Here is a 48431-nt window from a genome sequence, read left to right on the forward strand (position 1 = left end):
AGCGCATGCGAGCGAACGTCGGCATCATGAAATTCCAGACTGCGAAAATAGCGGTCGGTGTCTTTCAGTGGCCGCGTCGGATCTGCGATCAACGACACCATCGCCTCAGCGGCTTTGGGTGCCCGTGTCCGCCAGACAATGTCGCGACCGGCGGGTGTGTCCCAGTGTCCATCAACCTGATCCAGGTAAGCGTCAAAGCATTCTTCGGCGCGAACGTCACTGCCAATCCCTAGCGCCTCCAGGAACCAGCGGTCGCTGCCGTCATAGCTGGCAGCCAATCGAGCCCACATGCCGGGCATCGCATCGCTGGCATCGTATCGCAGTGCGATTGCCAGTTCTCGTCGCACCGCGACGGAATCATCGTCGGCCGCAGCGGCCAACCAACCGGACGGTTGATCGGTCAGTTGCTTGGCCAATCGGATCGCCGTGATGCGGATGTTGGCGTTGGAATCCGACAATGCCAGATCGACATAGTGTTTGCCACGATCTCGAATCTTGCCTAGCAACCACAGCGCCCGGGCCTGCAGTCGTGGGTTCGAATCAGCGTACAATTCCAGCAGTGCAGGTTCGGCATCTGCGCCCATCTTGTGCAACGCTTGCCAGGCCCGGTAGCGAACCGACAAACACGGGTTCTGCAAGGCTTCGACGGCCCCTGTGGCGGTGGAATAATCGTATTGGGGAACGTCGTACTTGGTCCCCGGAGGAGCCAATCGGAACAGTCGCCCGCGATCCGAATCGCCTTGGTGGTGGCCGCCCACGCCGGGATCGTACCAGTCGGTCACAAACAGTGATCCGTCGGGCGCCACGCACACATCGGCCGGACGAAACCAAGGGTCGGTCGATCCGGTCATCAACGGTTCAATAGTCGCCTTGTACCCGGCCCCATCGGGACTCGCCGGGTAGGCGCGCACGACGTTCGGCCCGGGATCACAGTGAATGATTTGGTCCCAAAACCTCTCGGGCAACAATCGGCCCTCGTAAAAACAAATTCCGCTAGGCGATCCGGCACCGGTTTGCAACATGTTGGGCACCACACCGGGATCGTTCAGGTGCCAATGGCGATGCATGATCTCCTGTTCCTGATTGATCCGTTCATCACGCCAACCACTACCCGTCTTTTCATCCAGGTATCCATAGTTACCGTGCTCCATGACGAAGTTGATGCGGGTTCCACGGTTGCCGTCGTCATCGTTATCGCTTTGCCACAGCGTGCCGAACGAATCGACCGTTGTTTCCCAGTTGTTGCGAAAGTTATGCGCCAGGACTTCGAAATTCGAACCATCCAGGTCACAGCGAAACGGCATTCCACCCAGCAGTGGCGCGCCGTTGTCGACCACAGCCCGACCGTGAATGTCGATGACCGTTTCGCCGTTGGCGTCTTTGACCTGTTCGCCGGTGTTGCCAAAATTCCAGTACAGTTTGCCATCGGGACCAAACAAAAACGAGTGACCCGAATGGTCGTGTTGGGGATTGCCGACGCCGGTGAACAATGCCGTCTTTTCATCCGGAACATCATCCCCGTCGCGATCGCTAAATCGCCAAACGTTTGGCGATGCGGTGACAATCACATCACACCCTTGCTCGTTCTCCAACACACAGATGCCCATCGCGGAATCAACATCCCGGCCTTGATAAAAGGTTTTGACGTCGTCCATCACGCCATCGCCGGTGGTGTCCTCTAGAATCAAGATCCGATCGCCTTGGGGACGTGAACCTAGATTGCGGCGATAATTCATCACGTCGCAGACCCAAACGCGTCCGCGCGAATCGACGTCCAAGTTCGTTAAACTTTTCAGCACCGGCTCGCTGGCCGACAACGTGGCTTGCAACCCCGCCGCGACCTCGATCCCGTCGATGGCATTTTCCGGTTTGCGCTGATCCCCTTCGCTCGAATTGTCGGGCGCCTTGGCGAGTGCCGCGGGTACGGATCCCGAATACACCGCCAGTCGAACGCTGGTCGCCGTGCCACCAGATTGGCGCGTACCACCGCTGTCCAAGGCTCCGGTGACAGTCAGCCGCGTATAACCGGCGGGCAATTTGAAATGCACCACGCTGTTGGCGTGAACACCGATCGCACGCTTGCCGATCACTTTCCCCTCGACCGACCAATCTTGGCCTTCACAATTTTTGTCTTTCTGTGCTTTCCCCCAACCGGTCGTCGCTGACTCCCATTCCAAATCCGCCAGTGACAGGGTGCCCTTTGGTCCATGCAACGTCGGGTCGACCCAATCGACCCAGTCGCAATTGAATCCATCACCCGCATCGGTCGCGATCAGATACAAATCCGAAACGCCTTTGATCGACGTGTCGATCTCGACACGATGCCGTTTGGTTTGGCTGGTCAGGGTGTCCGAAACAAACAGGGCCTCCGATTTTTCAGCAGGTTGTTTTGCATCGGGTCGTTTTGCATCCGGGGATGCGGCGCTGCCGGTTAGATGGAATTGCTTGGCGGTTTCTTGCGGGTTGAACTTCTTGGGTTGATCGTAATCTTGGTCTTTCAACAAGCGATCCATTCCGACAGGTTCTTCTCCCAGCGAGGCGCCTTGATCGGGGATGTCGATCTCGGCGGTCCACAGAATCGCGTTGGTGACCAACCGCCGGACATCATCGTTCCCCCAATTCCAATGGTAATGTCCGCCGGTGAATCCGAACGAACGCCCGCCGTCGGGGCGTTCATAGGCCCAGGCCACGGTTTGCGGCTCGCCGGCAGCGACGCTTTTGCGGACGTCCGGGTTGCCACTGTGCGGGCCATCCGGGCGTTTCATGGTGTCTTCGGGTGCGACAGCGGACAAGATCGGCGTGACCTTTCCAACGTCGGAAAAACGCAGGTGAAAGTACCATTCGTCGTTAGTCGCAAAGGGCTTCACACCATTGGTGATCGGATGATCGGGCAGGGTCTTGAAGTCACCCACCCAGTGTGGATTGACGCTGTAGTCGACCTCGAAATGCCCACCCAATAGCTCCACCCAGTCCTGTCCCGGCTGGCCGGGAACCATTTCGACGGCATAGTGCAGACACACCAACCCACAGCCCTGGGCGAGTCGCTTGCGCAGTTGATCGCGGTGCTCCATCGCGACGTGTCGCTGTCCACCGTCACAGTAGATCACGATCGAATCGGCACTGGCAATTTGCTCGTCCGATGGCCAATTGCGGACCACGGTGACATCCACCGCCGATGAGCTCTGTTTCAATGCGTCTTCCAGAATCCGCAGGCCGGCAAAGTGTTCGTGGGATCCATAGCCGTGCGATCGCGGACCGGCGACCAGCAAAATCTGTTTCTTTGCCGCCTGATCTGCCGCGATTAAAACGGCAGGTTCAGCTACCAACAGAGCAATCAGGACCAGGTAAAACCAAACACAATGTCGACGCAGCATTGCGGCAACCCCTTCTGGAAAAGGAAATAGGCGGGCCAATTGGGAGGGGCCAATGAATTCAATGGCCCGGAATCTCCCGTAGTCTACCAGTAACGGGGTTAGCCTTCCAAGCTGAGGAGCCCCCAGAAGAGTTGCTGGTCTCAAATCCCGAGCTGGGAATCTCAATTCGATTGTCCCAGGATCACGGTGGTCAATGCGGTTGACTTGGGGGGCTTGATGGAGTCGAACATACTGTATGGAGATCGATCGACAACGTATTCAAGACGACTTGCGGGGCATCGTGCGCGGCGATGTGCTGTGCGATCCGCTATCGACCATGCTGTATGCCTCTGACGCGAGCATCTACGAGATCCAACCGGTCGGAGTGGTCCGCCCGCGTTCGACGGCCGATGTCGTCGCCTTGGTTCAGTATGCCGGCGAACAGGATCTGTCAATTCAGCCCCGCGGCAGCGGCAGTGGCGTCGCGGGCGAATCGATCGGGCCAGGCTTGGTCGTTGATTTTTCACGCTACATGCGACGAATGCAAATTGATCCGACCGATTCGACGGTCAACGTGCAAGCCGGACTGACGCTGGCCGAATTGAATCGCAATTTGGCGCCGCTGGGGCGGTGGTTCGGGCCTGACCCCGCGACGCGAAGCATCACCACGATGGGCGGCGTGTTGGCAACAAATGCATCCGGCAGCCACTATCTGCGCAGCGGATCGGCACGAGACAACATCGAATCCTTGCGGATCGTGACCGTCGATGGGCAATGGTTAGACGTCTCCAAACACCATCCCAATGACCCCGGCACACCAGGCCGTTTGGCGCGGGGCTTGATCGAAATCAAAAACCAATACCAGGGTTGTCTGGAGCAACTCGAACAGGCACCACCGGCGCGCGGCGGCTATCGATTCGATGGGATCGTCGACGATCAAGGCCGAGTCGATTTGGCCAAGTTCCTGGTTGGCACCCAAGGCACGTTGGCCGTGGTCGTCGATGCGACCGTCCGCACCGAAGCGATCCCTACGCATCGCGGCGTGTTGATGCTGTTCTTCCACCGTTTGGAATCGGCCGCCCGCTGCGCCGTGCGGTCCTTGCAATACGGTCCCGTGGCCTGTGATCTGATGGGCCGCCGGTTGCTGGGCATCGCCCGCGAAACCGAACGCCAGTTCGAAAGCGTGTTGCCGCGTGAAACCGGCGCGATGTTGCTGTTGGAATTGCAGGGTGAATCCCTGGACGAATTGAACGATCGGTTGCAGATTGTTGCCAGCGAACTCTCACGCGGCAACGACGCAGCCTTTCAAACCACCTCGGCCACCGATCAAGTGACTCGGGATCGGCTCTGGGCGCTGTGCCGTCGTGTCACCCCACGCCTCAGCCGACTCAAAGGGCCTGGGTTGCCGATCCCGTTCACCGAAGACATCGCGGTGCCGGCCGAACGTCTGCCGGAAACACTGATCGCGATTCAGAAAACACTGCGTGACCATGAATGTACCGCGACCATTTTTGCCCATGCCGGTCACGGTCATTTGCATGTGCGACCGTTTATCGATTTGTCATCGCAATCAGAACGAAACAAATTGCGCGAGGTTGCTGAACAGGTTGCCGAAGTGGTCTGGAAACATGGCGGTCAAGTCAGTGTGGAACACGCCGCCGGGCTAAGCCGCAGCGCGCTGTTGCCAAAACAGTTCGGGGACTTTTGGCCCGCGATGGGGCAAATCAAGCGACTGTTCGATCCACACCATCGGCTGAACCCCGGCAAACTGTTTGGCGCCGTGCTGCAGAAACCCGATGAGAACTTGCGCCCGATCGGTGAATCAATCGAAGTCACCTCGGACACTAGAACCTTGATCCCGGCCGCCGAAAGAATCGTTCAAGCTGCACGGCTACAAAATGTCGCGGTTCCGGAATTGCCGGTGCTGCAACAGTGGTCGCCCGGCGCGATGATCGACAATGCGGTGAATTCCTGTAACGGCTGCGCACGGTGCAGAACCACGGCCCAATCGGAACGCCAATGCCCGGTGTTTCGAATGACACGTCACGAAGAAGCCACGCCCAGAGCCAAGGCGAATTTGTTGCGTGGAGTATTGAGTGGCAACGTCGATGTCGGATCACTGACCGGCGAACACGCAAAATCGGTTGCGGACCTGTGTTTCAACTGCCACCAGTGCCGCGTGGAATGCCCAGCAACGGTCGACATTCCAAAAATCGTCGGCGAATTAAAAGCTCAGTATGTAGCCACCAACGGCCAATCACTTTCAGAACGTTTGAACTGTCGGCTCGATACCATCGCCGCGGTCGGATCACAACTGCCGTGGCTGTCGAACGTGTTGATTCACAACGGATTAGCACGCTGGTTGGCTGAAAAACTGTTTGGATTGACCGCGGCACGCCCCTTGCCCGCAATCGCACCGGGCAGTTTCATGCGTTATTCGGCGCGCCGGCGTTGGACCAAACCGTCCGCCGGTGACGGCCCCAAAGTGCTGTACTTTGTCGATCACTACGCCAATTTTCATGATCCCGACATTGGGCGTGCGCTCGCGGAAATTTTGCAACAAAACGGAATCGCGATCTATGTCCCGACATCACAGTCCGGCAGCGGAATGGCGCGGATCACCGCCGGTGACGTAAAAGGTGCGCGACGAATCGCACGCCGCAACGTACGGATGCTTTCTGATGCGATCCGATCGGGTTATCAAGTCGTCGCGACCGAACCCTCGGCAGTGCTGTGCTTGAAACATGAATACCCCAGCTTGCTAGACGACGAAGACGCTTATTTGGTCGCCCGCAACTCGTTCGAAGCCTGTGATTTTTTGCGTGCCCTGGACCAGCACGATCAACTTGATCGCGACCTGCAATCGGTGGACCTGGAATTCGCCTATCACCAGCCCTGCCATCTACGCGTGTTGGATCCCGATCCCGCGTCGATCCACCTAATGAAACTGATCCCCGGCTTGAACGTCGAACATATCGAAGGCGGTTGTTCAGGGATGGCGGGGACCTGGGGTCTGCAACGAAAAAATTATCGAAACAGTCTGCGAATCGGTTGGCCGATGATCTCCGCCATGCGCTCGAGCGGCGTTCACCGCGCTTGCACCGAGTGCAGTGCCTGTAAAATGCAAATCGAGCACGGCACCGAAATCCCAACCATCCATCCGCTGAAGTTGTTGGCCTATGCCTACGGGCGATTGCCAAAAGTCGGCGAAGAACTCGGATTAGCGTCGGTCTCCTGATGCCGCCGGCGACGTTGACGGCGGCCGCCAATCTCATTGACTTACTTTTTCAATCGTAAACTGTCGTGCAACTTCGCATCCTGCTGTTTGCCGGAATCCGTGAGCTAGCGGACGCCGATTCGGTCACAATCGATGTGGACGACAATGCCAATGCGGCCGATGTCTTGTCCGCTATCGAACGAGTCTTGCCGCAAGCGGCTCCGCTGATCCACGTCAGCCGCTTGGCGATCGACGGACAGTACGTCGCAGCCGACCATCCGGTTTCGCCAACGGCCGATGAGTTCGCATTGATTCCTCCGGTCAGTGGAGGTTAGAGAATAATCGAATGATTCAAATCGAACTGGTCGATTCGCCGATCCATCTGGCGGACTGGGAATCCAGTCTGCATGACGTCGATACCGGTGCTCACGCGTGGTTTGCTGGTGTGACCCGACGAACAACGGCAGACGGTTCCGGCGGCGTTCAAATCACACAAACGTTGCACTATGAAGCCCACCGGCCGATGGCGATCGATCAACTGCAACAACTCGCCCAACAGGCTCGGCGACAACACTCACTTACTGGTGTGGTGATCGTTCATCGGCTGGGCGAAGTTTCATTGGGTCAGGCCAGCGTGCTGGTCGGCTGTAGCAGTCCCCACCGAATCGACGTGTTCGCCGCACTACCGTGGATCATGGATCGATTGAAAGCCGACGTGCCGATCTGGAAACGGGAAACATTTGCCGACGATTCGACACAGTGGGTTCATCCTGATGCCCAGTGACCCCACGCCCGACCGTCAGCGTATTTATTTGGATCACGCCGCGACCCGGTTTCCCAAACCGCAGATCGTGCTTGACACGATGCATTCATTCTCGCAACACAGCGAAGCCGCAATGGGCCGCGGCGCCTACCGATCGTCGCAACACGCCGGTGCAATCGTCGCCCAACTGCGACGTGAAATTGCGCAATGGATCGCCGCCGAAAATGCTCAGGAAATCTCGCTGCACAGCAATTGTACGACGGCGCTCAATGCCGGCATCTTCGGTATTCTCGGTGACTCTGACCACGTGGTCACCACCGCCGCCGAGCACAACAGCGTGTTGCGACCGCTGCACCACCTGGAAACCCTGGGACGAATTCAATTGACCGTGGTGCCGGTTGATCGGACCGGCCGCGTCGCTGTGGGTCCGCTGCTGGCGGCCATTACACCGGCCACGCGAATGGTGGCGGTGATGCATGCGGCAAACGTTAACGGAGTCGTTCAGCCGATCGATGAAATCGGACGGGCACTCGCCGATCGATACCCCGCCGACGCCAAACCTTTGCTGCTGAGTGACACCGCCCAAACGTTTGGGCACCTGCCAATTTCAGTCGATCAATCCCACATTGATCTGCTGGCCGCGCCCGGGCACAAGGGCGGTTCGGGACCACTGGGGACGGGATTCTTGTACGTCCGCCGACGGCTGCACAGCCAATTGCGTCCGAGCCTGTTCGGTGGCACCGGCACGCATTCGGAATCACTGCAGATGCCGGCGGAATACCCGTCCAGTTTCGAAGCGGGAAACATGAACGTGCCGGCACTGGCTGGTTGGCTGGCCGGACTGCAAGAGACGCGTCAACAGGCGTCGCCACTGCAACATTTAACAGCGTCCGCCGACGAATCGCAGCATCTGGCCGCCGATCTGTATAAGCGATTGGATGCGATCTCGGGCGTGCGCGTGATTGGACGCCCCAAGGACTTGCAACTGCCGATCGCCAGCATCGCGATCGACGGCTTGCCCGCAAGCGATGCGGCAATGATTCTGGACAGCGAATTCGGAATCGAAGTCCGCTCGGGACTGCATTGTGCCGCGCTGATCCACCAGGCCATCGACTCGCCGCCTGATGGAACGCTACGGATCAGCTGTGGCTCGACCACCCGTCGCGACGAACTAGACCAGCTAGCCGCCGCGCTCACCGAACTCTGTCGCTGATCGGAGCATTACTCTCCGAAGAGGGCGATCTGGCTGAGGTGAAACGTTCCTTTACCGGCCAGGCCGATACGAATGTATTGAGCTTTCGTGCCCGCTGGCAGCTCGATCATCCATTCACCGCGCATCTTGTCGGCCTTCCAGACTTCGCGAAACGATTCGCCGTCGTCACTGACCCAGACGGTCAACCCTTTGGCGCGATCATGAAACGTTTTGTCGTGCCGATTGCGTAGCCACAGGTACTCGATCGTTTTCGACTCAGGCAACCGAATTGTGACCGCCGGCGATTCGGTGTCATGCTCGCTATGGAACGCAAAATCAAATCCTTCCGGTCCGGCAGCAGTCAACGACAGATGCGGGTCCGAGTTCCAGCTCGAATTGCGGAAACTTGGGCCCAATTTGATCGCGGCTTCCTGCGACACTTCGCTCGATCCGCGATGGGTTCGTGGCTTTGGTGCGGTCGCGTACTTTGCCGCAACCCAACCATCCTGGGAAACCTTTTGGATATTTTTTTGTGCCGACAGGTAGGCGACCAAATCCAAGAACTCGATTGGAGCAATTTGCTTAACCAACCCTTCCGGCATGGAACTGGCTTTCATCGGTTTTTTGATTTCGATGTCGTCCACGGCGATGTCCACCTGCTTGCCGTTGGCAATACCAAGCGAAATCGTGTCGTCGGTTTCCGCCAGCACAAATCCGCTGACGGTCTCGCCATCGACGGTCAGAATGTTGACCGTTTCATATCCCTTGCTGATCTCGGAATTGGGCATCAGCACGGATTGAATGATTTGCTCGGTCTTCATCCGCATCCCGATGTCCGACAGGTCGGGTCCGAATTTCTTGCCCAATTCGCCGACTTGGTGGCACGCCGAACAGACTTGCTTGAACACGCCTTCGCCGCGTTTGGCATTACCACCACGGATACCGGCCAGAGTCCGAACGGCTTTGGCACGTTCGTCATCGGGTGCGTCGACATCGTCGGCAATCTCCAACGGCAGCACTGCCACACCACCGGGACCCTGCAGTCGCTGGTAGCGCAAGAAGTACTTTTTAGCGGCTTCGGTGCTGGACGCCAAAAAGTCCTCGGACTTCTGAGCCTGTTCCCAATACGGTTTCAATGCGTGCAGGGTGTGCTCGAGCGTGTACTCGATCCAGTAATCAAGCGGATGCTCGGTCACCGACAGCGCCAGCGACAACGCATCGGGAGTCTCCAGAAAACTGATCCCACGCACGGCTTCCAAGCGAACCCGGGGGTGCGGATCGTTCACGGCGGCGGCCAAGTAATCGTGTGCCGAATCTAAACGCAGGACTTCGTTGCTGACCGTATTGATGGCCGCGGCGCGAGCACGGAAATCATCGGTCTGCATAATCCGGTCGACCAGTTTTGTGTCGACCGCCCGGAAGCTCTCTTGAATCCACAGGGCCTCGCACAAACGCTGTGGTTCCTGGGAACCCTCGATCCATTTGTCGATCGCCTGCAGCACCTTTTCCTGTGGCCGATCACGCAGCACCCGTCGGACGCGGTAGCGGGTTCGCAATTCAGGAACCAGCAATTCGTCCAACAATTCTTTCTCGGATAGTTTCGTCAGGTCGACGATCGGCAGCAACGGTTTGTTCTTGTTGACCATTCGGTACACGCGACCATGGGTGTGGTCACGATTCGGATCACGCTGTGAATACTGCATGTGCCCGATCAATGCATTGCACCAATCGCCGAACCAGATCGCTCCATCGGGACCGATTTTGGGATCGACAGGGCGGAAGATCATGTCCGTCGACGACAACAAATCGTCAACGCGTTCGCCTTCGTATCCAGCGCCATCTTCTTCCATTCGCAAGTTAAACCGGGGCATCCCATGCATGTTGATCACACAGGCGTAAATGAATTGCCCCTGCATGTCGTCGGGCAGGTGACGAGACAACAAGAATTCGTTGCCGACCGCCGGTCGCATGCCTTCGTTGTTGAACACCGGCTCAAGCGTCTTGCGGGTGTTGACCTCCTTACCCGATAGCGGACCGATCCAGTGTTGTTTGGCGTTGGTTCCGTCACCGATGATTCCGTTGCCCCATTGGTCAAACACCAAACACCAGGGGTTGCCGTAACCGGGCGTCCGGTAGTGCAAGAAACGCTCTGATTTCGGATCGAACACATACACGCCGCCGGTCCCTTTATTACGGAACGGCCCCCATGGCGTTTCCAATGTCGTCGAAAGCGAGATGCCTTCCAACATGTGCAGGTTTCCACCATGTGAAAACTCCCACGCCCCTACCGTGTGGTGGGTGTCATCGGTGGCAATCCCATCGACCAGTTGCTCGACCTGGTCGGCTTTGTCGTCGCCATCGGTATCCTTCAAAAATAGAATCCGTGGCTCATCAACGACCAACACACCACCGTTATAAAATTCAAAACCGGTGGGACAAATCAGCTTGTCATAGAACGTCGTGCAACGATCCGCTTTGCCGTCGCCATCGGTATCTTCCAGGATCAGCAAGCGATCATCAGGCTTTTTTTGTCCCGGTTGCCACTGGGGGTAGTTCGGCATGCAGGAAACCCACAAGCGGCCTTTGGCGTCGAACGCGATTTGGTTCGGGTTGGCCAACTCGGGAAATTCTCGCTCGGAAGCAAATAGTTTGACTTCCATCCCCTCCGGCACGGTCATCATGTCGATGGATTCTTCGGGAGTCGGATACACCAACTCTTCGGGCTCGCGCATTTTGCGAAAGTTTTCGTCGCGGGTGCCGAACATGGTTTCCGGAACAACCACCTCGCCAGTCCCAGAATCGTCGGGCTGATCGGCCACAGGCTTACCGGTGGCGAGATCCCAGATGTATTGGTCTCGGACGGCGACCATGTTGCGGATCTTGTGATACTCGCTGGGAAAGGTTTCGGTGTCCCAGGTTCGTCGACCGCCATACACGTACCAACCGTTCAACATGCGATAGTCTTGCAGGTGCAACCAAGACTTGTTGTTCACCCACTCTTGGACCGATGCATATTGGTCGTCTTTGATGGTTTGCGAGTCGCTGAACAACCCGCGATCCAACAGTTCAGCGACCAGACGATCGCCGTTTTCGTTCAGATGGATCCCGTTAATGGTGTATTGAGCGCCCGGTTGTGCGGCAAATTTTGCATGGGTTTCGGTGAACAGATCGACAAAGGGCAGTTGTTCTTGTTGGGCCAGTTTTTCAATGGCATCGCGATAAATCTTCAGTGACTCGTTTCGCTTTTTCGCGTCAGGAGCCAATGGATCACCGGTCGATTCAAACGCAGCCGGACTGACCAAGACAAACTGGGCGTCACCACCAGAGTAGGTCTCGTTGGTTTTGGCGATGTAGTCTTTGTACGTGGCAATAAAATCCGCTACCGCTTGATCGTCATCGCCGGCATAAGATTCGTTAGTCCCAAAGAAACACAGATAGGCCTGGGGACCAAACACCGCCATCGGGTCGTCAATTTTGGTGTAACTACCGGGCCGCTGCTGAACGCCGACTTCATCAGCCGGCCAACAGAAGTTGCGAAAGGCAATCTGTTTGTCGGCATGCCGCAGCTGCAACCGGGTTTCAAAATTCCCGTACAGGTTCATTCGCTCGCCCAACGAATTGCCGACCGTCGCCAGCTTCTGACCTTGCTGAATGTTCAATCGTGGGGATTCAGCCAGGGCCTGATCTAACGCGCCGTGCAATAGCACGTGCAACAGCATCAGAACGACAGATAAATTGCCAAAGCGTCTCATGGGGTACCTGAAATCAATAAGTCGGGTAGCGGGTGAATCTCTAAAGCGTGAATCAGTCGACAGACCGATCCAACATGAACCCGACCGGGAAATGCGAATGGTAGGCGGGGTCAGGGTGATTGGACGCTCGGACAGAGCCGAATTCCAGAATCCCTTCAACGACAGTATAGATCGCCGCGAAATTCGCGTCACCGGTCGCTCAGAGATTCAGTCTCGCTGCCGCCGGCAAATGGTTTTTCCCCGTTCCCCGCGACGATTTGACCCACCCCAGCGCTCGGCCATTGTGTTTGACGACGCACCAGCCGGTCAGTGCGCAGGCGATCGGTTGGCCGGCCAGAAAGGCCGTCGCCGTTTCCGCATCAACATCAATCGACTCGATTGCCGACATGCCCCCCGTTCGCCGTAACGCCGCCGCGTGCGCGGGCTTCCACGTCTGACCGGTGCGATAAACAAGTTCCGGACCGCACTGGGCGATCGATTCGACCCAATCCGGCACCCCATCAGGCCAGCCCCAAATCACAGCCCCGGACTGACGAGTCCGCTGGGGTACGGCGTCGAACCATTGGCTTAATTCGTCCGGCAACCGCTGGCGTTGCTTGGATCCCTTGGATCGTTTCCTCGCTGCCCCCGATGACGATGCCCCCGATGATTTTGTCTCCGTCGACCGGCCGTCGTAGCGGACCGACGCGGCAAAACTGCCGGCACAATCATGTCGCTGTGGCCATAAACGATAGGTACAATCCAGATCGCTACTCAGATAGTCGGCCAGTCTACCGACGGGGGCCGGATGCACCCCGTCTTGAGCGATCATCCAACGCACCTGGTCTTCGTTTTCCGCTTCGGCAAACGTGCAGGTGCTGAGCACGAGCTGGCCACCGGGTCGCAGCAGCTGCAGCGCGGAATCCAAAATCCGCCGACCGCGCGCTGCGCTATGTTCGATCTGCTTGGACGAAACCGCTGCGAGACTCTGTTTGCCGCGTCCCAACAGGGCTTGCCCGCTGCAGGGGGCGTCTACCAAAACCAGGTCAAAAATACCGCCAAGCCGCGCCGCCAATTGTTCAGGGTCCTGACTGGTGATCACATAGCGATCGTTGCCCGTCCGCGCCAGGTTGTACGCCAACGGCGCGATCCGTGATTTGATCGGCTCATTGGCCAACAAGAAACCATCGCCGATCGATTCCAGGAGCGCGCTTGATTTACCGCCGGGCGCCGCGCACAAATCGCACACCAATCGATCCCGCCGCGGCGGCGCGTCGGCATCACACGCGGCCAACGCCAGCATCGAACCGGCATCCTGCAAAAAGAAATCGCCGGCTGCATAGTCCAACGTTCGGCTGGGCCGCATGTCCGCATCACTCGGCGTGAACCCCAGCTGATACCAATCGATCGGCCGAACCGGAAATGACAACTGCTCACTGGCAACACCCAGCCGACATCGCACGGCGCTCCGATGGTGCGTCAGCAGTGCTTCGGTAAACGACTGGATGCCTTCGGGCAGCGGCGAAAAACCTCCCAATGCCGTAGCCAGGGAGTCGCTAAAATCGCTTGGCAAATCGAGATCCGAATGCTCCGTCATACCCGATCACGCTGAAAAAAATTCATCACCGCCAGCGCGGTCGACAAAACACATGCCAACAGTAGCGGCGATGTAAACGTGAACATGATGAACGCGCGGTGCGCCACGCGGCCGATGTCATCGCCCACCTCGTCAGGCTGGCCATAGACCAAGACGTTGATTTCTTGGCGGATCGCGGGGACACGAGCGGCATAAACCAACGCCGCAGAAATAAACGCAAACACGACCATCAACAACAACATCAGCGCCAGGCTGATCTGAAATTTAGGCCGCCGTCGCGATGGGGCCGGGGGACGCGATGGCAAACTCGGCTGCGGAGCGGTTCCACTCATGAATCGAACGCCTGTTTCGGCAGACTCGGCAGCGGTTTCGTCGCCGGTTGTGGCGGTAACCAAAGGTCTTCGACCTCTTGTCCACCCGCGTCGCGTCGCAACAACAAATACACGCCCCCTAGAAGTCCAAATGCAAACGTCAATTGCCAGGCTGTCAGCAACCAGCCGACCACGGTGGCGGCCGACGCAATCAGCCGCGGATCCGCCCCGCCTACGCCACCGATCAGACCGACGACCAGCAATGCCATCGCACATACACCGCCCAACAAGTATCCCGACAAATAGATCAGCACACCAGAAACCAATCCGTACCAGACCACCGACAACGGCCGACGAAACAAATACTCGTAACCACGGCTGAGCGAATCGATCGGATCGGGATCGGGCTCGTTGACCATGGCAGCCAAACCCAACGGGATGGCAAACAACGCCCCGAATCCCAGCACTCCGGCCGGGATCGCCAACAACCCGATGCAACCACCGCTGAGGATCGAAAGCAACGGGACGTTCACCAACAGGCTGGGAATTCGCACCAGAAACAACAGCAAAGCAAACGTCAGTAAACACAGCCAGGGAACGATCGGCACCAAATAGGACCACCAACAACGTGTCCGCACGATTTGCCCAGAGGACCGATTGTCGGGCAACGTCATACCGGCGGTCAACGACGCACCGGATCGGCAAACGAACTGGACGATTGGGGTCCACAACAGCACCAGAAACCCAACCGCAAACAACGATTTCAATACGGATTGCCCGATCACCAGCCCGGCCAGTTGCTGCATGTCGGTCATCAGCGGCGTCAACCGAGCCCGCTGTGCAAACACGCCCAACCCCCAGCCCAACACCATCACCGTCAGGATCACCCCCAGAAAGACCAAGCCGACATTGCTGGGCGAGGCAAGAATCCGACAGACACGCCCCAAGCGAATCCAGGGTGCGACATCCACCCACGAACGCATCCGCGAAAACATTCCGTCTTCAAATTCATAGCCCGAATGAATTTCGCTGTCGTTCAATCCGCTGCTCCAAATACCGAGGTCGCGAGGAAATCGCTAGGGATCCTAAGTGCTCTGCTTCAGCATCGCAGTATCACTCACGACGTCGCTCGGACGCAAGAAGCGGCCCGCCGCCAAAGCGCCACGATCTCGCTGGTCAGACTGGTCGCCACCGTGTTGTGGTAAGGCGAATCCGGCGGCAATCCGGCAATCAACCGCCGATGCGCCAGACCCAAATTGTGGTAGGGCAAACGCGGAAAAAGATGATGCAGGGCGTGGTAGCGCGTGCCGATGGGCCCCCACAGTTCACTGATCCAGGGGTGGTGGGGGTAGTTGACCGAATCCAACAATTGCTGCTCAAAACTCATTTCACCACCGTCGCCGGTCCAGCGATGCGCCCCCAGTGTGCGGACTTCGTTCAATATCAATAGTCCAATTGCCACGCCGTAAACAACGATCCAAAACGGATCGAACCACTGGCCGCTGGCGATCCGATGTCGAAAAATCAGCCCACAACCGACCAGAAAACAACCGCACTCTTGCAACACCACGATCCGCATTAGTTTGGGCGAAGCATCCTCGCGCTGATAAAACGGGTCCACCAGCATCGTCGATGCATGACGATGCACCAGCGAACGCGCGCTCGGGACCAACCAACAGATCGGACTCAGGATCACAAATCGAAACAATCCCAAAAACGGGATGATGACCGCTTGGCCGATAAACCCCAAGATCAACCAGCGACTGTGATGGCTGAGCGAAAGGTACTCGCCATCATGATCCGTGCCATAGTGCTTGCGACGATGGTGATCCACGTGAGGGTAATACAGGAACGAAGGAATAAAAAACGGGATGCCGCACAACAGATTCCAGACGATGCGAAACCCGGTGAAACCCCGCTTGGGCAAATGCACCAATTCGTGAATGAACATCACCGACCGCATGAACAACAGGACGGTCGCAACATACGCGACGATGACAACCGGGATCACCCAGGCCGCTGGCCAAAAAAACTGCGGAACGTAAAACGTCGCGAGGAGCGCCAGGTAACCGCCCGAGATCGAAAATAAAAAATCAGTCCAATAGATGCGCGCATTGGGCGTGGTCAAATCACCGATCAGGTGCCTGGCTTGGACGAACGAAAACCCTTGGTCAAAAGCGCGGGGCGAATCCCCATTTCGGTCGGACGCCAACTGGCCAAAATCGCTAGGGTCGGTATGGTGACGCCTCGCGGCGAAAACGTTCGTCGGATTGTCGTGGCTATCAACAGACATCTCAGCAAAATTTCAGAGGTAACTGTGCGGTAATTTCCAGTGGTATTAATAGCGCGGCGAATCGTGCGGCGCGTCACGACGGCACTGCCCGATTTGCATTATCGGCCGTCGCCAAGACCCGTTTGATCCAAGCCCCTGCGACAGTCAGGCTTTTTTTCAATGAACAACCGCCCCGCTGCTCCAAACGTCATCGTCATTGGCGCCGGCGCTGCCGGCATGGTCGCCGCCGCAGAAGCCGCGCTGCGCGGTGCCGTGGTCACCCTGCTGGAAAAAAACTCCAAAACGGGCGTCAAAATCCTGATGTCTGGCGGGACGCGTTGCAACATCACGCAAGACACCGATGCCCGCGGAATCGTCGCCGCCTTTGGTCGCTCGGGACGTTTCTTGCAAAAATCCGTTGGCGCCTTTGGGCCGTCCGATGTGGTCAAAATGTTTCATGACGCCGGGGTCGCAACAAAAATTGAATCGACCGGAAAAATCTTTCCCGAATCGAACCGCGCGATTCACGTTCGCGATGCCTTGCACCGGCGCGCGATCCAATCCGGCGTCACCATCCGCTTGCAGCAAGCTGTTCAACGGGTCCAGCGATCGGCGGATCGCTGGATCGTCCACACCGACAGCGATTCAATCTCGTGCGACCGATTGATCGTGACCGCCGGTGGCAAGAGTTGGCCTGGATGTGGAACCACCGGCGACGCCTATGCCTGGCTTCACCAACTTGGTCACACCATCGTTCGGACCCGACCGGCGTTGGTCCCTTTGGTCGGCGGATACCAGTGGAGCCACGCGCTGTCGGGGCTGACGTTGGACGACTGTATCGCATCGGTCTACAGTCGAGCCGACTGGGAGAACAAACCGCCATCGAAACGAAAACCGTTAGTCAGTCGCCGTAGCAGTTGGCTGTTTACACACCTCGGTTTCTCGGGCCCGGCGGCGATGGATGTCAGCGGGACCATCACGGCGGCCAATGACTTTGATGCGGTGAAACTAATGGTGGACCTGGCACCAGAAATCTCAACGCAACAAATCGAACAGGCGCTCGCTGACCGATCAGGCGGTGGCCGACGCAGCGTGACAAGCGTGCTGGGCGAATGGTTGCCGAATCGATTGGCCGAATCCATCGTCCAGGCCCATGCCGCAGATTTGCCGCTTGCCGAACTGCCACGTGACCGACTGCAGGCACTGGTCGCCGGTATCAAATCCGCCGAGTTTCCGGTTCAAGGCACTCGCGGGTTTGCCAAAGCCGAAGTCACCGCCGGTGGCGTGAAACTGTCCGAAGTCGATCCGCGGACCATGCACAGCCGCATCGCCGACGGACTGTATATCGCCGGCGAAGTGCTGGACGTTGACGGCTGGATCGGCGGCTATAATTTTCAAGCCGCATTCAGCACCGGTCGTGCCGCAGGAATCGCCGCCAGTCAGGTATAGCACTACCGAAACACGCCAACGCTGAATGCCGCTAAGTGCCGCAAGAATCGTACTTAAATCGATTCATCGGATCGGCAATGCCGCTCAGAACCTTCTAACAACGAATCGGCTGGGGATCGGATATCACTATTGGGCAGTCCATCGGGGTAGTCGCGTTTGATCATTTCGATCGCACTGGTCGCCACACACAAGTGCTTCCGTTTAGTGTCTTCGTAGAACGTCGCAGCTTCACTGGGAAGCTTTGGTTGTCCGTGCAACGGTTTGTCCGACACGCACAACAACGTGGCGTTGGGAATCCGATACCGAAATCCATTGGCCGCCACCGTCGCGGATTCCATGTCAACGGCAATGCTGCGGCTGACCTGCAAGTGCTCTCGCGTCCGCTTCAATGACAATTCCCAGTTGCGATCGGCGGTCGTGTAAACGATTCCAATTCGATAGGGCAGTTGGTCACCATCCAGCACGGCGGCCAATGATCGGTTGAGTAAAAAGCTGGGCGCGATCGGAACCGCCGCCGGCAACGCTTCATCAAGCAGGTGATCGGCACGCATGTAGCCGGATGCCAAAACAAAGTCACCGATCTCTTGATGATTCCGCACGCCAGCACAGTGCCCGACCATCAACATCGCATCAGGGCGCAACACGGCCAAATGATCCGTCAGATTCTTGGCGTTGGAGGGCCCGACGCCGATGTTGACGATACTGATCCCGCGATTGTCATCGTCTTTATGATGCAAGGTCGGCATCTGCACGCCGGATCGACTCGGCCCCACACAGTCAGGAAACTGGCTGGCAAAGGCCTCCAAGTGCATCTGGTAATTAGTCAGCAAAACGTAGCGCTGAAAATCTTCGGCCACTGTCCCGGTGTAATGTTCCAGTCGCTTGATCGACAACTCCGATCGTTCGGGCCCAAACAGAAACACCTTTTTGCGCGTCAAATCAAAATCGGTCTCGTCAACTAATTCCAACAGCGCGGGGGAATTTAGATCCACACGCTTTCTAGACCGCTTGATACGAATTTCTGCGCCACGTTTAGCAAGCTTGAACAATTCTCGCCGCAGATACCAACGGTAGGCGCGTGGTCGGGCGATCTTGCCAGAAAGTTCGGGATTGTGTTTCGACCAATGTCGATAGACGGTTAGCTTTGAATAGTGCCCGTCGTCATAAACATGTTCCATCCATGCGCAGGCAGCTTCGATCTGCCCACGCAATGCGTCTTCGCTCAGTTCCGGATTGATCTGAAAGTCATCGTTCATGCGAGCGATTGTGCACCAAACGGGACCAGGTGACAATCGACTGATGGTCAACTGACTTTCACGAAACTCGGCAGAGCGTCCATCATGTCCTTGACCACCGGTTCCAACACCGCTTTGACACCAGGGATCTGATAGGCGGTTTCCAACGCCGATTGCAGTTTTTCCACCAACGGGGTCAGCACGCCCTGCAGCATGGTCGTTCGTTCCGGCGTCAATTGATTGAACCCGGTGTCTCGCATGCGTTCGGTCAGCGTTTTGATCTGCGGGATCGTTGCCTGTGCAGATGCGACGTCCGAAATCGAACCAATCGATTGAGTCAGATCGGTCATCGCACCTCCCAAGTTGGCACCGATACCGTCCAGATTGATTTTGGGAACGGTCGCCTGCGGAGCCGTGGCGTCTGGAACCGTGGCTTCTGGAACCACCGGGCGCTGAACCTCGACACGCGTGTCGTTTGGTTGCACGTCGTCGGCGGAATTCCGGGCAACCTGCTGGACCTCGGGTGAGGACATCAACCACCAGGCCGCGATCCCCAGACCAACCACGACCGCCAGGGGCAGCAAAAATTTCACCAAATTGCCGTCGTCTTGTTTGCGGACCGGTGCATGAGGACGTGTCACACGCTCGGTCTGTGGCGTGCTGTCCATCAACCCGGCAATCCCAAGTTGGCGATTGAATTCGGCCGGCAGGTATTTGGCCACTTGAGCTTTTTGGCTCATCACCAGATTGATTAAGCTGCTCAGGTTTAAGTCTCCCGTCTTGACCCGCTTTGCGATCATGCCGAATAACAACGGTGCCAGCATCGAGAGCAACGACTTGGAAGATCCACGACCGATACCGGCAAGTTTCGAAACCATGTCGATTGCCGAGTCTTGGTTGTTACCCAACAATTTGGAGACAATCTCTCCGCCCAGTACCGACCAGACACTGGATTCTTGAGGGTTCGCCGCAGCGCCAAAATGATCGTCCAAGTCCTCCAACATGCCGGTATCAAACTGCTTGGCATGATGAAAGACATCCTCGGCCCCCTGCGGCGAGGAAACCTTTTTCATCAGTCCGCCCAACAGCGCCGAACCGGCGATGTCCATGGCTGACTTTGTTTTGGTCTCGTCCTCGCCCAGCATGCCAGCGACCTTGCTGAGCATTCCTGAACCGATCGCACGTTGCGCCATTTCCAACAAATTGACTGTCATCACCGAACTCCCGAAAAGCATTGTTTTGGATTTCACGTAATAACCAAAAACAGTGCCCTGGGGTCAGCCACAGCGCTGCTTCTACAAACCTCACGCATGAAAGCCAAAGCTTGCTCTGGCCGGGCATGAGAATACTGTGTCTTTCTGGCATCAAAATGCCCTCGGCGAGAATCGGATTGTCAATCCAGACTCCCTAAACGCTCTCTAATGGTCACGCTTGTGACTAAACGCGTCAAGCTTTGTAGGCCCCACGGCAGCCCCGAATGCAAAGATTCCCGCGGGCGATGTGATCAACGGTTCAGTCAGTCGTTGCGACCGCTGGCCTGTGTGTCACTCACAATGCAGATTGCGAAGTTCGTGATTGAGCCCTGCGTTGCCCGACAGTTCCAACAGCGTCGCGATTCGGTCACGTAAATAGACTCGAACGTTCGGGTCTTTTTCCGCATACGGTATCAACTGGCCAAACGCGGCGTGCACGATCCCTTTCCAAGACAATGGCAACATGATAATCCGCAATTCGTCATCACGATCACGACGGTAGCGACAGGGCATATCATGAGTCGACAAAGCAGCCAGCCCGCGGGCAATCCGGTCGATACACTCGATCGCGGTGAACGGGTCATTGACTCCGGGTGAAAGGGCCCGCGCGGCGATTTCAACGTATTGGTTGAACAGAAAAAAGATGTCTTGAGTCGGCGTTCTGGAATTCCCGACGGCGATCGCTCCGTGCAATCGATCGCTACAAATCTCTTCCTCCAGAGGATCTGGTGGGGAATCATCACTGTCGCCCGCGGCCCTGTCCGGCGGAGGACGTTTGACAGTGGCGATCGACTGACCGACCAATAGGTAATCGCCTGGTTGAACATCAAGCTTGACGACCGTGTTGTAACGCCGCGTGAAGCTCAGCAGCGATGTTTCGTCGATCCCTTGCAGGTAACCACTGCGGCGACAATGCACTTTGATTGAATCCTCCCAATCGGGCACCTGGGCGAGCGTTTGGTTTGTCTTCTGCTCTGAAGACTTGGGAAACAACTCGTTGATCTTCGCATCCATCGTCGTCGAGATATCGCCCAACACGTTGGAGATATGAATGCTTTCCGGAACATGATGAATGAAGTAAATCAGCACGCCGACACTCGCCAGTGTTAACGCGATCGCGACTGCGATCGAAAGGTGCGGGACGAACAGCGACGCCGACCACTGCGCGTAATCACCGGCTTCGCTGCGAACCGTCCGCAACACCAACAAACAATACAGAAAGGTTGCAACAAACGTCCCCAGCGTGATCTGGTTGCCACGGTCACGCATGAAGTTATCCAGTAGACGCGGTCCGTAATGCGATGTCGCATAGGAGACCGCAAGAATGGTCAGCGAGAACGTGACGCCAGTGACGGTGATCATTGAACCGGCAACCGTCGCCAACAGCGAGCGCGCTCCATCGGGCTGATTCATTGAAATCCACCAGGTATCCTTCATCCAGTCAGCCCCCAGTCGGTGATCCAATTGCACGACGACTTGGCTGCCCACAATCGCCATCAATGCCATCAGCGCAGGAATGAACCAATAGCTACCGCGGACCTGGTAAATGAATTGCCGAACTTTGGCACGCAAAGGACTGCCTCTGGAATGGTGATCGAATGGGGAAACGCAGTGGAAGGATGCATATCGTATGCCGAACCCGATCAGGCCGACAAACTGATCGATCTGCGACCAGCCTGGGTTGCAGCGGTGCATCCAAATGTCGCCCCTGTTGATTCAATCGCCGGTCCAACATCAATTGTTGTTCTGCCCCGCGCCAAAGCCTGGGAAAATGCTCCACCCGCATTACTGACGCGTCGGGTTGCGATAAACTGGCTTTCCGATTCGATTGGCACACCGCTTGCACCCTAGTCCTAGAGTTGCCGCTGCGAACCGAATCGCTTGAGACGGTCGTGGCGGCTATCATTGAGCACAACTGTTCCACCAATACAAGTATCGGAGTTTAGAGATGGTCACTCGTGAAGAGATTCGGGGACAATGGAATCAAGTCACCGGACAGTTAAAGGAGCACTGGGGACAATTGACCGACAATGACCTACAACGTGCCAAAGGCTCGGCCGAGCAACTGGTGGGGGTCGTTCAGCAAAAAACGGGCGCTTCCAGACGCGAAGTAGAAGAATTTTTGTCGAACGCGATTCGCAGCGGAAGTTCGACAATGTCACGGGTTGCCGAGTCGGCATCCCAATACGCCGACGAAGCCACGCAAGCCGCAGCCGAACAATACGCTCGGGCTGCGGAAAAGACCAAGCAGTGGGGCGATGAAGTCACACGCACTGTCAAAGAGCGTCCGGGTGAATCGCTCGCGGTCGCGTTCGGATTGGGCATCGCCGCTGGCGCGCTGTTCTTTCTTGGACGTCGCCGCTAAACCGCTGCCAACTTTCCTGTCCCTCCTCCCAACCCATTGACCTATGAATCAGCCACCCGAACCGAAAGGTCTAGGCCGCATCTTCGCAGACGTCATCGAACTGTGCGAATTGCAATGGCAATTGATCTCGGTCGATAGCCAACATGCCAAGCGACAGCTGATCAAAGGATCCGTGTTGGCCGGTTTGGCCGCAATCTTTGTTGCCGGTGCCTGCCTGTGTTTTGCGCTGGCAGCCGGTTGGTTGCTGGAGGATTTGACGACCTTGCCGACCAGTGCCTGTTTTGGCATCGTCGGATTGACCGGAGTGTTGATCGCAGCCATCCTCGGCTGGATCGCAATCCGTCGGTTCGGCGCTGCATCAGACGCATTGACGGAAGCAAAAAGCGAGTTTTCGGAGAACCTGAAATGGCTCAAGGCAACCATTATCTCCCCCGAATCCTCGGCTCGTAACCGTTTCCGCGCACACGATTTCCATACCCAGACGCAAGCTCCGCAATCAGATCGGAGGTAGTGATCAACTTATGAACCTTCAAGGAGAGACGACGATGTCTACACAACCCAACAGCATTCCCGCGGCCGAGCAGTCTCAGGCACGCCAAGTATTTCAAGACGGTGCCGATGCACTTGCCGCAACGGCCAGAGACGCCACCGAGCACTACGTCACAGAACCGGCGAGTGATATCTTTACACTGGCCAAAGAATACGCCAAAGACAAACCGGAAGTCGCGGCGGCTTGGGCGTTCGGCATCGGATTTTTGATCGGCTGGAAATGCAAACCTTGGTAGCCAGCCCTCTGTTTGGCACCCTCGAAACGGTGAATCGACTGTGAAAGCGATGTTGGGATCCTGTCTGGTCGTCGATGACGTTCGTTCGATACGACGCCAAGTCGTCACGTGGATGTCCGAATTGGGATTCGAATGTCGCGATGCTGACAACGGCGCCGGTGCTTGGGAATTGCTCCAGCAGCGGCCCGTCAATTTGGTTGTCACCGATATCGACATGCCCGTCAGCAGCGGATTTGACTTGCTACAATCAATCCGCTCAAGTTCCGACGACGCGCTACGGCAAACTGCCGTCTTGGTCATCAGTAGTTTACGAGACCATGAAATTGAACCGTTGGTCCGTCAACAACAGGCCAATGCGTTTGTGATGAAACCGCTAGACAAGTCTCTGTTTGTAGACGCGGTGTTCAGAACCCTACGAGACTCACCGGCATGGGGAAGCTTTCCAACCAACCTTGGCGAAGCACACCAGATCTCGCCCCGCCTGCGTGACTTGGTGCGACGCGCGCAAGAAAGCCAATCTCAACAGTAGGGTGGAAAGGTCTGCATGCAAATTCAGGGAATCGAGCGATTTGGGTGGTGTCGTGTCGGGGTGGTATGGATCGGCTTGCAGGTGCTTTCGGTCGCGTCGCTGGTTGCCGCACCACCCTGCCGCATTCAAATCGTGGATCAAAGCAATGGCTGGCCGGTGCCGCTGGTTGAACTAACCACCACCCATCATGTTCGTTTCATTTCCGACAATGCCGGCGTCATCGCATTCGATTTACCGGAATTGATGAACACCGAAACTTGGTTTTCGATTCGTGGTCATGGTTATTCGGTCGACAAAGACGGATTTGGTTTCGCCGGCGTTCGGTTGACTCCGCGCCCCGGCGAAACGCTCACTGTTTCAGTTCGCAGAGAAATGCCGGGAAAGCGTCTCGGTCGCCTGACCGGCGGTGGCTTGTTTGCCGAAAGCCAGAAGCTGGGTGATCACCAACAGTGGACCGAACAGGGAATCCTAGGCTGTGACAGTGTGCAAAACATTCATCACAACGGAAAACTAATTTGGGGTTGGGGCGACACGACGGTAGCCAAGTATCCCTTGGGCAGGTTTCATATGACCGGCGCCACAACCATTCCGCGTCCACTGGAATCGTTTCAGCCACCGCTGCAATTGCGATTCGATTATGTCCGCGATGTAGAAGGGATGCCGCGGGACGTTGCAAAGATGCCGGGTCCGGGGCCGACATGGCTGTTCGGCTATGTCAGTCTGGCGGACGATCAAGGGCGACATCAGTTGGGTGCAACCTACTCCAAAATCAATCCGCCGTTGGACGAGTACGAGAAAGGACTGTGCATTTGGAATGACGATGCGCAACGCTTTGATCGCGAGAAAGTCGTCTGGAAAAAGTCGGACCAGAATCCGCAACCGCCCGAGATGCCCCATGGACATTGCGTGCTGTGGACCGATGACGACGGCATCCAGTGGGCCTTGTTCGGCGACCCGTTTCCGACCATTCGTTGCCGAGCGACCTACGCAGACTGGTCAGATCCGTCGAAGTGGGAAACGATCGATGCACCGCGATCTGTCAGTCTGGCGCAGCCTGGTTCAGAAAACAATCAATCCCAGATCGAACCTCACCGTGGTGCCATCGCGTGGAATGAATTTCGCCAAAAATGGGTCACCGTGTTCACCCAGAAATTTGGTGACTCGTCGGCTTTGGGTGAAATCTGGTATGCCGAATCCGACTCGCCACTGGGCCCCTGGGCCGGTGCCGTGAAAGTGGTCACGCATGACAATTACACCTTCTACAACCCGCAACTGCACCCAGGTTTTGTTCAACCGGGTTCGCCAATTTTGTTGTTCGAAGGCACCTACACATCGACGTTCTCTAAAACCACATCGCCCTCGCCGCGATACGACTACAACCAAGTGTTGTACCGATTGGACTTGGATGAACTGTTCGCCGACCAACCGAGTTCGAGCCATTAGTCCGGCGGTTGTTTGCGGCAGCAGCACAAGGATTACTGAGGGATTGCCGGATTGTCGCCAACGATCACGGGATCGAATTCATCAGCGGGCATCAACTGCTGTTGATTGATTGCCAGCTCACTTTGAAACGCCGACAGCGACGGCAGACAATTCGAACGGTTTCGCATGATGTCGATTCGTTGCTCTTGTAACAGCGTCCCCTTGGCACGTGCCAGACTGATCAACGACAGGTTATAGGTCGCCAGCGTCTGTGCGAGGGCATGTTCCGACAGAGCCAATCGGTTCTGTGCAGCGATCAAATTGTCCAAGAACAGGGTGGCCGAGGGATCATTGCCGGCCAAGACTTCCCAACGCTTGCGAATCGCCACCACTTCGGCTTGGCTCGCTTGCATGCTCAAGTACTTTGCCTGTAGTTCGGCATACGACGTTTGGACTTCGCGGACAGCCACTTCGACTTCCAACATCAACGACTCGATGGTCGCCTGAAGCTGACTTTGCAGTTGCCGCAGCTCCAATTGTCGCCGACGCAAACGGGCGCGTGCGGTTCGATTGCACACCGGATACTCATAGATCAAACCGACGCCAAAGCCGGGTTGTCCTTCGGTAAACTGATCGCCAAACGAATTGCTGATGTCGTAGTTGCCGTTCAGTCCCGCCACGTAGGATTCCAGCACTGCGTCGAGCACAGGCTGAAGTTCATTGACCGCAATGTCTCGCCGACGAGCCGCCCCAGAAATTTGCTTTCGCGCCTGAGCAATTTCCGGGCGCATGTTCAAGGCTGTCAGTTTGGCTTGAACCATGTCCACGCCAACCGGCTGAGATTCGGGAGCTGCGACCGGCAACAGTTCCAATAAACCGTCTTCCTCCAGACTCGGGTCATTGATCAATCGAATGATCCGCGATTCCGCGTTGCGGACGGCCGTCTGGCTGCGAGTCAGCATGGCTTGACGTTCGGTGACCGCACTCATCGCCCGATACAGTTGCGATTGATCGACGTCCAAATTACGTCGTTGATTCAACACGTCATAGATTTCGCGGCCCTCGCGAGTCAGTTTGACCCGCTGAAGCAACGACGCGCGTTCGACGTACAACGCCCAATAGCTGCGAGCGACTTCCAGTACCTGGGATTGCAATTGACGGGAAAATTCGTCGTTCGCCGCGGACGCGTCGAGTTTGGCCAGGTAGATCTGTGACGTATTGTAGTATTCGCCGGCACCGCGTTTGAGCGGCTGGATGTAACGCATTCTCAACCGCGACGACCCTTGGTCGTCGGGGCGAAAGAAGATCGAATTGTTGTCGCGCAGTCCAAACTCTTGGGCGATTTCGAATTGACCGCCGTGATAGTTTCGCCGCCGCATACCGCCCAGGAATTGCCAATCGGTTTCTTGGAAACGGTCTTCGTTCGGATCGCCCACGGTCAGCGTGTTGCCGACAGGGTCACTCCTGCTTTGGAAATCGGATTCAGCAAACACACGCCAATCGAACAGCCCGCATTCTTCGGTGATCCGCTGCTCGCGGATCAACGGCAGTTCGCTGAAGGTACGGATTTGAGCCGAGTACTGTAGCGCTCCGGACACGAGTGTGCTGACACTGACATCTACCGGACGATCATCGGCCGACAGTGGCGAAGCGACTTGCTTTTGCCACCACGGCGCATAGCCGGCCGGCATGGCGCTGGTGCCGGCGACGTTAATCGTGGCATAGTCCGTGCTCAACGGCGCCGCATAGCTGTCCGCGGTTGTCGTCGGTGGCGTTGGTTGTTGAGCGGAAACTGCTTGCGTGGTCGCAAGCGCCGCAATCAGATTGAGTACGATCCGTCGAGATGCCATCCGAGGCTCCTAGTAGTGTCTGCCACAGTGTTCGAGAGGTAGCCATCACCACATCCACTGGGTGTACGGCACCTTGGGCCACTCTGCATTTCGACGCTGGAACACACATTGGGCAACAGAATTCCCTGTCGCCGGATCAATCCACAGGTCTCCTAGAACACGACGGACCGGCACAACCGGTACCGTCGCTAGTTCCCGCCTACTATCTACGCCTAGATTCACTCGCCCGCCAGCGATGAACTCACTCGGCTACGGTAAGCCGACAATTCCCCCAAATCGGTCAACTGCAGCGGCTGTTCGTCGGCTGCTTGCATCGAGTGCAGGACCTGGCCAGAACGTCCACGGAACCCGTCATCGTTGAAGCGGGAAACACTAAAGAACGTCGCCGCGCGGGGCACCGGTTCATAGTAGCGTCGCAGGTTATAACCGGCATTATCGTTCCGATTGTAACCGGCAAACGTCTCATGCGCCCGGCTGCTATGGTCGCTTTCGTCGATCGCAACGCCTTGGAAGTTAGCGACATAATTGCCGCCGACATCGGTCACCGTGGTGCGCCAACCGATCAAATCGCCAGAACCGTCACGGATTTCCAAATACAACGTGGTGCCAGGATTCGCCGTACCACTCATGATCGTTTCAACCGGCAATTCCGGTGTCACCAGACGGGGCAACTCGCGATCCTCGCCTAAGAACGTGTTGAACGAATCATACGAATAAACGATTAACTGATCGGTGTCAGTGTCGTGATTGTTCTCCGGTGTGGGGTCGGGACCAAGTCGCGGATCGTAGGTCACATCAACTTCGTTGGTGAATTCTTTGGTGTTCAGATCCAGCCCGGTATTTTTCACCTGCCCCGTCAGCGTCAACACAATCTGTCCGCCTTCTCCGGCCAGAAAGCCAACATCCCAAGTCACGATTCCAGTCGTGGGATCGTAAACACCACCATCGGATGCCGAAACAAAATTCAAAACGTCGTCCGGGAAGGTGTCGGTCACAGTGACGCCGGTTGCGTCTTCGATACCAACATTGGTGACGACGATCTGATAGGTCAAAGTGTCACCTAAGAACGCCTGTGTGATTCCGTCGTCTTTCGTCACCGTCAGGTCAGGGGTATTGAAGCGAGAATCGGGTGTCACCACCAAATCGACATTGTCGATCGGCGTGGGATCAACATCATTGTGCGTCACTTGCACGCCATTGATGTAGAACTCAGTGGGAGGTGCCGGATCGCTCAATCGGACCGTCAACTGCAAATCAACGGTCTCACCAATCGCCATGGTTGGAATTTCCCAGATCACGGTGCCCGTGCTCGGGTCGTTGCTGACGTAGTAGGGATCTGAAGAACCGGCAAAGGAAATTCCATCCGGTAGCACGTCAGTGACAACCACGTTGGTAGCGACATCTGCATACGGCCCTGCTTTATTTGTCACCACAAAGGTGTACTCAAAAACTTGACCGGCAACCAACTCCGTTTCCACTGTGCTTTTGTCGATGGTTAAATCTGGACCGACGATCGTCGCGTCGACGGAATCGTCCGTATTGTCAGGGCGTTGCTCTGGGTTGAACCCCGGTTGATTGTCCCAATCCAAATCAACGGCGTTGGTGACCAAAGCACCGTAGGAATTGATATCGCTCGTGACTTCCGCGTCGAAGCTAACCGTCACCGTATCGCCGAGCAGCAATTCATCGATGCTGATATCGATCGTGTTTCCGCTGGAACTGTCGACGACGGTCGATCCGACGGGAGCAACAATCATAATCGTGGAAACATCCAATGTCATTTCTGGCGGCAACGTGTCCAGAATCAGCAAATCGAACGCGTTAGCAGTGCTCGCCCCGGTGTGCATGATGTCAAACGTGTAGGTCACCGTGTCGCCCAAGTGCGGCGTGTCATCACTGATCGATTTCTCGATCTCCAAAAATGGCTCAATGATCGTGATGTCTGCTGTGTCATTATCGGTCAGTCCATTGGTCGACGTGACTTGGGCATCATTCGTCTTGACGTCGTTGTTGTTATTCGCCGAATCGTTGACGACCAAGGCGTTGTAGGTGATCAAGAACGAATCATTTGCGGTGTTATTGTCTCCTTGATTGACCACGTCTCCCAAATCGATCGTCAGTTGGCCGTTGCTGAACGACGCAACCGGAGCCTGGCTGAAACTGAAATTCCCACCCGCGTTGACCGACACTGACAATGGGTTCGCGATCAGCCGGTCGGGTAGATTGTCCGTCACCACCACGGCCGTCGTCGTGCCCTCGAACATGGTGACTTCCAGTTGGTAGGTCACCACATCGCCGATGGCATATTCCGTCGGTCCGACCACGGTCTTGTCCAGCTCCAAGCCTTCGCCGACTGTGATCGTGACTGTGTCGTCATTGAAATAGTTGTTCAATCCGCCGGTGTCCGGACGACTGCTGCCGTCACGCTCGCCGGTTTCCGCACCCGGATCTTGGTCACCCGATAGCGAGGACCAATCCACCGTCGCGTCGTTGGTCAGCACTTCGCCGCGGGTCACACTGTCTTGCAATTCGATCGTATAGGTCAGCGTGATCGTCGCGCCGACTGGCATGTCGAAATCGCCACCCTCGATCGTGATCCCAGTCCCGCCGCCGGTAATCGCCGCCGTTGGTGCACCAGCGATTGGGAAGCCGGTCGCCACCAGACTATCAACACTGATGATCAGTGTGTCGCCCGGAGCGATGTCGGCGAAATTCACATTGTACGCCGTGCTGGTGCCAGTGTTTTCCAGCACCACTTCGTACTGAACCGTGTCACCGGCATCCGGCGCAGTCGGCGCACCGCCGACGATCGTCTTGGTCAATTCCACTTCCGGCTCGACCAACTCGACATCGGCCGTCGCGGTGTCGGTAAACGTCGCATAGTCAACTTGTGCGGTGTTGGTCAGCGGCGTTCCGGTGTCTTGATTGCCATCCACATTCAACACCAACGCGTCGACTTCGATGATGATCTGGGAGTCGGCTGCTGTGCCGCTGGGCAGGGCCACTTGATCGACGTCGAAGTTGATTTCAAACGCGTCGTCGTAGGCGTCTGCAGTGTTGTTTTGCAGCGTAATCGTTGATCCATTGAGCGTAATGCCGCTGCCGGTCGTGAATCGGACCGCGTTGGGATCGTTGACGATTGCCAAAAAGTCCGGCAACTGATCGCTCAGGATCACCGCATCATTGTACAGACCGGCCGACAAATCCAAGCTGATCTGATAGGTCACCGTCTCGCCGATCGCCAGGTCCGTGATCGCCGGGTCGTGCTGGCCGCTGCCGGTACCCGCTTCCGAGCTATCGACCACAATCTTGCTGATCCCGATTGATTCCTGGCCGGTGTCGATGGTGTGATCGTCGTTGTCCGTGCCGGTACGACCGCCGGTCCCCGGTAAACTGTCATAGTCGACCACCGAGGTATTAATGATCGTGTCACCGGCCGGATCAACGTTGGCATTCAGAATGGCGTCGAAGGTGATCGTCACCGTTTCACCCAGTTCCAACACGTCCACATCCACTTCCAACGCGGTGTCGCCGGCGCTGTTGCCCGTGGCAATCGTAACGGTACCACCACCGCTGGTCACTGCGGTCACGCTACCGACAACCAAGTCCAGCGTATCTTGATCGCCCATTCCATTGAGCAGACTGTCGGTGATCACCAGATCAAACGCATCGGTCGAGCTACCGCCTGCCGCCGAATTACTGACTACCAACGTGTAGGTCACCGTATCACCCACCGATGCCGTTGTCGTCGGGGATGATTTGTCGATCGTCAGAACCGGTTCAACAAGCGTGATCATCGCATCGTCAGTGTCGGTCAGACCGTTGGTCGATGTCACCGTCGCCGTATTGGTCTTGGTTTGACCATCCACGTTGCCTGGATCGTCGACGATCAACGCTTCATACTGGATGATGAAACTGTCGTTGGTCGAATCGTTGTCGCCCGTGTTGACCACATCACCCACGTTCACCGTCAACACACCGCCGCTGAAGTCAATCACTGGCGCAGTCGGGTTGAACGTGAAATTGCTGCCGGCGATCACCATCACCGTCGACGTGTCAACGGTCATCACATCAGGGATGTCGTCGAGCACAATCACGTCCGGCGTGCTGCCTTCGAACAGACTGACCTCGATTTGATAGGTCACCGTGTCGCCGATCGAATACACCGTCGGTCCGACCACGGTCTTGTCCAGCTCCAAGCCTTCGCCGACTGTGATCGTGACTGTGTCGTCATTGAAATAGTTGTTCAATCCGCCGGTGTCCGGACGACTGCTGCCGTCACGCTCGCCGGTTTCCGCACCCGGATCCTGGTCGCCCGATAGCGAGGACCAATCCACCGTCGCGTCGTTGGTCAGCATTTCGCCGCGGGTCACACTGTCTTGCAATTCGATCGTATAGGTCAGCGTGATCGTCGCGCCGACTGGCATGTCGAAATCGCCGCCATCGATCGTGATCCCAGTGCCGCCGCCGGTAATCGCCGCCGTTGGTGCACCAGCGATTGGGAAGCCGGTCGCCACCAGACTATCAACACTGATGATCAGTGTGTCGCCCGGAGCGATGTCGGCAAAGTTCACGTTGTACGCCGTGCTGGTGCCAGTGTTTTCCAGCACCACTTCGTACTGAACCGTGTCGCCGGCATCCGGCGCCGTCGGCGCACCGCCCACGATTGTCTTGGTCAATTCCACTTCCGGCTCGACCAACTCGACATCGGCCGTCGCGGTGTCGGTAAACGTCGCATAGTCAACTTGTGCCGTGTTGGTCAGCGGCGTTCCGGTGTCTTGATTGCCGTCCACGTTCAATACCAACGCGTCGACTTCGATGACGATCGTTGCGTCGGCACCGGCGGACCCTGGCAACGCGACTTGGTCCACATCAAAACTGATTGTGAAGGCGTCGTCGTAAGCATCCGGTGTATTGTTGGCGACCGTCGGTGTGGCGGTAGAGGCCAACGTGATGTCGCTACCGATACTGATGATTCGCACGTCGCTGACGCCGTCGACCAATGCCAGGAAGTCCGGCAATTGATCGCTCAAGATCACTGCGTCGTTGTACAGACCGGCCGACAGGTCCAGGCTGACTTGATAGGTCACCATTTCTCCGATCGCCAAATCGGTAATGTTGGTGTCGTGCTGATCGGAGGTGGTGCCGGCTTCCGAGCTATCGACCACAATCTTGCTGATCCCGATCGATTCCTGGCCGGTGTCGATCGTGTGATCGTCGTTGTCCGTGCCGGTGCGTCCGCCCGGTCCGGGCAAGTTGTCATAGTCGACCGTCGAAGTGTTGATGATCGTGTCACCAGCCGGATCGACGTTGGCGTTCAGAACCGCTTGGAATTCAATGGTCACCACTTCATCGATCGCCAGTTGGTCCACCGTCACCTCGACGGTGTCATCACCGGGATCATTGCCTTCGGTCACATCGACGGTCCGCCCCGCAGGTTGCGACGTGATCACTACGCTGCCGACCACCAGGTCCAATGTGTCGTCGGCCAGCAAACTGTTCAGAAGATCGTCGCTGATTACCAAATCAAACGCATCGGCGGTGCTGCCGTTGCTGGCCAAGTTATCGACGGTCAGCGTGTAGGTCACGGTATCGCCGACCGAGGCAGTGGTGGTGGCGGAGGTTTTGTCGATCATCACCACCGGTTCGACCACGTCGACGGTCGTGGTGGCGTCATCGGTAAATCCAGGGTAGGTCAGCGTGGCCGTGTTGATCAGAGTGTCACCGTTCTGATTCGCCGGCACATCGGTCAGGACCGCGACAACCTCGAACACCATCATGTTTTCGTTGCTGATCGCGCCGACGCCATTGACCAAGTCGGTGAACGTGAACGTTGGGTTGCCGCTGCTAGTATCGGTGACTAGATTCGAAAAGGAGACATTGGAATCCGACTCGGCTGCGACATAGGTGGCACTGACCAGTTCCAGCACTCCGGGGGTTATCGGCAGCAGATCGCTGACGACAAAGTCATTGGGGTAGGTCGCTTCGGGCAGCGTGATGGTGATGCGGAAGGTTGCTTCTTCGCCGATCAGCAGATCGTTTCCGCTGGTCGATGGCTGGCTGGTATCGATCAAGGTCTTTTCGATCGTTGGGACCGCCGTGGTGATCGTGGTCTTGTCCGAATCAAAATAATCGTTCAGCGATCCAGGTGTGGGGGCGTTGCTGCCGTCACGCTCTCCGTCGGGTTGGCCGGAGTTGACATCGCCGTCGAGCGAGGACCACTGAATATTTGCCTGGTTCATGATCATTTCACCAGGGCCAATCGTGTCTTGCACTGTGACTTCATAAATCAACGTCACCACGATGCCCTGCGGCAGATCAAATTCACCAGACCCCGTCATATCGGACAGCACGATCGAGGTCCCGCCGCCCAGAATCTCTGCCTGAAGGGTCACTGGCAATCCAGGCGAAGCCACCGAAACCACATTGGTGATCAATGTATTAGTCGGCGCCAGGTCTTCGAACATCACTTCAAAGGCATCGCTGCTGCTACCGTCGTGTCGGATCTCGACCTGGTACTGGATGACGTCACCTGCATCCGGCGCGGTGGTCGGGCTGTTGATGCTCTTTTCGACGATCAGATTGGGTTCGATCAGCGTGATGTCAACCGAGTTGGTTGCCAGATCAGTGGTTCCGTTGTTTGGATTCGTGTACTCAACATTGGCCGTGTTGGTCAGCGTGACGCCATCTTGATTTCCAATCACATTCAGCACACGTGCGTCGACGCGCACTAGGAACGAATTGTTGTTCGCGTTGTTGTCCGCAGTCGTCAGTGTGTCACCAAAATCGATCGTCAGATCCGTTCCGCTGCCGACGGGATTATTGGAGCTTTGGATGACGAGGTTGCCGTTGTAGTCTGCTGTCAGCAAACCGCCGCTGGACGCGGCATCGGTGACCAGGGTGAATCCAACATACTCCAGCCCATCTGGCAGATCGTCGACAACCGACAGGTCAAGCGTCGTGCCTTCATTGAGTTCCACCAGCAGGTCGTAGCTAACGATTTCACCAATGGTGTATTGATCTGGCGCCACCGATTTTGACACGGTCGGCGTCTCAAGCGTGAACGACACATTGTCCGAGGTGAAATAGTCATTCGGACCGGTTCTGTCACCCGTGCGTTCGCCGTTGACGTCTCCAGGAGAACTATCGTCGGTTGGCAAAATTGAACCGGTCGGATTGGGGCCGGTCCCACTGTCCCCTGGCAAACTGGTATAGGTGACATCGACTTCGTTCGGGATCGTCAGTCCAACGTCCACATCGTCGACCACGCGTGCCGAGGCCAACACGACAAAAGAGCCACCAGGATCCAGGCGATCAACGACAAGATCAATATTGTTTCCGACGCCGACGTCCGAGTTGTCCGTTGCGGTCGCATAACTTGGCGAGAATACTTGCAGTGAAATCAGGTCCAAATTTGGATCCAATTGATCCGTCAAATTAATGTCAAAGGCGGTCGTCACGCCAGCCGCTGTTGAATTGGAAACGGTCAGGACAAACAGTGCCAAATCTCTCCCGTCGGCCGGAGAATTCACCAGTACTTTATCGACTGTCAGATCGGGTTCGACGATCTGCACCGACACCGGATCAGAGGGGACGCTGGGAGGCTCAAAGTTAATCCTGGCATCGTATTGATTGTCCAGGATATTGCCGGCGATATTATCGGGAAGATTGTTGACGATTGCATTGAATTCAATCACGATGAATTCTTGATTCGCATCATCTTCAACGTTGTCAACCGTCCCCAAGTTGAAAAAAGGATTCGACCCGGGCTGGAAATCGTCAGCATTCGGATCCGTTGTACTGGTCGAAATCAGGTCATCAGTCAGAACAAACGTCGGGGTGATACTGTTAATCGTTGTTTCATCACCCATCACAAATGCTGATGGGTCCAACGTGCTGGAAGTAAAGAGGCCGTTTTGGTCACCGACCAGTGCAATCGTGGTCGTCCCATCGTTCAAGTACGTCATCCCAGTCGGTAGCAAATCCTCGATGAACGAATTCAAATATTCAGATTCGGGGACTTGGGTTACCAATCGATAGCGAACGATTTCTCCGATGGCGACCTGTTCAATTCCATTGACGAATCCAGTGTGCGACTCTGATGTGGAAACAATCGATTTGACCAGCTGGCCAGGGTCGGCAGTAAACGAAACCGTGTCTTGATCGGCATAGTCATTCAATGCTCCGCCGGGACCATCAGCGCCGGTTCGTTCGACCGATTGATTGTTAAACGTCGATCGTTCTCCGGGATCGCCATCCAGGCTGGTCCACTGGACTTCCGCGGTATTCGTGACCACATCATTGGGCTGAATCCCAAGAACTAATTCACCACTAACCTGAATTGTAATTTCCCGGCCCATCGCAAAATCAATTTGGTTCTGGCTGGTGTCCCCTCCAATCGCAAATTGTAAGACGCCGTTGTTGTTGAACACGTCCCCAATGCCGATGGCGTCTGCACCGGTTTCAGTGTCCATAACCGATGTAATCGAATAGTTTTCGACCAGCGTGGGCAGCGTATCGGAAAGTTCCATTTCGTAGGCGTCGGTTTCGCTATTGCCACTGTGGCGAATAACGATGGTATAGACGACCACGTCGCCGGTATCACCACCAGCGGGCGGTGCCGTCACGCCATTAACGGTTGCCGTTTTTTCCACCTCGATATCCGGCTCAATGACCGTGACGGGATCGCTAGTCGCCGTTTCAATCTCTGTTTGCCCGTTGGAAAGATATTCCAGCGTCGCAAAGTTTTGCTCGGTGGATCCCGATTGGTTCTGCACATCGTTGAGTACCACCGCGGTGATGCTCAGCGTGATCGTTTCGGCGGTATCGTTATCGGTGTCCGAGTTGACGATCGTTCCCAGGTCGAAGGAAACCAATTGTCCGTCCGCTGTGACCACCGGTGCGATTGCGGCGAACCCACCCGGCAAGTCGGTTTGCAGTGCCGTTGGAGAACTGAGGCTATAGCCGTCGTAACTGACGAACGCCATGTCACCGAGTTGCCCCAAATAGTCCGTCAGCACGGCTTCAGGCAGCGTTCCCTCGGGCAGGGTCATAATAATATCAAACGTCACCAGCTCGCCGATCACTGCTTCATCAAAGGCGTTGGTGCCGTCAACGATTTCGGTTCCAGTCAACTGCTTGCCCAGAATCGGCGTCGTAATGGTGACAATCGCGTCGTCGGTGAAATCGCCATCGACCCCATCGGTCCAATCGACTCCATTGTTGATGGCTCCAAAGGAAACCAATTCGCCGGTGTCAATCTGCTGTGAACCGGCCGCTGCTGATTCATTTGCCTGCAAGTCGAACGTCACAATGATGATATTGCTTCCGGTCGCCGCTCCGTCTGGTTGACCGTCAATGACGCCGTCTAGCGGATTGCCCCCAACATCCGCTGGATCCACCAATTCAATCCCATTGGTGAAAAACTCCATCGCATTGGCAGCTGTGATCGGATTGCCAGCGGTATCGTTGAAATCGATCACGGTCCCGTCGCCTCGGGTGACCTGCAGATTCAAACCCTGACCGACTGTCGGGATGTCGAAGCCGCTGGGTAGCGTATCGCTGATCACCAAGTCATAGCCGTCATCACTGCCGGTGTTTTCGATGACGATCGCGAATTTGACGAAATCACCCGCATCGATCCCTTCCAAATTGCTGTCGATCGGATTGGCGGCAAGGTCGGCCGAGGTGATCGATCCAGAGAATGCATTGCCCGTGTTTCCCGGATCGGCAAAGCTCACCGGACCGACGGGGTTCGGATCAAAGGATGCTGCGCTGGCGTCGGTGCTGACGACACCTTTGACCAGATTCAAATCCGGCGTCTGAGACACGATCGTGCCGATGTCTGTCGTCGTGTTGGAGTCACCGTCGGTCGAGGTCTCATTGGCAACGCCAATGTTGGCGAGTGTCAGTCCGTCGGCAAAGGGAAAATCTTGGAACTCCACGGTGTACAGCAAATCGATTGTCGTTGCTTGGGACGGCAACGCTTCAAAGCTTCCGAAATCCAATGAAAATGCGTTGGCGCCGGTTTCCGCTTGCAGGGTCGGTGTCATGCCACCGCCGGTAAAGTACAAGTCAAAGAATGCTTGCGCTTGCGGGCCGTAGCTGATTTCACCAACCGCCGGCGTCCCTGTCGTCAGGACCGTGTTGTTGAATTGAGTCAGCGAGGACGCATCGAAGACAGGCGACGGCAACACATCGCCTATCGTGAGGTCGTCGAATCGCGTCTGCGGCAGGTCATAGGTCAACCGGTAGGTAATCGTATCGCCAGGGCCGAGCGTCGGCACGCCGCTGATTGGGACGCCATCGACCGCGTAAACCTCTTTGATCAACGTGCCCGAATCCAGGTCGGTTGTTGTTTGGCTGCCATCCGTGACCGATTCATTGCTGCCCGCGACGGTCGCCGAAATATCGATGTCGTTGGAAACCTGGTCGCCTTCGACCACCCCTTGGCCCCCCAATGCCGGGTTGCGATAGAGCGAATCGATTGTGGTACGAAAAACAACCACACCGGTGGTCCCCGGTGACAATCCGTCATTGCCCGTCAGTTGGCCGCTGCCCAATTCCGTGCCCAATTCATCGGAGACACGAAACTGGACCGCCACTTCATAGTTCGGGGCGCCCCCAACGGTGTCGTCATAATTTGTCACTTCGAACGTGTTGGTCGACAACGAATTGCCGTTGTTGCCCATGATTTCCAATGTCGGCGTAAACGAGCTGTCGAACGATTGACCATCACTGAGCAGATCATCGATCACGATGTTGTCGAAATCGAAATAATCCGAGACCTGGAATTCGATCCGGTACTCCAATACGGAACCGACCTGTGCGGGGCCCCCGCCGACGACGTCAACCGATTTTTGAGTGGCCAACGATTTCTGGGTCAATTTTTGATCCGCACCATCGGCTGGATCTTCAACGGTCTCGGTGACAATCGGATCACGGGGGTCAATGGGGTCCCAGGTGTACTCGCCCTCGGCGGGGTTCAGAGTCATGGTGCTCTGACCCGTGGTGGGGTCAATGATCGGATTGCCATCCCCGTCCAACTCGGGAATGTAGAAGGAGAATGTCACGGTCACATCGTCGTCGCCTGCTGTGCCCATGACCGAAGCAAATTCGACGACCAGTTCGTCTGTCCCATTTTCTGCCAATGCATCGATCCCGGGCTGATCACTAATGGTTCCAGTGGCGCCTGCGCTGCCACCGATTACCACGTTACCCTGATAATTGATCGTATTGGGCAGCAGATCCGAGACCGTCAGATCGGTCACGGTCTGGCCTTCGGCAATGTCAACAGTGATGGTGTAGGTCTGTGGAAAGTTTGCTCCACTGACCGTCTCTTGCTCGTGCGCATTGACGACTTTGTTGATCCGAATGATCTCCGGCGTCACCGTGTCCTGAGTGAACCCACTGACGGTTGCGTTTGGATCGTCAACACTGGGATTGTCCAGTGGATCACAGCCATACTGAAATCCACCACGCACTTGAACATCCAATCCAACTCCGACATCCGCCAAATCGCTGATCTCCATCGAACCGGTCACAACCAGTTCGGGACTGCCTTCGTCATAAGAACCGATTGGTAGTTGCAGCACGATGAAACGATCACCGGGGGTCAATCCGGTGACGATCACTGGCGACCCGTCGGGGTTCTCCAACAACGGATGCTCGACGGTCCCCGTCGCGTCCACCACCTCGTTGTACACCGGCGTCAGAGTGGATCCAAAAAAGTCGAATGTCACGTCGCCACTGTCGATCCCGATCCCGTCTGGTACATCGGTGCCGGCTGCACCATCGGCACCATTCCTGGGGATCACAATGTCGATGAACGGTCCGTAGCCGGTCTCGGTCGTCGAGGGTGGCATGTCAAACGTGATTTCGAAATCAAATGACTCGCCGACAAAGGCTTCATCGGGAACGTCAATGCTGACGTCCGGTACGGCATTTAACAGCACACGCCGTTCGAGTTGCTGCAAGAGCACACCGCGGCGTTTGCTGCGTTTTGATTGGCTGTTACGAACCGAAACGGGATTGGGAAAACCAATGCTCATGGCGCTTCATGCAGGGGGGGGTATTTGTCTGGCAATCGGACGATGCGAAAACGCACTCCGCCCGCAATGCAACTCACGTTTTCTCGATGATACGGTTATTATGATTGGACGGAATCAATCGACAACAGTCAAATTCTGCCCCACAAATAGGCGTCCAGGATCTCAATCAACGCGTGTTGTGTATCTTCAACCTAAGATGCAGTTGTGACACGGAAGCCAAAAATGCGTGGAAATTCGGCAACTCTGTCGTCCGCTGCGGATCCAACGAACTGCGGCGAGGGATTTCACCGCTAGCAGCACGCCCAAACCCCCTTCGCCAGAACTAGGAACGCCCCCGCTGGACAGCGTGGTCAACCAAAGACCAGTCCCCCCGACGACCCACTCGCTGACGCTTTTAGAAGTTGCGCGATTTTCGCAAGCTCGACGCGTCACGGCCTGTCGATTTAATGATGGTCGCCTTTCGCTCCGCGAAAGTCCCGATCTGTTGCCGCAACTTTCGCGGAGCGAAAGGCGACACTACCGTTGCGAAACGGATTAAATCAACAAGCCGGTCAGCAAGGGATTTAGCGGGAATGAAATCCCTCGCTCACGCGTTTTGAAGTTGCGCTTTTATGGTAACCCGAAGCGTGAGCGAGGGATTCAGGGTGCTAACGAGATCCCTCGCTCACGCGTCGGGTTACCAAAAACCAATGCCCCACGCAAAAGCGCGGGCTTTTAAACTAACGCGTCGGGTATAGGAACAACCAATGCCTGACAAAAACACCACTTCACAACCGCTTTCTGACGTTCAATGTTCTTGCTGGATCTTGCCCGATACACGATCGATGCCATGAATCAATTTCCCAAACTGCTGTTCTGCCTGGCCGTCTGCTGCGGATCGCCGCTCGGGTCGATCGCCGCGGTTGAACCCGTTGGACAAACATCACGTGTGTTCGCGTTCACCGAACCCAACGTGACCGTGCACGTTGCGTTTTCACAACCCGGTCGGATCGAAACGCTACAGGTCGATGAAGGCCAGCAAGTCGAACTGGGTGACCCGCTGGCTGCACTCGAAACAGGAGCACTCCAGGTCTCGCAGGCCATCGCTAAGGTTCGCGCCGCCGATCAGTCCACGATCACTGCCGCTCAAGCCGAAACCGACGCACTACAAGCGCGGCTCACAGATCTCAGCGCATTGCAACAATCCGGCGGTGCGTCGCCCGAGGAGGTGCGCCGAATTTCGACCGAACTGGATGTCGCTCGCGCCAAACTGGCCACTGCGAAATCAGAAAAAGAAGTTCAGAAGCTGGAGGTCAAACAGTTGGCCGAACAGTTGAAACAGCGAAACCTGACGGCCCCGCTAAGCGGATACGTGACCGAGATCCAAAAGCGTGCCGGCGAATACGTCTCGGCCGGGGATCCCCAAGTCTTGGAACTGGTGCAACTCGATCCGTTGAAAATTCGGTTCTACCTTCCCGCCGCTGACACGCTGCGACGCGAATCCGGGCAACCGGTCTTGCTACACCTGCCGCTGCTACAAATCGATGTCCAGGGCAAAATCCGCCGAGTCTCGCCGGTGATCGATCCCGAGAGTGGCACGGCGCTCGTGGAAGTCGAACTGGCGAATCCGGACAGAACGTATCGCAGCGGAATGCGATGCGAATTGCGACTGGACCAAACCGCCGTTTCCCCCTCTGAACTTTCTGCCCAGGTCTCGCCATGAACCCTAGCACTGACTCCACCAACCCTGCGGCCAACGGACAGCGTTTTGTCGTCAAGTACGAAAACCTGGCCGCCTTGTATGCCGGTCAAACCATCGTCAACGCGACCGACCAGGAAGTGATCGTTGATTTTTCCAGTGGACCGGTGACCAGCAACGACCAACAGGTACTGTCCATCCACACACGGATGGCGATGTCGGTCGAAGCGGCACGGCGGCTGGGACACCTGTTGCTACAAGCCACCGAAAACCAGCCGGCATCAGACATCGCGCAGCTACCCGGTTTTTAGTCGATCATGATCATTGCCACACAGTCCAATCCATCCGGCCAGCCCGAATCGTCCGGCACGGTGTCGCCGGCGGTGGTCGGAGATCTGACCGATCGCTACTTGGCAATCCTGGCCCAGGATCAGCCGCTGGACTCGATGCACCAGCGGCTTGCCAAACTGACCTGTGAACTATTGAACGCGCGAACCGTCTTGTGGGCTCCCGAACCGGCACACCAAGCGCCTTCGGAAGACACAAACACGGACATCGCCGAAAGGCTATCCGATGTCGCGCCGGACCCCCGGGTCGATGACGAAGAATTGGCAATGGTGTTGACCCAGGTCCGCCAGCAATCGCAACCGGTCGTCGCCCCCAGTCAACAGATCCCCCAAGCGACCAATATCGGCATTCCGGTTTCCGGCCACGGCGTGTTGCTGTGTCGACTGGTTGCCGGTCGCAATCTGCTACCGTCCTTTGTGGCGCTGCTGAAAATGGTCGCCGGCTACTTTGTGATGGCCAAGGTGCGTCACCACCAAAGCCAAGGGATGGCGATGGCCGCTGATTCGCAAACCCGACTGCAGCTGATTGAATGTTTATTCGGCCCGGGCACCACCACCGAATGCCTGCAACTGTGGTGCACACGTGTTGCAGCGATCGCCGGCGCCACGCCAGCGTTGCTGTGTTTGCAGGGCCGCCGACGCCGAAAGATCCGCCTGGTCGCACAGTCGGGCACTGACCCGGTGGCAACCGACGGCGAAACGGCGCGACTGGCCAAACGGTTGGCGGCGGAAGTGGTGCTAGGCGGCGCGGATCTGGATCAGGCGCTCAGCAATCAAACCACCATTAAATCCAAGTCGGCTACCGAACTGGCATCACATTTGGGTGTCGATCAGGTGTTCGCGTTTCCTCTGACCGAAGCCCAGCAAACCCGCGGCGCATTGATTTTGGCGGGCAATGCACTGGACGCCCAACGGGTCAAACGGGCTCGCCTGGCGGTCGCCGGCAGCGCCCCGTCACTGCTGTTTCGCCATCAACCGGCAGTCATAAAATCAGCCGGGGAAACCGGACACAGCAGCGGCTGGCGACGGTTGGTGACCGCCGCGCTGTCGATCGCAGCCCTGGTTGGATTGATGTGGATTCCCGTTCCCTATCACATTCGTTGTCCGCTAACACTGACCCCGCAAACCCGACGTTTTGTTGCTGCCCCGTTCGACGGGATCTTGATGACGACCGATGTCGCAGCCGGCGATGTGGTGCACCGCGGACAACCGCTGGGGCATCTTGACGACGGACCGCTCAAACTGGAACTGTCTCGAATCGCAACGGAACAGGTTCGAATTCGCAAGCAACAGGAGATCCATGTCGCCCAAGCCAAAATCGCCGACGCGCAATTGGCGGAACTACGCTTACAGGAATTGGCCGCTTCGGCCGAACTGTTGCAATCCAAGATCAACCTTGCGGTGATCACGTCACCACTGCCAGGCGTGGTGATCAGCCAAGATTTGGATGACGTCGAAAATTCGTCTGTCTCGCTGGGGCAGCCCTTGTTCGAAGTCGCGCCGCTGGCTGTCCTGCATGCGGAAATCGAAGTGCCGGAATTTCATGCTCAAGCACTGAAGACCGGATTGTTGACGTCGGTCTGGGTCAACGACGGTACCGGGCGTCGGCGACAGGGAAAACTGGAACGTTTGGCCCCCCGCGCCGACGTGGTCGGCGACCGCAACATCATCCGCTGCGAAATGCCGCTGGACAACGATGACCAAACTCTGCGTCCGGGAATGGAAGGTCGCGCGGCAATCGACGTCGGACAACGTACCATCGGCTGGATCTTGTTCCATCGATTGTGGGACCGCCTGCGTGTTTACGTGGGGATCTAATCGAGTCACCGATGTTTGATCTACAAACGTTAAAACCGAAACTGAAAGCTGGGCTGCGATTCTCCTTGGAATCGTTCGGGGCCGACGCCTGCTGTATCGTCGACGACCCGGAACGAGAGCAGTATTGGCGAATCGGGATCGATGAATTTCGCTTGCTGTCGAAATTCAACGGCCACTGTAGCGTCGCCCAAGCCGCTGCACAGATGCAACAGACCGACCTGTCACCAGCTGAAATACAGCGGGTGATCGCCTGGATGATTCAAGAGGGACTGGCGGAAAACCTAAGTTCCCAGTCCAGCAAACCAAAGCCACCCAAATTGATGCAGGGGATCAATGCGTCTGTGTTCTACCGGCTAAGTTTGGGCAATCCGCAAACGCTGCTGCGTTGGCTGTATCCGCTGCTGGGCTTTTTAACCAACCCCTGGTTGATTGGTGTTTGGGCGGCCACGATTGTGACCGCACTCCTGTTGGTCGCCGTGCGTTGGGATCAATTTCAAACCGCGACGTTCAATGTCGTTTCGACCGATCTATGGCTGTACTTCCTGGTGATCTGGTGGGGGCTAAAACTGATCCACGAGCTCTTTCACGGGCTGACCTGTTTGCGTTATGGCGGCACGGTGCGTGAAGCCGGCATCTTGTTTTTGCTTTTCGCGCCTTTGGGGGCCTACGTGGATGTCACATCCGCATGGCGATTTTCGTCCAAATGGCAACGCATTCATGTCACGCTGGCGGGCATCTATGTCGAACTTTGGTTGGCTGCGATCGCGGCGATCTGGTGGTGTTTCAGTTTGGATCCGATCGTCCACCAATTCTGTTTGCAAACCATCTTGTTGGCATCAGTGGCCACGTTGTTGTTCAACGGCAATCCGTTGATCCGCTTCGACGGTTACTACTTTTTATCGGACTTGTTGGAATTGCCGAATCTGTATGTGCGAGGCCAATTGGCGGTCCGTCGTGTGTTCCGGCGGATCTTTTTTGGAACCGTTGTTCAATCAGAAACCGTCGAGCCTCACCACCGACTGTTCGTACTGTTGTTTGGCTTGGCGTGCTTCGTCTGGAAAATCATACTTTGCGCAGGCCTGATTATTTCCGCAGCGCTGTTGTTCCAAGGATCGGGATTATTGTTAGCGATCGCGCTGACCTTCACCTGGTTTGTGCTTCCACTGCTAAAGTTTCTGGTCGGTTGCGTGCGGATGATTCCACGACAGCCCCTGCGCGTGCTGCGGGCGACCGGATTGTTAGGCATCCTGATTGCATCGGCTGTTTGGGCCGCGCAGTCGATTGAGATCCCGCAGATGGTCACTGCCCCAGGTATCGTTCGCCCGATCGAATCCTCAATTCTTCGCAGCGAAGCGTCCGGGTGGCTAAACGAATTGGATGTCCAATCGGGACAGCATGTGGTCCAAGGTCAGGTGCTAGCGCGACTACACAACCCGGAACTGGCAATCCAAATTCTGGAGTTACGTCAGGAACTGCAGCGCATTGAAATTCGCCAGCGATCATTTGTGTCCGAGGGGAAATTGGGCGAAGCCAACGCCGAAGCGCAGGTTGCCGATCAGATCCAAGAACAACTGGACCAGCGGTTGCTAGAACAATCTCATCTAGAAGTCCGGGCGCCGCATGATGGCGTAGTCGTCGATTTTGAGATCGACGCGTTGCGGGGACGCCACCTGGATCGCGGTGATCGACTGTTCGAACTCGGCGACCTGTCATCGCTCGAGTTTGCGTTTTCGATGGAACAATCGCGCAACGAACGGCTTCAGGACATGGATCGTCAGGCTCCGACCGTCACCGTGTTTGTCCCCGGTACAGCCCCGATCCAGACCGTGTCTTCCACTCTGACCGTGCATCCCCAAGCTCGCTGGCAATTGGACGCCCCCGCGCTGGCGGCAAAATCCGGTGGACCCATTCCCGTGATGGAAGTCGTCTTGGACCGACGGCGGATGGAAACCCGCACGCTTAGCCCTCGGATTCACGGGACCCTCGCGCTACCCGAAGAAACCAAATTGATTCCCGGTACGATTGGTACCGTACGCATCTCGCTGGCCAGCCAGTCTGTGGCCCAGCGGATCAAACCGTGGATCACGCAGTTCTACCAAAATCTGGCCGACCGACTGGGCGAAGTGCGTTCGCCGGCTGGGCCCAATAGCTAACCACCGCCGCAGCGAATAATCGGCGCGCGTTAGAGAGCGGTTCCTCGGACTTTGTAATGCGAGTCACCAATAACCGTGAGCTCGCGTTCCGCGGCCGATGAATCATCCGCACTACGGTTCGCTGCGACAGCGATTCAGCGTCAACAGCGCGAACGCGGTGCCATAGGGCCGATGATAGTCGTACAGCGGATAGTCCCACCAACATCCATTGGGCTCTTGGCGGTCCAACATCAATTTCGTTAGCATCGCCTGGTACGGCAATCGCTGATCGGGTGGCAATTGTGCGACACAGACTGCGCCGTAGTAATGCCCAAAGAAATAAAAGTAACCCGCAACTTGCATCCATGATTCATGGGGAATCGGTCGCTTGCGACCGATGTCTAACCAACCGTTACGGACATACAACCGGTACAGCCAGGTTTTCAAAACGTCGTCAGTGATCGTTTCGTCACCCCATAGTCGCAAGGCACCGTTGCAACATTGCGAGCGCCCCAAACTGCCGCCGGGACGATTGATCTCTCGCGCCGGCCGGTCTTTCAAGTATTCGCCATACAGATAGCTAAAGTCCGGCAGTTGTTGTCGGTTGATGGCCGCAATCGCGCGATCCACCATCCGCTGCGGCGGTTCGATCCCGATGTCGCGGGCCTCGGCCAGAGCGACCAGCACCGTGCCACCGACAAAACTGATGGAACTGGCGGTCGGTTGATTCGACTGGTAACGAAAATCGTAGTAACCCCAACCGCCGTCGACCGACTCGTAACGTTGCAACATGTCGAATTGGCTGCGAATCAGCGTTTCGATCTGAGCCCGTTTTTCCGGATCATCGGCCCGTCGCCCGTGCAACCGAGTCAGTGCCTGAATCGAATAGGCATGTCCCCAGACATTGTAGATCGCATCTCCCGTGGCCCGGCGGAGTTTCGGCAGATGCTCCAACAGCCAAACTTCCGCGCGGTCGATCGCCGACCGTGTCGCGGTGTCGTCTGCGCCCACTTCTAACAACGCCGCCAAACACAGCGACGTGGTTCCGGCGCGAAACGCATGATGAGCCCCCGGGACGGGAGCATAAATATTTAGCCCCTTGGTCTTGGTGGCTGAACCCCAGGAACCATTCGGGTTTTGATCCTCGATCAAGAACTGAACACCGCGATCAATTGACGCCTGCAACTGTTCGGCGGTGGCTGGTTCCACCTCGGGCAATGGTCGCGACTGGCCATTGACCATCACGGTCTGTTGCCCAGGCGACGATTCGGCAGCGACCAACGTGATCAACGTCGCAGCGACCGCCCAGAACGAACGAATTCGATTGTATGGCACAATCATTTCGCATCCTCCTCCTTCTGTTCCGCTTTTTCTTTCTCCTTCTTTTTCTCCAGGTCGGTTTCCGCTGCGGGCTGGTCGGCAGACACCTCCTCGGCAGCCCCATCATCAACAGCCGGCTTGGAAAGCGTCACTTGGCAATTCATTCCCGGCATGATTTGATTCAATGCTTTGCCACCAACGGTCACCACACAGTCATATTTCGCATTCACGTAGGGGACGTCCCCAACCGACTCGACGACACCTTCCAATGTCACGTCGGGCAATCCGTCTGGAGTGACGTTGCACTTGTCTCCTTTACTGACGGCATGAAACTGTGCCTCGGGCAAATCCAATCGAACGTGCAATTTTGACGGGTCGACGACCGTGCCGATCACCTGGCGGTTCGCAACACTGGTGCCCTGTTTCAGAACCACGGGTTTGGCGGGCAATTTCCCGCGGACCAAGGGGCCGTACAAAAAGATGCCATCACGCGGGGACTTCAAAACCACTTGCTTGCGTTCGGAACGCATCTGTTCCAAATCTTCGGACTGCTGCTTGAACTTCGTCTGCTTGCGTTCCAATTCGATCTCGCGTTTCTGACGCTGGTTTTCTCTCTCGTGTTGACTGCTCTCAAATGCTAGCCGCGCGCGTGCCAAGCTCTCTTCCTGCTCGGCGTCGTTTTTTGGAATCGTCTGTGACAGCGTTCGCGCGGTTTGAATCTCGCTGCGTCGAAGTGAAAACTGAGCCATTTCCATCGAATGTTTGGCGCGTCGCAGCACGATTTCTTCGGACTGTTCGGTCAGATCATCTTCTTCATACATCTGTTCCAATTGATGAAATTCTTCGGTTGCGCTGTCGAGAGAAAACTTCGCCGACTGCAATGAAACGTTGGCCTGTTCGATCTGCCGTTCTCGATCGACTTTCTGATAGTTATCGTACTGCTGCTGGGCCAAATCTCGGGTGCGTTTCGCTGTTCCGGCATCAAGTCGTTGTTGCTGTAGAAACTGTTGATGCTCAAATTCGTCCGCCTTCAGCGCCAATGACGCCAGACGCAAATCCAATTCTGCATCGCGAATTTTTTCGTCCCAGTCCTCTGAATCGAACCAGACCAACGCTTGGCCTTGACGCACCCGTTTTCCGTACTCAACGACTCGCTCGATCTTGAATTCAGTCAATTGTTGATGATCTGCCGACACTTCCGCTTGTCGTGTGGATTCAAACACCCCCGCAAGTTTCGTCGGCTTGGGTTTTGAATCACTGGCGGAATCCGGTTCGTCGGCGCGACCAACGGACCAACCGGCAATCAGGACAATGCCAATAAATATTGACGGGCGAAGGACAGTTGTTATCCAAAATGGTTTCATGACAACGTGAACTCATCGGGGCAGAATCAAGGTGAGATGGGTTCTCCCATCATAAATCGACAACCCGGCGGTGTGGGGAATGAATCGGTTGCGATTGCGACAGCCCGCCGAAAGCCCCGGCCAAGGACCGTGATGGCAGAACCAGCCCCGCTAGCGACTGCTATGAAAAATGAATTGTTGCGATTCAGTTCACCCGGGGTTCCTGCCGAACCTGCCCCCAGCAGGTTCGACAGTGACCCCGGGCTAAGCCATTGAACGCCGTTGGCGTAGAGATGGGATTGAGTGCATGCGACTCTCCCAATCGGTGGCACGCGAAGCTGCACGACCTCCCCGCGGGAGAGTGAGTGATGAGCATTCGCCCGGATGATTCTTGACCTGGATATCGATCGACGCAAATT

At 56.5% G+C, this 48431-nt stretch carries 27 protein-coding genes (1 of these 27 only partly in view); 14 read left to right on the plus strand and 13 right to left on the minus strand.

Annotated elements, in window-relative coordinates; translation table 11 throughout:
- A protein-coding gene (locus tag NHH03_RS21260; protein WP_253159415.1) for a PVC-type heme-binding CxxCH protein crosses the window boundary here: on the minus strand, nt 1-3374 show its 5' portion. It extends 19 nt beyond the left edge of the window; 3374 of the gene's 3393 nt are visible here — the first part of the coding sequence; it begins with the start codon at nt 3372-3374; the stop codon falls past the left edge of the window.
- 235 nt (nt 3375-3609) lie between these two features.
- Between NHH03_RS21260 and NHH03_RS21265 the strand changes: the two genes are divergently transcribed.
- The 4 genes from NHH03_RS21265 to NHH03_RS21280 all read left to right on the plus strand — a co-directional run bounded on the left by NHH03_RS21265 (nt 3610) and on the right by NHH03_RS21280 (nt 8546).
- Nucleotides 3610-6591, plus strand: coding sequence for an FAD-binding and (Fe-S)-binding domain-containing protein (locus NHH03_RS21265; RefSeq protein WP_253159417.1), 2982 nt, complete (start codon nt 3610-3612; stop codon nt 6589-6591).
- A gap of 65 nt (nt 6592-6656) precedes the next feature.
- Nucleotides 6657-6905, plus strand: a complete 249-nt coding sequence (locus NHH03_RS21270) for a MoaD/ThiS family protein (protein WP_253159419.1) — start codon at nt 6657-6659, stop codon at nt 6903-6905.
- Between the two features lie 11 nt (nt 6906-6916).
- Complete coding sequence (locus NHH03_RS21275; protein WP_253159421.1) at nt 6917-7354, plus strand: molybdenum cofactor biosynthesis protein MoaE; 438 nt, start codon at nt 6917-6919, stop codon at nt 7352-7354.
- A complete protein-coding gene (locus tag NHH03_RS21280; protein ID WP_253159423.1) occupies nt 7344-8546 on the plus strand; it encodes an aminotransferase class V-fold PLP-dependent enzyme in 1203 nt (400 codons plus the stop codon). Before NHH03_RS21275 ends, NHH03_RS21280 begins: the two co-directional genes overlap by 11 nt.
- A gap of 8 nt (nt 8547-8554) precedes the next feature.
- On the opposite strand, the gene NHH03_RS21285 is transcribed toward NHH03_RS21280, so the two are convergent.
- The 5 genes from NHH03_RS21285 to NHH03_RS21305 all read right to left on the minus strand — a co-directional run bounded on the left by NHH03_RS21285 (nt 8555) and on the right by NHH03_RS21305 (nt 16457).
- Entirely contained in the window at nt 8555-12277 is a 3723-nt protein-coding gene (locus NHH03_RS21285; protein WP_253159425.1) for a PVC-type heme-binding CxxCH protein, read from the minus strand.
- A gap of 199 nt (nt 12278-12476) precedes the next feature.
- Entirely contained in the window at nt 12477-13853 is a 1377-nt protein-coding gene (locus NHH03_RS21290; RefSeq protein WP_253159427.1) for a methyltransferase RsmF C-terminal domain-like protein, read from the minus strand.
- Entirely contained in the window at nt 13850-14185 is a 336-nt protein-coding gene (locus NHH03_RS21295; RefSeq protein ID WP_253159430.1) for a hypothetical protein, read from the minus strand. Before NHH03_RS21295 ends, NHH03_RS21290 begins: the two co-directional genes overlap by 4 nt.
- Nucleotides 14182-15204 carry a hypothetical protein gene (locus tag NHH03_RS21300; protein WP_253159432.1) on the minus strand — a complete coding sequence of 341 codons (1023 nt, stop codon included), beginning with the start codon at nt 15202-15204 and terminating at the stop codon, nt 14182-14184. Before NHH03_RS21300 ends, NHH03_RS21295 begins: the two co-directional genes overlap by 4 nt.
- 77 nt (nt 15205-15281) lie before the next feature.
- Complete coding sequence (locus NHH03_RS21305; RefSeq protein WP_253159434.1) at nt 15282-16457, minus strand: fatty acid desaturase family protein; 1176 nt, start codon at nt 16455-16457, stop codon at nt 15282-15284.
- Nucleotides 16458-16616: 159 nt separating this feature from the next.
- Here NHH03_RS21305 and NHH03_RS21310 point away from each other — a divergent pair, with 159 nt between their 5' ends.
- Complete coding sequence (locus NHH03_RS21310) at nt 16617-17885, plus strand: BaiN/RdsA family NAD(P)/FAD-dependent oxidoreductase (protein ID WP_253159436.1); 1269 nt, start codon at nt 16617-16619, stop codon at nt 17883-17885.
- Nucleotides 17886-17938: 53 nt separating this feature from the next.
- Here NHH03_RS21310 and NHH03_RS21315 read toward each other — a convergent pair whose 3' ends face one another.
- The 3 genes from NHH03_RS21315 to NHH03_RS21325 all read right to left on the minus strand — a co-directional run bounded on the left by NHH03_RS21315 (nt 17939) and on the right by NHH03_RS21325 (nt 21945).
- On the minus strand, nt 17939-19141 hold the full coding sequence (locus NHH03_RS21315; protein ID WP_253159438.1) for a phosphorylase family protein: 1203 nt from the start codon (nt 19139-19141) through the stop codon (nt 17939-17941).
- Nucleotides 19142-19188: 47 nt separating this feature from the next.
- A complete protein-coding gene (locus NHH03_RS21320) occupies nt 19189-20334 on the minus strand; it encodes a DUF937 domain-containing protein (protein WP_253159440.1) in 1146 nt (381 codons plus the stop codon).
- A gap of 330 nt (nt 20335-20664) precedes the next feature.
- The gene (locus NHH03_RS21325; RefSeq protein ID WP_253159442.1) at nt 20665-21945 is read right to left on the minus strand and encodes a DUF2254 domain-containing protein; all 1281 of its coding nucleotides are present in this window, start codon (nt 21943-21945) and stop codon (nt 20665-20667) included.
- Between the two features lie 376 nt (nt 21946-22321).
- Between NHH03_RS21325 and NHH03_RS21330 the strand changes: the two genes are divergently transcribed.
- Genes NHH03_RS21330 through NHH03_RS21350 form a run of 5 tightly spaced genes read left to right on the plus strand, consistent with a single transcriptional unit; the run spans nt 22322 to nt 25495 of the window.
- A complete protein-coding gene (locus NHH03_RS21330; protein ID WP_253159444.1) occupies nt 22322-22738 on the plus strand; it encodes a CsbD family protein in 417 nt (138 codons plus the stop codon).
- 43 nt (nt 22739-22781) lie between these two features.
- Nucleotides 22782-23249, plus strand: coding sequence for a phage holin family protein (locus tag NHH03_RS21335; protein WP_253159446.1), 468 nt, complete (start codon nt 22782-22784; stop codon nt 23247-23249).
- Between the two features lie 34 nt (nt 23250-23283).
- A complete protein-coding gene (locus NHH03_RS21340; RefSeq protein ID WP_253159447.1) occupies nt 23284-23523 on the plus strand; it encodes a hypothetical protein in 240 nt (79 codons plus the stop codon).
- A 49-nt stretch (nt 23524-23572) separates the two neighbouring features.
- The gene (locus tag NHH03_RS21345) at nt 23573-24052 is read left to right on the plus strand and encodes a response regulator (RefSeq protein ID WP_253159472.1); all 480 of its coding nucleotides are present in this window, start codon (nt 23573-23575) and stop codon (nt 24050-24052) included.
- Nucleotides 24053-24067: 15 nt separating this feature from the next.
- Nucleotides 24068-25495 (plus strand): DUF4185 domain-containing protein, encoded by a 1428-nt coding sequence (locus tag NHH03_RS21350; protein WP_253159449.1) that lies wholly within the window; start codon nt 24068-24070, stop codon nt 25493-25495.
- Between the two features lie 32 nt (nt 25496-25527).
- Here the strand turns inward: NHH03_RS21350 and NHH03_RS21355 are convergent, their stop codons facing one another.
- Together NHH03_RS21355 and NHH03_RS21360 are read right to left on the minus strand one after the other, a co-directional pair.
- A complete protein-coding gene (locus NHH03_RS21355) occupies nt 25528-27324 on the minus strand; it encodes a TolC family protein (protein WP_253159451.1) in 1797 nt (598 codons plus the stop codon).
- A 218-nt stretch (nt 27325-27542) separates the two neighbouring features.
- Entirely contained in the window at nt 27543-39374 is an 11832-nt protein-coding gene (locus NHH03_RS21360) for an isopeptide-forming domain-containing fimbrial protein (RefSeq protein WP_253159453.1), read from the minus strand.
- An 829-nt stretch (nt 39375-40203) separates the two neighbouring features.
- Between NHH03_RS21360 and NHH03_RS21365 the strand changes: the two genes are divergently transcribed.
- Genes NHH03_RS21365 through NHH03_RS21380 form a run of 4 tightly spaced genes read left to right on the plus strand, consistent with a single transcriptional unit; the run spans nt 40204 to nt 45370 of the window.
- Complete coding sequence (locus tag NHH03_RS21365) at nt 40204-41076, plus strand: efflux RND transporter periplasmic adaptor subunit (RefSeq protein ID WP_253159455.1); 873 nt, start codon at nt 40204-40206, stop codon at nt 41074-41076.
- Complete coding sequence (locus NHH03_RS21370) at nt 41073-41363, plus strand: hypothetical protein (RefSeq protein WP_253159457.1); 291 nt, start codon at nt 41073-41075, stop codon at nt 41361-41363. The genes NHH03_RS21365 and NHH03_RS21370 overlap by 4 nt, the downstream gene beginning before the upstream one ends.
- A gap of 6 nt (nt 41364-41369) precedes the next feature.
- Entirely contained in the window at nt 41370-43217 is a 1848-nt protein-coding gene (locus NHH03_RS21375) for an efflux RND transporter periplasmic adaptor subunit (protein ID WP_253159459.1), read from the plus strand.
- 11 nt (nt 43218-43228) lie between these two features.
- Nucleotides 43229-45370, plus strand: coding sequence for an efflux RND transporter periplasmic adaptor subunit (locus NHH03_RS21380; RefSeq protein WP_253159461.1), 2142 nt, complete (start codon nt 43229-43231; stop codon nt 45368-45370).
- A gap of 111 nt (nt 45371-45481) precedes the next feature.
- Here the strand turns inward: NHH03_RS21380 and NHH03_RS21385 are convergent, their stop codons facing one another.
- Entirely contained in the window at nt 45482-46690 is a 1209-nt protein-coding gene (locus NHH03_RS21385; RefSeq protein ID WP_253159463.1) for a hypothetical protein, read from the minus strand.
- Complete coding sequence (locus tag NHH03_RS28250) at nt 46687-47892, minus strand: HlyD family efflux transporter periplasmic adaptor subunit (protein ID WP_253159465.1); 1206 nt, start codon at nt 47890-47892, stop codon at nt 46687-46689. Before NHH03_RS28250 ends, NHH03_RS21385 begins: the two co-directional genes overlap by 4 nt.
- Between the last annotated feature and the right edge of the window lie 539 nt (nt 47893-48431).

The organism is Stieleria tagensis (assembly GCF_024129865.1).
In the GTDB taxonomy this organism is placed as follows: Bacteria; Planctomycetota; Planctomycetia; order Pirellulales; family Pirellulaceae; genus Stieleria; species Stieleria tagensis.

Bases quoted from the DNA above. Each gene is read 5' to 3' on its own strand.
- NHH03_RS21265 (WP_253159417.1), top strand. From the start codon at position 3,610: ATGGAGATCGATCGACAACGTATTCAAGACGACTTGCGGGGCATCGTG.
- NHH03_RS21275 (WP_253159421.1), top strand. From the start codon at position 6,917: ATGATTCAAATCGAACTGGTCGATTCGCCGATCCATCTGGCGGACTGG.
- NHH03_RS21280 (WP_253159423.1), top strand. From the start codon at position 7,344: ATGCCCAGTGACCCCACGCCCGACCGTCAGCGTATTTATTTGGATCAC.
- NHH03_RS21285 (WP_253159425.1), bottom strand. From the start codon at position 12,277: ATGAGACGCTTTGGCAATTTATCTGTCGTTCTGATGCTGTTGCACGTG.
- NHH03_RS21290 (WP_253159427.1), bottom strand. From the start codon at position 13,853: ATGACGGAGCATTCGGATCTCGATTTGCCAAGCGATTTTAGCGACTCC.
- NHH03_RS21295 (WP_253159430.1), bottom strand. From the start codon at position 14,185: ATGAGTGGAACCGCTCCGCAGCCGAGTTTGCCATCGCGTCCCCCGGCC.
- NHH03_RS21305 (WP_253159434.1), bottom strand. From the start codon at position 16,457: ATGTCTGTTGATAGCCACGACAATCCGACGAACGTTTTCGCCGCGAGG.
- NHH03_RS21310 (WP_253159436.1), top strand. From the start codon at position 16,617: ATGAACAACCGCCCCGCTGCTCCAAACGTCATCGTCATTGGCGCCGGC.
- NHH03_RS21315 (WP_253159438.1), bottom strand. From the start codon at position 19,141: ATGAACGATGACTTTCAGATCAATCCGGAACTGAGCGAAGACGCATTG.
- NHH03_RS21320 (WP_253159440.1), bottom strand. From the start codon at position 20,334: ATGACAGTCAATTTGTTGGAAATGGCGCAACGTGCGATCGGTTCAGGA.
- NHH03_RS21330 (WP_253159444.1), top strand. From the start codon at position 22,322: ATGGTCACTCGTGAAGAGATTCGGGGACAATGGAATCAAGTCACCGGA.
- NHH03_RS21335 (WP_253159446.1), top strand. From the start codon at position 22,782: ATGAATCAGCCACCCGAACCGAAAGGTCTAGGCCGCATCTTCGCAGAC.
- NHH03_RS21340 (WP_253159447.1), top strand. From the start codon at position 23,284: ATGTCTACACAACCCAACAGCATTCCCGCGGCCGAGCAGTCTCAGGCA.
- NHH03_RS21345 (WP_253159472.1), top strand. From the start codon at position 23,573: ATGTTGGGATCCTGTCTGGTCGTCGATGACGTTCGTTCGATACGACGC.
- NHH03_RS21350 (WP_253159449.1), top strand. From the start codon at position 24,068: ATGCAAATTCAGGGAATCGAGCGATTTGGGTGGTGTCGTGTCGGGGTG.
- NHH03_RS21355 (WP_253159451.1), bottom strand. From the start codon at position 27,324: ATGGCATCTCGACGGATCGTACTCAATCTGATTGCGGCGCTTGCGACC.
- NHH03_RS21360 (WP_253159453.1), bottom strand. From the start codon at position 39,374: ATGAGCATTGGTTTTCCCAATCCCGTTTCGGTTCGTAACAGCCAATCA.
- NHH03_RS21365 (WP_253159455.1), top strand. From the start codon at position 40,204: ATGAATCAATTTCCCAAACTGCTGTTCTGCCTGGCCGTCTGCTGCGGA.
- NHH03_RS21370 (WP_253159457.1), top strand. From the start codon at position 41,073: ATGAACCCTAGCACTGACTCCACCAACCCTGCGGCCAACGGACAGCGT.
- NHH03_RS21375 (WP_253159459.1), top strand. From the start codon at position 41,370: ATGATCATTGCCACACAGTCCAATCCATCCGGCCAGCCCGAATCGTCC.
- NHH03_RS21380 (WP_253159461.1), top strand. From the start codon at position 43,229: ATGTTTGATCTACAAACGTTAAAACCGAAACTGAAAGCTGGGCTGCGA.
- NHH03_RS21385 (WP_253159463.1), bottom strand. From the start codon at position 46,690: ATGATTGTGCCATACAATCGAATTCGTTCGTTCTGGGCGGTCGCTGCG.